The 57,671-nt window shown below is 34.7% G+C and carries 71 protein-coding genes and 6 pseudogenes (2 of these 77 running past the window's edge); 38 read left to right on the plus strand and 39 right to left on the minus strand.

Translation table 11 applies throughout. From position 1 onward, the window contains the following. The 10 genes and pseudogenes from NYE20_RS09805 to NYE20_RS09850 form a co-directional block, all read right to left on the minus strand. On the minus strand, positions 1-871 hold the beginning of the coding sequence (locus NYE20_RS09805) for a phage tail protein (protein WP_163136451.1). It extends 1,772 nt beyond the left edge of the window; the window shows 871 of its 2,643 coding nt (coding positions 1-871); the start codon lies at positions 869-871; its stop codon lies beyond the left edge, outside the window. Between the two features lie 12 nt (positions 872-883). Then, positions 884-1,645 (minus strand): distal tail protein Dit, encoded by a 762-nt coding sequence (locus NYE20_RS09810; RefSeq protein ID WP_163136449.1) that lies wholly within the window; start codon positions 1,643-1,645, stop codon positions 884-886. A gap of 43 nt (positions 1,646-1,688) precedes the next feature. Then, complete coding sequence (gene cwlP / locus NYE20_RS09815) at positions 1,689-8,579, minus strand: transglycosylase CwlP (RefSeq protein ID WP_339185068.1); 6,891 nt, start codon at positions 8,577-8,579, stop codon at positions 1,689-1,691. A 54-nt stretch (positions 8,580-8,633) separates the two neighbouring features. Further along, positions 8,634-9,316: pseudogene (locus tag NYE20_RS09820) on the minus strand (immunity protein). Between the two features lie 74 nt (positions 9,317-9,390). After that, positions 9,391-9,855, minus strand: a complete 465-nt coding sequence (locus NYE20_RS09825) for a hypothetical protein (protein ID WP_144452864.1) — start codon at positions 9,853-9,855, stop codon at positions 9,391-9,393. Between the two features lie 85 nt (positions 9,856-9,940). Further along, positions 9,941-10,126 carry a hypothetical protein gene (locus tag NYE20_RS09830; RefSeq protein WP_144452866.1) on the minus strand — a complete coding sequence of 62 codons (186 nt, stop codon included), beginning with the start codon at positions 10,124-10,126 and terminating at the stop codon, positions 9,941-9,943. 54 nt (positions 10,127-10,180) lie between these two features. Then, positions 10,181-10,738, minus strand: a complete 558-nt coding sequence (locus tag NYE20_RS09835; protein WP_144452868.1) for a hypothetical protein — start codon at positions 10,736-10,738, stop codon at positions 10,181-10,183. A gap of 153 nt (positions 10,739-10,891) precedes the next feature. Next, positions 10,892-11,899, minus strand: a complete 1,008-nt coding sequence (locus NYE20_RS09840) for a site-specific integrase (protein ID WP_163136445.1) — start codon at positions 11,897-11,899, stop codon at positions 10,892-10,894. A 13-nt stretch (positions 11,900-11,912) separates the two neighbouring features. Continuing rightward, positions 11,913-12,332, minus strand: a complete 420-nt coding sequence (locus NYE20_RS09845; RefSeq protein WP_128740490.1) for a hypothetical protein — start codon at positions 12,330-12,332, stop codon at positions 11,913-11,915. After that, positions 12,316-12,816 carry a hypothetical protein gene (locus NYE20_RS09850; RefSeq protein WP_163136444.1) on the minus strand — a complete coding sequence of 167 codons (501 nt, stop codon included), beginning with the start codon at positions 12,814-12,816 and terminating at the stop codon, positions 12,316-12,318. The genes NYE20_RS09845 and NYE20_RS09850 overlap by 17 nt, the downstream gene beginning before the upstream one ends. Positions 12,817-12,973: 157 nt before the next feature. Between NYE20_RS09850 and NYE20_RS09855 the strand changes: the two genes are divergently transcribed. After that, positions 12,974-13,213 carry a hypothetical protein gene (locus NYE20_RS09855; RefSeq protein ID WP_159376895.1) on the plus strand — a complete coding sequence of 80 codons (240 nt, stop codon included), beginning with the start codon at positions 12,974-12,976 and terminating at the stop codon, positions 13,211-13,213. Between the two features lie 11 nt (positions 13,214-13,224). Further along, on the plus strand, positions 13,225-13,950 hold the full coding sequence (locus tag NYE20_RS09860; RefSeq protein WP_101502382.1) for a DUF6270 domain-containing protein: 726 nt from the start codon (positions 13,225-13,227) through the stop codon (positions 13,948-13,950). A 6-nt stretch (positions 13,951-13,956) separates the two neighbouring features. On the opposite strand, the gene NYE20_RS09865 is transcribed toward NYE20_RS09860, so the two are convergent. From NYE20_RS09865 to NYE20_RS09990, 26 genes and pseudogenes are all read right to left on the minus strand, one after another. Then, positions 13,957-15,375 (minus strand): hypothetical protein, encoded by a 1,419-nt coding sequence (locus NYE20_RS09865; protein WP_163136442.1) that lies wholly within the window; start codon positions 15,373-15,375, stop codon positions 13,957-13,959. Continuing rightward, positions 15,375-15,731 (minus strand): hypothetical protein, encoded by a 357-nt coding sequence (locus NYE20_RS09870; RefSeq protein WP_128740486.1) that lies wholly within the window; start codon positions 15,729-15,731, stop codon positions 15,375-15,377. The genes NYE20_RS09865 and NYE20_RS09870 overlap by 1 nt, the downstream gene beginning before the upstream one ends. Before the next feature lie 63 nt (positions 15,732-15,794). After that, positions 15,795-16,022, minus strand: a complete 228-nt coding sequence (locus NYE20_RS09875; RefSeq protein WP_086352603.1) for a hypothetical protein — start codon at positions 16,020-16,022, stop codon at positions 15,795-15,797. Further along, positions 16,022-16,633 (minus strand): hypothetical protein, encoded by a 612-nt coding sequence (locus tag NYE20_RS09880; protein ID WP_163136461.1) that lies wholly within the window; start codon positions 16,631-16,633, stop codon positions 16,022-16,024. Before NYE20_RS09880 ends, NYE20_RS09875 begins: the two co-directional genes overlap by 1 nt. A 17-nt stretch (positions 16,634-16,650) precedes the next feature. Continuing rightward, the gene (locus NYE20_RS09885) at positions 16,651-17,445 is read right to left on the minus strand and encodes a hypothetical protein (protein ID WP_010328117.1); all 795 of its coding nucleotides are present in this window, start codon (positions 17,443-17,445) and stop codon (positions 16,651-16,653) included. A gap of 35 nt (positions 17,446-17,480) precedes the next feature. Then, positions 17,481-18,209, minus strand: coding sequence for a hypothetical protein (locus NYE20_RS09890; protein WP_017696881.1), 729 nt, complete (start codon positions 18,207-18,209; stop codon positions 17,481-17,483). After that, a complete protein-coding gene (locus NYE20_RS09895; RefSeq protein WP_017696880.1) occupies positions 18,206-18,712 on the minus strand; it encodes a hypothetical protein in 507 nt (168 codons plus the stop codon). The genes NYE20_RS09890 and NYE20_RS09895 overlap by 4 nt, the downstream gene beginning before the upstream one ends. Then, positions 18,709-19,371, minus strand: coding sequence for a hypothetical protein (locus tag NYE20_RS09900; protein ID WP_114523554.1), 663 nt, complete (start codon positions 19,369-19,371; stop codon positions 18,709-18,711). Before NYE20_RS09900 ends, NYE20_RS09895 begins: the two co-directional genes overlap by 4 nt. A 9-nt stretch (positions 19,372-19,380) precedes the next feature. Then, on the minus strand, positions 19,381-19,767 hold the full coding sequence (locus tag NYE20_RS09905) for a hypothetical protein (RefSeq protein WP_017696878.1): 387 nt from the start codon (positions 19,765-19,767) through the stop codon (positions 19,381-19,383). A gap of 11 nt (positions 19,768-19,778) precedes the next feature. Next, positions 19,779-20,252 carry a hypothetical protein gene (locus NYE20_RS09910; RefSeq protein ID WP_069322708.1) on the minus strand — a complete coding sequence of 158 codons (474 nt, stop codon included), beginning with the start codon at positions 20,250-20,252 and terminating at the stop codon, positions 19,779-19,781. A gap of 50 nt (positions 20,253-20,302) precedes the next feature. Beyond that, on the minus strand, positions 20,303-21,406 hold the full coding sequence (locus NYE20_RS09915) for a hypothetical protein (protein ID WP_163136440.1): 1,104 nt from the start codon (positions 21,404-21,406) through the stop codon (positions 20,303-20,305). A 25-nt stretch (positions 21,407-21,431) separates the two neighbouring features. Then, positions 21,432-21,896, minus strand: a complete 465-nt coding sequence (locus NYE20_RS09920; RefSeq protein ID WP_032721631.1) for a hypothetical protein — start codon at positions 21,894-21,896, stop codon at positions 21,432-21,434. 36 nt (positions 21,897-21,932) lie between these two features. Continuing rightward, positions 21,933-23,081 carry a hypothetical protein gene (locus tag NYE20_RS09925; protein WP_163136437.1) on the minus strand — a complete coding sequence of 383 codons (1,149 nt, stop codon included), beginning with the start codon at positions 23,079-23,081 and terminating at the stop codon, positions 21,933-21,935. 18 nt (positions 23,082-23,099) lie between these two features. Beyond that, positions 23,100-24,638, minus strand: a complete 1,539-nt coding sequence (locus NYE20_RS09930; RefSeq protein WP_163136435.1) for a hypothetical protein — start codon at positions 24,636-24,638, stop codon at positions 23,100-23,102. A 23-nt stretch (positions 24,639-24,661) separates the two neighbouring features. Then, positions 24,662-26,410, minus strand: a complete 1,749-nt coding sequence (locus NYE20_RS09935) for a hypothetical protein (RefSeq protein ID WP_032721637.1) — start codon at positions 26,408-26,410, stop codon at positions 24,662-24,664. Beyond that, positions 26,410-27,411 (minus strand): hypothetical protein, encoded by a 1,002-nt coding sequence (locus NYE20_RS09940; RefSeq protein WP_250621127.1) that lies wholly within the window; start codon positions 27,409-27,411, stop codon positions 26,410-26,412. Before NYE20_RS09940 ends, NYE20_RS09935 begins: the two co-directional genes overlap by 1 nt. A 77-nt stretch (positions 27,412-27,488) precedes the next feature. Beyond that, positions 27,489-27,689: a hypothetical protein gene (locus NYE20_RS09945; RefSeq protein ID WP_163136431.1), complete on the minus strand. Its 201-nt coding sequence runs from the start codon at positions 27,687-27,689 to the stop codon at positions 27,489-27,491. A 41-nt stretch (positions 27,690-27,730) separates the two neighbouring features. Next, positions 27,731-27,916 (minus strand): hypothetical protein, encoded by a 186-nt coding sequence (locus NYE20_RS09950; RefSeq protein WP_163136429.1) that lies wholly within the window; start codon positions 27,914-27,916, stop codon positions 27,731-27,733. Between the two features lie 242 nt (positions 27,917-28,158). Then, a complete protein-coding gene (locus NYE20_RS09955) occupies positions 28,159-29,376 on the minus strand; it encodes a hypothetical protein (protein ID WP_041054480.1) in 1,218 nt (405 codons plus the stop codon). Between the two features lie 12 nt (positions 29,377-29,388). Beyond that, positions 29,389-29,580, minus strand: coding sequence for a YonK family protein (locus NYE20_RS09960; protein WP_010328101.1), 192 nt, complete (start codon positions 29,578-29,580; stop codon positions 29,389-29,391). A 956-nt stretch (positions 29,581-30,536) separates the two neighbouring features. Further along, positions 30,537-30,708: pseudogene (locus NYE20_RS09965) on the minus strand (hypothetical protein). A 559-nt stretch (positions 30,709-31,267) separates the two neighbouring features. Next, positions 31,268-31,546 (minus strand): HU family DNA-binding protein, encoded by a 279-nt coding sequence (locus tag NYE20_RS09970; RefSeq protein WP_163136427.1) that lies wholly within the window; start codon positions 31,544-31,546, stop codon positions 31,268-31,270. 262 nt (positions 31,547-31,808) lie between these two features. Beyond that, a pseudogene (locus tag NYE20_RS09975) lies at positions 31,809-32,441 on the minus strand (hypothetical protein); the annotation flags it as partial. Between the two features lie 202 nt (positions 32,442-32,643). Beyond that, positions 32,644-33,546 (minus strand): NUMOD3 domain-containing DNA-binding protein, encoded by a 903-nt coding sequence (locus NYE20_RS09980; protein ID WP_163136425.1) that lies wholly within the window; start codon positions 33,544-33,546, stop codon positions 32,644-32,646. A 185-nt stretch (positions 33,547-33,731) separates the two neighbouring features. Next, positions 33,732-35,606: pseudogene (gene yonO, locus NYE20_RS09985) on the minus strand (DNA-directed RNA polymerase YonO); the annotation flags it as partial. Positions 35,607-35,645: 39 nt separating this feature from the next. Beyond that, a complete protein-coding gene (locus NYE20_RS09990) occupies positions 35,646-35,840 on the minus strand; it encodes a hypothetical protein (protein WP_339185081.1) in 195 nt (64 codons plus the stop codon). A 1,033-nt stretch (positions 35,841-36,873) separates the two neighbouring features. Here NYE20_RS09990 and NYE20_RS09995 point away from each other — a divergent pair. The 13 genes and pseudogenes from NYE20_RS09995 (at position 36,874) to NYE20_RS10055 (ending at position 43,402) form a co-directional block, all read left to right on the plus strand. Continuing rightward, entirely contained in the window at positions 36,874-37,050 is a 177-nt protein-coding gene (locus NYE20_RS09995; protein ID WP_017696861.1) for a hypothetical protein, read from the plus strand. An 18-nt stretch (positions 37,051-37,068) separates the two neighbouring features. Next, positions 37,069-37,319: pseudogene (locus NYE20_RS10000) on the plus strand (hypothetical protein). Positions 37,320-37,363: 44 nt separating this feature from the next. Next, complete coding sequence (locus NYE20_RS10005) at positions 37,364-37,552, plus strand: hypothetical protein (RefSeq protein ID WP_003230987.1); 189 nt, start codon at positions 37,364-37,366, stop codon at positions 37,550-37,552. Positions 37,553-37,633: 81 nt separating this feature from the next. Beyond that, positions 37,634-38,851, plus strand: a complete 1,218-nt coding sequence (locus tag NYE20_RS10010) for a hypothetical protein (protein WP_163136419.1) — start codon at positions 37,634-37,636, stop codon at positions 38,849-38,851. A gap of 314 nt (positions 38,852-39,165) precedes the next feature. After that, complete coding sequence (locus tag NYE20_RS10015; RefSeq protein WP_163136417.1) at positions 39,166-39,600, plus strand: hypothetical protein; 435 nt, start codon at positions 39,166-39,168, stop codon at positions 39,598-39,600. A 46-nt stretch (positions 39,601-39,646) separates the two neighbouring features. Beyond that, on the plus strand, positions 39,647-40,048 hold the full coding sequence (locus tag NYE20_RS10020) for a hypothetical protein (RefSeq protein WP_033885300.1): 402 nt from the start codon (positions 39,647-39,649) through the stop codon (positions 40,046-40,048). Positions 40,049-40,086: 38 nt separating this feature from the next. Beyond that, entirely contained in the window at positions 40,087-40,788 is a 702-nt protein-coding gene (locus NYE20_RS10025; RefSeq protein ID WP_163136415.1) for a hypothetical protein, read from the plus strand. A 195-nt stretch (positions 40,789-40,983) separates the two neighbouring features. Beyond that, positions 40,984-41,205, plus strand: coding sequence for a helix-turn-helix transcriptional regulator (locus NYE20_RS10030; protein ID WP_163136413.1), 222 nt, complete (start codon positions 40,984-40,986; stop codon positions 41,203-41,205). A gap of 72 nt (positions 41,206-41,277) precedes the next feature. Then, on the plus strand, positions 41,278-41,526 hold the full coding sequence (locus NYE20_RS10035) for a hypothetical protein (RefSeq protein WP_071582328.1): 249 nt from the start codon (positions 41,278-41,280) through the stop codon (positions 41,524-41,526). Positions 41,527-41,560: 34 nt separating this feature from the next. After that, on the plus strand, positions 41,561-41,797 hold the full coding sequence (locus tag NYE20_RS10040) for a hypothetical protein (RefSeq protein ID WP_163136411.1): 237 nt from the start codon (positions 41,561-41,563) through the stop codon (positions 41,795-41,797). A 37-nt stretch (positions 41,798-41,834) separates the two neighbouring features. Next, positions 41,835-42,482, plus strand: coding sequence for an HIRAN domain-containing protein (locus tag NYE20_RS10045; RefSeq protein WP_163136409.1), 648 nt, complete (start codon positions 41,835-41,837; stop codon positions 42,480-42,482). A gap of 31 nt (positions 42,483-42,513) precedes the next feature. Continuing rightward, a complete protein-coding gene (locus tag NYE20_RS10050) occupies positions 42,514-42,966 on the plus strand; it encodes a hypothetical protein (RefSeq protein WP_163136407.1) in 453 nt (150 codons plus the stop codon). 40 nt (positions 42,967-43,006) lie between these two features. Beyond that, on the plus strand, positions 43,007-43,402 hold the full coding sequence (locus NYE20_RS10055; protein ID WP_250621129.1) for a UPF0715 family protein: 396 nt from the start codon (positions 43,007-43,009) through the stop codon (positions 43,400-43,402). A gap of 9 nt (positions 43,403-43,411) precedes the next feature. Here NYE20_RS10055 and NYE20_RS10060 read toward each other — a convergent pair whose 3' ends face one another. Both NYE20_RS10060 and NYE20_RS10065 read right to left on the minus strand, forming a co-directional pair. Then, a complete protein-coding gene (locus NYE20_RS10060; protein ID WP_163136403.1) occupies positions 43,412-43,642 on the minus strand; it encodes a hypothetical protein in 231 nt (76 codons plus the stop codon). A 111-nt stretch (positions 43,643-43,753) separates the two neighbouring features. Beyond that, complete coding sequence (locus NYE20_RS10065) at positions 43,754-43,933, minus strand: hypothetical protein (protein ID WP_019712287.1); 180 nt, start codon at positions 43,931-43,933, stop codon at positions 43,754-43,756. A gap of 70 nt (positions 43,934-44,003) precedes the next feature. Between NYE20_RS10065 and NYE20_RS10070 the strand changes: the two are divergent. The 14 genes and pseudogenes from NYE20_RS10070 to NYE20_RS10135 all read left to right on the plus strand — a co-directional run bounded on the left by NYE20_RS10070 (position 44,004) and on the right by NYE20_RS10135 (position 53,059). Then, a pseudogene (locus NYE20_RS10070) lies at positions 44,004-44,255 on the plus strand (hypothetical protein). Positions 44,256-44,258: 3 nt separating this feature from the next. Then, positions 44,259-44,474: a hypothetical protein gene (locus tag NYE20_RS10075; RefSeq protein ID WP_042976229.1), complete on the plus strand. Its 216-nt coding sequence runs from the start codon at positions 44,259-44,261 to the stop codon at positions 44,472-44,474. 10 nt (positions 44,475-44,484) lie between these two features. Continuing rightward, the gene (locus NYE20_RS10080) at positions 44,485-44,616 is read left to right on the plus strand and encodes a hypothetical protein (RefSeq protein ID WP_042976227.1); all 132 of its coding nucleotides are present in this window, start codon (positions 44,485-44,487) and stop codon (positions 44,614-44,616) included. Then, positions 44,601-44,945 (plus strand): hypothetical protein, encoded by a 345-nt coding sequence (locus NYE20_RS10085; protein WP_250621126.1) that lies wholly within the window; start codon positions 44,601-44,603, stop codon positions 44,943-44,945. The genes NYE20_RS10080 and NYE20_RS10085 overlap by 16 nt, the downstream gene beginning before the upstream one ends. Positions 44,946-45,056: 111 nt before the next feature. Beyond that, positions 45,057-45,713, plus strand: coding sequence for a uracil-DNA glycosylase family protein (locus NYE20_RS10090; protein ID WP_106293984.1), 657 nt, complete (start codon positions 45,057-45,059; stop codon positions 45,711-45,713). 52 nt (positions 45,714-45,765) lie between these two features. Further along, positions 45,766-46,890, plus strand: a complete 1,125-nt coding sequence (locus NYE20_RS10095; protein ID WP_163136401.1) for a DUF5677 domain-containing protein — start codon at positions 45,766-45,768, stop codon at positions 46,888-46,890. Positions 46,891-47,094: 204 nt separating this feature from the next. Next, entirely contained in the window at positions 47,095-48,255 is a 1,161-nt protein-coding gene (locus NYE20_RS10100) for an AimR family lysis-lysogeny pheromone receptor (RefSeq protein ID WP_163136399.1), read from the plus strand. 13 nt (positions 48,256-48,268) lie between these two features. Next, positions 48,269-48,394, plus strand: a complete 126-nt coding sequence (gene aimP, locus NYE20_RS10105; protein WP_009967508.1) for a lysogeny pheromone peptide AimP — start codon at positions 48,269-48,271, stop codon at positions 48,392-48,394. A 327-nt stretch (positions 48,395-48,721) separates the two neighbouring features. Further along, positions 48,722-48,922, plus strand: coding sequence for a hypothetical protein (locus tag NYE20_RS10110; RefSeq protein WP_004399418.1), 201 nt, complete (start codon positions 48,722-48,724; stop codon positions 48,920-48,922). 2 nt (positions 48,923-48,924) lie between these two features. After that, the gene (locus NYE20_RS10115) at positions 48,925-49,242 is read left to right on the plus strand and encodes a hypothetical protein (RefSeq protein WP_009967507.1); all 318 of its coding nucleotides are present in this window, start codon (positions 48,925-48,927) and stop codon (positions 49,240-49,242) included. A 48-nt stretch (positions 49,243-49,290) separates the two neighbouring features. Then, positions 49,291-49,503 (plus strand): helix-turn-helix transcriptional regulator, encoded by a 213-nt coding sequence (locus NYE20_RS10120; RefSeq protein ID WP_019712296.1) that lies wholly within the window; start codon positions 49,291-49,293, stop codon positions 49,501-49,503. Next, entirely contained in the window at positions 49,493-50,569 is a 1,077-nt protein-coding gene (locus NYE20_RS10125) for a site-specific integrase (RefSeq protein WP_163136397.1), read from the plus strand. The genes NYE20_RS10120 and NYE20_RS10125 overlap by 11 nt, the downstream gene beginning before the upstream one ends. A 106-nt stretch (positions 50,570-50,675) precedes the next feature. Beyond that, positions 50,676-52,058, plus strand: a complete 1,383-nt coding sequence (locus NYE20_RS10130) for a DNA sulfur modification protein DndB (RefSeq protein ID WP_003231030.1) — start codon at positions 50,676-50,678, stop codon at positions 52,056-52,058. Between the two features lie 23 nt (positions 52,059-52,081). Next, entirely contained in the window at positions 52,082-53,059 is a 978-nt protein-coding gene (locus tag NYE20_RS10135) for a hypothetical protein (RefSeq protein ID WP_003231032.1), read from the plus strand. A gap of 188 nt (positions 53,060-53,247) precedes the next feature. Here NYE20_RS10135 and NYE20_RS10140 read toward each other — a convergent pair whose 3' ends face one another. Beyond that, entirely contained in the window at positions 53,248-53,472 is a 225-nt protein-coding gene (locus NYE20_RS10140; RefSeq protein ID WP_004399410.1) for a helix-turn-helix transcriptional regulator, read from the minus strand. 182 nt (positions 53,473-53,654) lie between these two features. Between NYE20_RS10140 and NYE20_RS10145 the strand changes: the two genes are divergently transcribed. From NYE20_RS10145 to NYE20_RS10185, 9 genes are all read left to right on the plus strand, one after another. Continuing rightward, entirely contained in the window at positions 53,655-53,873 is a 219-nt protein-coding gene (locus NYE20_RS10145; protein ID WP_017697044.1) for a YopT family protein, read from the plus strand. Between the two features lie 69 nt (positions 53,874-53,942). Further along, positions 53,943-54,140 (plus strand): hypothetical protein, encoded by a 198-nt coding sequence (locus tag NYE20_RS10150; protein ID WP_017697045.1) that lies wholly within the window; start codon positions 53,943-53,945, stop codon positions 54,138-54,140. A 111-nt stretch (positions 54,141-54,251) separates the two neighbouring features. After that, positions 54,252-54,446: a hypothetical protein gene (locus NYE20_RS10155; RefSeq protein WP_003231036.1), complete on the plus strand. Its 195-nt coding sequence runs from the start codon at positions 54,252-54,254 to the stop codon at positions 54,444-54,446. Positions 54,447-54,532: 86 nt separating this feature from the next. Further along, complete coding sequence (locus tag NYE20_RS10160) at positions 54,533-54,868, plus strand: hypothetical protein (RefSeq protein ID WP_163136395.1); 336 nt, start codon at positions 54,533-54,535, stop codon at positions 54,866-54,868. Next, positions 54,865-55,287: a YopX family protein gene (locus NYE20_RS10165; protein ID WP_042976215.1), complete on the plus strand. Its 423-nt coding sequence runs from the start codon at positions 54,865-54,867 to the stop codon at positions 55,285-55,287. Before NYE20_RS10160 ends, NYE20_RS10165 begins: the two co-directional genes overlap by 4 nt. 185 nt (positions 55,288-55,472) lie before the next feature. Continuing rightward, positions 55,473-55,901, plus strand: a complete 429-nt coding sequence (locus tag NYE20_RS10170) for a hypothetical protein (protein ID WP_041352077.1) — start codon at positions 55,473-55,475, stop codon at positions 55,899-55,901. Between the two features lie 36 nt (positions 55,902-55,937). Then, positions 55,938-56,522 carry a hypothetical protein gene (locus tag NYE20_RS10175; RefSeq protein WP_160245147.1) on the plus strand — a complete coding sequence of 195 codons (585 nt, stop codon included), beginning with the start codon at positions 55,938-55,940 and terminating at the stop codon, positions 56,520-56,522. 63 nt (positions 56,523-56,585) lie between these two features. Continuing rightward, positions 56,586-57,035, plus strand: coding sequence for a hypothetical protein (locus NYE20_RS10180; protein WP_160245148.1), 450 nt, complete (start codon positions 56,586-56,588; stop codon positions 57,033-57,035). Positions 57,036-57,144: 109 nt separating this feature from the next. Continuing rightward, positions 57,145-57,671, plus strand: the 5' portion of a protein-coding gene (locus NYE20_RS10185; RefSeq protein ID WP_163136393.1) for an SLOG family protein. 97 nt of this gene lie beyond the right edge of the window; 527 of the gene's 624 nt are visible here — the first part of the coding sequence; it begins with the start codon at positions 57,145-57,147; its stop codon lies off the right edge, out of view.

Raw genomic sequence — 57,671 nt, forward strand, 5'->3', positions numbered from 1 at the left:
CGCTATTAACAAGATCATTATAATCAAGAATTGCATGACAAAGTTCATCTGGCATATAGGCACTGTGGGAAATTACATTTCGTTGTTCGTCACGTTGAAAGGGGAAGAGGAAATAAGAGAAATCATCAATGTACGATTGGCCAGTCGGGTTCACTGAATTAATACTTATGCCATCTTTTCCAGTAGCATACAGTCTTGTTACCAATTCGTCTGCATCATCAGAATCGTCCATGCTAATCATATATTGCCGAGGGTTCAGTTTAAGGCCTTTGTATTTCGAAATGTCTGATTCTTTATAAAAGCTTACAGTTTCATTTACTGTATCAAAGACTGGGACTGCATCGAACTTCTCGCAGATTGAATATAAAAAATCAAGCTTGTTAGTTGATGATACGTCAAACTGTCTCCGTTTTATGTTAAAGAGAGTATCAATGTATCCAACCGTCCAACTGGTATTCTTTAAACAGTCTGTAACTACTTCCTGGAGATTTTTAGATGTCTCCTCATATTTAAGAACGTTTATTCTACTCAATTCATGTTGAAGAGATCTGCACTCAATTTGTACAGTATCCATTTCACTGCTGAAAGACTTGGTTCTTTTTGTGATAATAAACCAAATCGCAAGCCCATAGAACTCAGTTTTAATTAGGTACCAGGGTTTTAGTAAATCTACAACATGATTCCTTTTAATGACCCCATCATAGGTGGCCTTAAGCGGAATAGAGAAGGAGAGTTCGTGAACGCTGCTTCCATGATTTAAAGTTACAGTTGGATTCAGAACTTCATCAATGTTGGCTATTTTAGTCTTATCTGGCTTAGCAAGGGATAAGCGTATGTTTTTTATCTCTGTATCCTTGCGAATAGTTATCAATTTTTCACCTTCTTATCTATACTTAAATCTGAAAGTGAATCTCAGTTTGCATTTTCCGGTCACTTTTAATCGGTTTTTTCCGTAATCCAATCTAATATAATTGTCATTAAAATCATCATATCTTTGATTTCCATATATAGACGACTCAATAATTTCTTTGTCGCCATTCACTTTAACAATTTCTCTGTCTTTTAGATTGCTGAAAATAAAGGGATCAGTATAATCGCTCAAGTTCTCGATTTTTACATCGCCGTCGCCAATTTTAAGAATTTCAACAGTAGGGTAAATCGCAACATCACCTTTGTTATGGAGTTCAATGATTTTCATTCCTGATGATATATCAAAGGAATGAGTACTTGTGTTTCGACTATATGCATAAGGGGAGTTGCATTTCATTGTCAAACGAACATATCCATGTCTAGCCGCATTATGGACTAGATCACTGGTATCTACGGGCATTGCATAATACACAATGTCTAAATTATCACTGAAAGCTAGGGGCTTGTAATCATCGACATCTAGCCAGCGCTTAATTGCTCTTATTTTTTTCTCATCATAATTTTCACCCACATAAAAGTTTAAAGGGAATTGTTTTGATTCTCTTTTGACACCTTCAGTGTACGGCTCTGATCTTCCTTTTACATAAGTTTCATTAACTGATCGTGAGCCCAAAAAAGATTCCTCAACTAACCCTGATTCTGTATTAACGTTTTCTACACCATAGTCGATCGACTTTACGCTATCAAACATGAAATATTGGCTCTGCCTAATCAATTTTTCACCCCCAATATAAATAGAGCCGGCAATCTTAGCCGACTCATGTGATGTTGAAATTTAGTCCAGTATTTTTAAGCCCATTTGCTAATTGTTTGTACACTAAGCTCGCAGTTTCTTTAGCATTACTAGCTTCTGTTACATTAATTGTGAATGAGTTCTGATTGTTTGATGTATTCCCTTGAGGTGTAGAAGGGGATACAGTAGGTGTTGATAAGTTCTTAAGAGCTGGAATTAAGCCTTTAGTTAGATTTGTTTGGCTAGTAACTGCAGCGTTCATTGCTGGGGTGACAAGGGCGATACTCTTACTTAAAACATCAGAAATTTTACCAGGTTGACCCCATTTAGAGGCAGTCTTTACTGAGTTATCAGTGGACGTTTGACGAACTTGTTTCACAGCTTCCAGCATGTTTTCAGTATCTGTCTTGTTTAAAATAAGTTCCTTGTCATGTAAGAATGCAAGCTTTCCTGCTCCAAGTCCCGTGCCTGTATATCCACCAGAAGCAAATGATGACACCTTTTTACCGGTTGTATTTCCAGTTGTAACGGTATTTAATGCACTGGCAGCGTCCTTAAGCTTATCAATCAAGTTATTGGAAATACTTTTCCCAATCGACTTCATATTCTCGTTTATGAACTTGGTGAATTCATTAAGCTGTTTAGCGATATCAGTGATTTTACCATCCATAAGCTTATCTTCAAGCTTTTTGAATGCTCGTTCATCATTTACCAGGTCATCGTACTTGTTGTTAATTGATTCCTCATCTTTATCAAGCTGATCTTGAAGGGCTTCTTTCCGTTTTGTGTTGCTACGATCTTTTATATACTCATCCAAAGCTTCCTGTTGCTCTTGAAGTTGTTTCTCTAGGTCTTTGACTTGCGATTTAGCCTCAGAGGAGTCGTCCATGGAAAGTTTACTGATCTTATCTTTTGTTTCCTGTATTGCTTGGTTTTTCTCCTTCAATTCCTTTTGATATTTAGCTTCTTCGTCTTCTTTGTCGATCTCATCAATCTTATCTTGTGTCGCTTTCTGATGGGCTTCTAACTCAATATCCCGCATTTTTTCGTACATCTCTTTGTAGATGGATACAACTTCATCAGCCAATGATTTATAGATATCCTTGATCGACTTCTTGGTGTTATAAAGCTCAAGGTTAAAATCTTTCTGTTTATCTTTCCAGTTTTCGATTTCTTCAGTGATCTGTTCCTGGATGTCAGGGAAACCTTTCGCAGCTTTCTTTTGCTCTTCAAGCTGTTTGATATATTTTTTGGCTTCCTTTTGTTGTTGCTGAATGAGCTTTATCTGCTTGCTATAGTACTTAACCTTGTCCTCATCTTCTTCAGTCATTGAAATTTTATTATCAACATCTTTAATTTTCCCTTGGGTTTTAGAAGATGACTTTTCAATTGACTTAAGCGTCTCATCAACTTTAGATTGGACAAGTTGCTTCTGTAGCTCACGAACCTGATCTTGAACAGAAATTAAATCTAGCTTGGCTTGTTTAAGCTCTTCTTGAAGCTGGGCACGTTGAGCGGAGTTTAATGCTTTATTTGTTTTTATTTCTTTTTGAATCCAATTAACTTTTTGTTGTTGGATTTTAGCTTGTTCTGCAACAGCTTTTTTCTGATCAGAGGTGTATTTGCGGAATTCCTTGCTGTCAGAAGTGTATCGGTTAGCCATTGATTCATCTTTAGCTATCCGAACATCAAAATCCCCAATTCTTTTATCAAACTCATCGAGTTTGGATTGAACTAGTTCATACTGAAGTTCTTGAATCTGATCATTGACTGAATCTATATCTCCTTGAAGGGAGAGAAGATCAGATTTAGCCTGGGCTATCCCTTGTTGCCGTTCTGCCTCAGCTTGTGACGCATCTGAAATAGAAGTTCCAATACCTTGCATGTACTTTTCAGGATCGATTGTTTTTCCATTTTGTTCGATCTGTAAATGAAGGTGGTTTCCAGTTGAGTTCCCTGTGCTACCAACTTTACCAATAGTTTGACCGGCTTTAACTGATTGACCTGTTTTAACAGAAGGAGTGTTAAGCATGTGCATGTACTTGGCAACTGTTCCATCATCTTGTTTAATAACAACCCAGTTACCTGCAGTTTTACTGTAGCCAGCAATTTGGACTTTACCACTTTGAAGAGATTTAATTGCTGTACCTGCTTTTGCAGCAAAATCAGTTCCTTTATGTGGGGAGGAGCGGAGACCAGATTCCTGTTGTCCATATTTGGAGCTTACCCTAAAAGCACTATTATTTGTATAATAGCTGGCGATTGAAGAAGTGGCAGAGGAGAGGGATTTGCTGTAGTTGGCCATGATCTTCTTGACGTAATTCTGTGTTTCTTTAAAAGGAGGGATACCACCATATTTAATTACGTTACCAGGCCCAGCATTATATGCAGCCAATGCTTTTTCAACATTACCGCCAAACTTTTCAAGCTGTTGGGCGAGGTACTTTGTTCCACCCATAACATTTTGATAAGGATCGTAAGCGTTATTTACTCCTAAGCTTTTCGCTGTTGCTGGCATCAGTTGCATTAATCCCATGGCACCTACACCAGATCGTGCTTTAGCATTAAACCCTGATTCTTGCTGAATTACAGCTGCAATAAGGGCAGGGTCAACATTGTATTTACTAGCTGCTGAATTTATGTAGCTTGAATACTTGCCTGAATATGAGCCACCAGTTGAAGCAGAGGTTCCCCCAGATGAAGATGTAGTGGTTACAATACCGTATTGAGCGATGTTACCGGATTTAATTTGATCTTTAAGTAGCTTAGCTTGTTCCTGCATAAGCTTTTTCTTTTGCTGGAGTGCTTTAATTTCCTTCTTAATTGCATCTCGATATTTCTGAGAGTATTTCGGATAATCATTGACCCGCTTGTTGTACTTGTCAATCTCAGCATTAACTTTTTCTAATGCTTCCTTGTATTTATCAACAACATACATAGAAGTCTTGGTTTCTTCATTGGCTTTTTCTTGTTGATCTGTCCAATTCTCCAAAGATGTTCCAGCTTCAACAAGTGCCTGTTTATTCATTTCTTGTGTACTGGTGGCTTCTTCAGATGCAGAAATATAAGATTCTAAAGCTGATTTAACGCTTTGCATTGCTTCAATTTGACTATTGGAGTATCCACCAGGTTGAAGCATTTTCTCTTCAAGCTTTTTAAGTTCTTTTTTTGCATCTGCAACATTATTAATTGACTTAACTTCTAGGTCTGACAGTTCGGCCTCAGACATATCAAGCTTTCGTTCTTTTCGTAGCTTTTTCAGGCTGTCAATCCGTAAGGTATCAGCGTTTAAAGTTTTGATAGCGTTGTTAACTTCTGTTTTCATCAATTTATTGCTGTAGGTAACCATGTCGTTATAAGCATCAAGTTTAACTTTTCTTTGTTTGATAACTTCATCACGGTTAATTTTCACAACGCCATTTTCGATGCTAATAGCCTTGGCAAGTTCCTTATCTTTTTGAATAAGGGTATTAGCTTCATTTGCAGAAATACTTTTACCTTCAGCCATTTTTTCCAGAAGATCATTGAGAGGAGCTACTTGATCTTTGGTGTTATTAAAAATATCCCCATTTAAAGCATCTTGAACGGAATCGAATTGCATAGCATCTGACATTTCTTTAATAGCTGCCTTAATATCATCAACACTATTTGCATCCAGAGCTTCTTTTAGCTTCTTACCAAAATCTTCTGCCTCGTTACCTGCTTCTGCCAGCGTCTCACCTAAATCACCAACTTCAGATTTGACGGAAGATAAGCTCTTATCTCCATCTTTTATGTTCTTCTGTGCTTTGTCGAAGCTCATTTTAAAAACATCAATAGAAGAATCGGATTTGGAGTATGTTTCTAAGAGACTTTGAAGATCTTTTTTTGCGTTATCGAAAGCTTTTTCATCGCCTGAATCTAAAGCTTTTTGCATTTTTTCTTGAAGCTTTCCTAAAGAAGAGGAGAATTTTTCTAATTCTTCAGGATCTAAATCATCTTTTAAGTTAAGTTTGTTGACAACATCACTAATACTCGTCTTTAAAGTATTACTGATATCAATTGAACTATAAGCATTTGCAATTGAAAGGACGCTATCTTTAACTTTAGCATTTCCACTCTCAATATCAGATTGAGCTTTGAGCATGCTTTGTTTAGCTTTATCAGCTGCAACCTTATAGTCATCGTCATCTGCAATGAGATCCCATTTAGGTCTACCTTTCTCATTGTAGTCAGCTATTTGCTTGTACTGCTTTAATTCATCCTTAGACTTTTTAATTTCCTTAGAAGCGTCTTCGAATGTTTTCTTTGCGCTGTCTCTTGTTTCTTGTTTCTTTAAAGCCAAATACTCTTTAGTATTCTCAATCGCTTTTTCAAGCTCTTTATTTGTCTTAAGAATTGCATTTCCTTGAGAATCATAGCCTTTAACTAATGCAGGGAAAGTTTGTGCTAATTGCTGAGTGACTTGAAGGTATTCTTGCTCTTCATCTGAAGTTAGAGATCTGGACTCTTTAACCTTTTGAAGCTCTTTATATTGTTGTATTAGTTTATCAGTGGAATCCTTATTAGTTGTAATTGCTTCGACATTGGTTTGCTGGCTCTGCTCAAAATCATCTTTAGCTTTTTTAGCCTCTGCAAAAGATGAAATTAATGATTCAAGTGCCCATCCTAAAACAGCGAATGCACCGCCAACTAATGTTGACACAAACAACCCTCGAAGAGCAGTTTTTAGAACTCTTGAGGCGACAGCTGCACGAGTCATACCAGCTTCTAAACCAGCAGTCGCTAAAGTTTCTTGCCCCATTGCACGTGTACCCCAAATTAAGGCGGTGGCTAATGTCCGGGTATTCTTACTAAGCAAAAGGGTTGCAGTGCTTACCGCAGCTAAAAGGGGAGGTAGGAACCCAACCGATTTGATTACTCCTGTTGAAGCATTAAGCAAAGAACCAGCAGCCTGAGTAAATTCAATTAATCCATCGCTAATAAAAGCATCTGAAGCTGCAATCGCTAATTCAGTAAAGTTATTTTGAAGTTTATTTAATCTTGCTTGGAGACTGTCAGCATATTTTTGTTGCTCGCTCCATGCGCTTCCCGTAGAGTTAGCTGCAGTTTTTGCCGCATTCTGAGCAATAGAGAAGTTGTTCATCATTGCATTAAAACGGGATAACTGATAAATACCTGCTACTCCAATTGAAGTATTTTGCTTTTGAGCATCAGTAAGCGTATCCCACTTACCAGCAACTTCACTAATTAAATCACTTGCTGATTTAGCTTCTCCACTAGCTGTTTTGACAGAAATACCGATTTCATCTAACGCTTTAATTGAGCTTTGATTATTCCCAATTCGTGCGAAAATTGTCTTTAGAGAGTTACCAACGATATTCCCTGATTCACGTGTTGTACTAGCAATTGCGGTTGTGTAACCAATAAGATCATTTAACTCGACCCCGAATGTAGAAGCAGTTGAACCTGCTTTCCGGATAGAATTCGCTAGATCGAGTGTTGTAACAGCATAGTTATTATCAACCTCATTTAATTTATCTGCAATTGATATTGAATCATTGGCTGCAATATTAAAGTTGAGCATTGCTGCCGTAAGAGTATTAACTGTATCATCGGGAGTTAAATCGGAGACATTTTGAAGAACTTGAGCAGTTTTCGTTAACGTGGAGAGTTCACTTTCATCGAAGCCCATTCTCCCAAAATCGCCTGTCATTTGGAGAATATCTGTGATCTTATTTGAGAGTGTATCACCTAAGTCAATAGATTCTTGGAGAAGTTCATTATATTTATAGTCCGGCTCATTCATAACACGGCGGATATTTGTCATGAGCGTATCAATTTCAACTGCCTGGGATACCATTTCTTTAAGTCCAGAGATAGCCCCATAGAATAAAGAACCGGAGATTAAATAGGTGGACATGCTTTTGAAGGTTTGGGTTAGTTCTGCTCCAAAAGAAGAGGCTTGATTAGCAGCCGCTTGAGCGCTGGAGGCTAATTCTCTAAATTGCATATTCAAGCTTTGAATTTGTGATCTGATATTATTGCTTCCAGTGCTTACATTAAGACTATTTACTGCATTCAAATAATCTTGAACAGCTTGTCTATTACTAGAGCCCATAGAACTGCCGTACCGTGTATTTAGGTTTTGAACATTTACTTGTGCCTGTCGCTGATATAATTCAATGGTTTTCTTTAATTCGTTGTTCTTCGCAACTGCCGCAGATTTATCATCTAACATCCTTATCCTATTTTGCAGTGCTTCAATTTGTTGAGCGGATTGAGCTGTGTTTATTTTTCGGCCAAGAGATGAGATGGTCGTATCAGTAACAATACCTTGCTGTCTAAGCTTCTCTAGATCTTGCTTAAGCTGCTCAATTGCTCTCCTTTGTTGGTCATAATTAGTTGTAGTTTTTGAAGAAGTCGAATTAGTTTTAGGATCAGTTGTATAAACAATATCATCGAACCCGTGACGATTTTTCTGCACAACCTTTGTTGGCTGTCCTTGCAGATTTCTCTGCTCGGTCTTTTTTTGAACCTGTCCTAGTTTCTCAGTGGCCTGAGTAAGCTTGTTAACTTCTTGAGTTTCTTGCTTTAATGCTGTATTACGATTGTTGATTATTTTTGTTTCACGTTGTAGTATCTCACCATTCTTCTTATATTGCTGGGTGAGTTTTTCAACCGATCCGTCAGCATTCTTAATTACTGTTGAGGTTTCTCTAACTGTTTGATTATAGGATTTTAGGTTTTTCTGATATGCATCGACAGCAGAGGAGAATTCTTGCAGAGCTTTTAAGGTTGTAGAATCAATATTAGTATTGAGCTTGAGGGAATTGAGTTTCTTTTCCAGAGATTTAATTTGCTGATTTAACTGTTCGACAGTTTTGGATGAGGTATCAGCTTGTGGGGTTAGTATAATTTTGAGGTTTTGACTCAAGTAAGAATCACTTCCTTTCAGTAGGGGAGAGGACAAAGAAAAAAAGTCACTCAATTATTGAGCGACTTTGTTTGCTTTCTTAATAATTACATCCATAACACCATGCCAATATTCTGCATTCTTAAGTGCTTGTTGAATGATATTGCTATCTTTCTTATACCCCTGAGTATTATACCCTTCAACTTCTTGTGTGGGGAGAAAATCGATGTAATGGATAGGTTTACTTAGGTCTTCAACAGTAATCTTTAGCGTGACGGATTTGACCATTTCATTTTGTATTGAAGAGGCAGACAACCCTCCAAGTGCAGCTCCAATGCCTCCAGCTAACAGGCCACCAGCTACGATTCCCGATTTTGATACTTATAAATTATTTGATTGTCCAAAGCAATTTCGGATTCGATAATATTGGAAAAAGGGATTGTGTATTCTTCAATATGTTCATCTCTATTAAGATGATATATTTTCACAAAGGAATCAGATTCCTTAAATGCAATTTTAGTTTTGTAATTATTAAAGAAATTGTCTGGATTAAAACCACCGTCGAAGTGCTTGAGTGTTTCCGCATTTTCTTTTAGTTTATCTATATTTTTTTGGGCTTTAATTTTATAGGGCTCAAGTGCTAATAGGGCTAATCCTACAATTATTAAGCAAATTCCCATGCCTCTCCAGCCATCCATTAGCAAAAAGAAAAGACAGAATAAAAAATAGCCACCATAAGTCATAAACTTATATCCCATTCAACCACCGCCGGTATCATTTTCCTACATTATACCATGATTCCAAATGGTTATAACATAATAGTAGGGAGGGGTCATTTCTCTTTTTCTGATTTTACTTGTTCAAGTAAGCTCCTATATCGGGAAGCATTAGATCGATGCTTTTTTCCTTTATTTACTCCAAAAGTTACGAGTAGAAAGAAGACAGCAGCCATAACAACTGCGTAGAAGAGTGAAAGTAAGTAATTAAAAGACTTTTCGTCAATATTATATTTCAAGAAATCAACAACAGCTTTAATAAAAAAAGTGCCTACTACAATTCCCGAAGCAATTTTTGAGTTGTCATACGCTTCTTCAATCTGAATCATCCTTGCTATTGCAAGGGTAATAGTGTCTTTATCTAATCCACGCAAACGATTCAATTCTATTCTTGGATTATTGTTATGAAAATATGAAAAGCTATCAGTTATATATTCAATTAATTCTTCATCATTCCAATTCTCTAATACTTCTTTTAATTTATTTGGTTCTTTTTTAATTTTTTTCTTTATAAACCACATACAATAATCACCTCTCCATATTATCGACCAGTATGGAAAGAAATTTAGGTAGTGGATATAAAACAACCCCCACAAAAAGTGGGGGTTAACAAGTGGGCTCTAATTCTTTATTTACTTCATCTATATTCCTAAGCTTGGCTTGTCTGTATAGGGCGTCATAGTGCATTTTCGCAACTCTTCTCTTGACTATAGGCAATTGTGGGTTTTTCATCATTTCAAAATAACGATCAAGCAGCATAGCCTCTTCTTTGGTAACAATCACTTTCATCATTATCACCCCATTTTTGATGCTTAAATTAATTATACAACCTGTTGGGTATTATTGCTACTGTTTAAATTGTTGTGTAGCAGCTGTTTCCTGATGAACATCTAAATGTGAAATTTTACTTGGATCCATCGAGGTAGCTTGATAATCATAACTTTGTTGCTTGTTCATATTTTCTATTTGCAAATTCTGAATATAAGAAAAGCCACCAAAACCAGCCAATATTGATGTTGTAATGAGAGTAAAGGTATTATTTGCACCTGAAAGACCAAGTGCTGCAAATGATAAAGACCCAGTAGCAATACCTACAATTAAATCACCAAAAACACCTAATTCCAACGACAGAGAATCTGAGTTCTTATTCCTGCCATGTCTTATTCCAATTAGAAACAAAAGAAAGTCAATGGCAATCCTTGAAAATTTTAAAGGGTTCTTATAGATTTTAACATTCCGTTGATCTTTTTTTCTTTTGTAATCGATTAAAAGTAAGGGCATCTGAATACTTCCATTGCTTTTTAGGTGACCGACAAGGGCACCTATCATGCTCATAATAATAGCGAAAATTAAATGTTGTAAATCTGGCGTATATTTTGTAGAGAAGTCAATAGTAAACAGCATATTAGCACTATCCTACCTTCTTGATTAGATGAGTAAATAATATCATTATTTGTCCGATTTTGTAAATTTCTTTTCGGCATAAGCAAAATCCCTCGATTGAAGGATATTGATTCTGCATAAAAGAGGGATTTTATTTGGATGGAGAGGGGAGTGTTAGGAGAATATTTTGTTCTTTTCTTCTTCAAATTCCCTTAGATCATAGTGTGCAATAGTGGTTGATACATCTTCGTGGTGAGCAACATACTTTGAAACGAGTTTTAAATCCACTCCACTTTCAAGCAGATAAGTTACACAGGAGGCTTTAAATATATGAGGATTGACTCTTCGTTGGAGAATATCGCTTAAAACATTTGAGCAAAAATAATCTGCCCATGACTTTGAAGCTTGTTTAACTTCGCCGCCGTATTTAGTTGAAAATATGTACTCCGATTCATAGCCTCTTTTCTCAACCCATAATCGCATGTATTTTAATGCCTCAAGGTTAATCATAAAAGGCTCTACTTTGCCATCATCACCTTGCCCTTTTAGTCGCACATTATGACTGTATACAAATGTCTTTCCATCAGGTATTGGATAATCCAGTATTTCTGTTTTGAATTGTATAATTTCACTCCTTCTGGCCCCGACGTTAAAGGCTGTCGCAAGCCAGGCCATACCTAAATAATTCTCGTCCTTTTCAAGGACATCCATCATATCTTTGTACTCATCAAAAGTAATTTTCACTTTATCATATACTTTGTTCTTGGGGATAGGGGGGAGCCCACGAGTTAAATTCCTAAAACTACGGTACTCTTTGAAATCCTCGTCATCAGCAATAACATTCTCAATGTAGTTAAACATGGATGAAACACAAGCTTTTTTAAAGCTTTGTGCAGATGAGGAGAGTTTGCGGTTATCACGAAGATAGCTTAAATAACGAAGGATATCTCTTTTTGTAAGCTTATATAAAGGTTTGTTATTCATTGATTGATATACGTAATACCCAAACTGTCTTAGTCCAGATTGATATTGTTTTTTTGTTGCTGGACTAAAGTTTTGAACAGCAATGAACTCATCAACGATTGTTCTTAATTCATCGTTTACACGCAGCCACATTTCGTCTGTGATTTCCGGGAGTTTTTTAGCTCTATCCCGTAACATGTTTTTCTTAATTTTAGCCATTAATTCACCACCATTAGTCTGTTTTAATTCCGTCTGCTTTTAAATCTTTTTTTAGCGCTGCAGTTAATCGTCCGTCTTTTAGTGTATCAGAAGTATTCTTCATAAAAGGACGAGGTTTTCCATAGCCATATTCATATGAATCAGGGTATGTATACCCTTGTCCTGTTTCAATTACAGTTGCAACGTCTTTCCCATCATCTTGTCTAATGTTGTCTAAAGACACCCCATTGATTTCATTGGCGGTGATAAAAGCATCTTTAATTTGTCCTGTGCGTTCATAAAGAAGGGGATTGTATGCACCGTAAACATCTTCATCTACATGTTCTTGTCCTGTTTTCACCATAATATGTTTCACATTAGAGGAAGACTTATGAATTGATTGAATTGCAGCTAGTTCAACCATAGCTTTGATATCTTTAATTGTTTTCGCCACTAACTTCACCAGAACTGATCTCTATTTCTTCTACCTTTTCTAGAATAAGTTTGTTGATTTCCTCTTGGTTCATAGTTAACAAGTCTTCAGTGATTTTTTCTAAAGCTTCTGTTGCATCTTTAAGCTTCTTCATACTTTCTTTTGGAAAACTGTTAATAATCATAGGGAAAAATTCGGAATCCACAAGCTTAAGGTACCATTTAACTTTATTTTTGATGTCATTCGGTATCCCCAATTCTGAAAATTCTTTGACAATTGAAAAGAATACCCATTGAACAGTGTTTATTTTACTAAAATCAATACCTTTATCTTCAGCTTTTTGTTGATCAGAGATCATTTCAGTTAGCATTTTTGTTAACCGAGAAGGAGAAAAGTATGGGTAGATGAATACATGTACATCATCGGTTAATTGGACTTTTTCTTTCTTGTCATATTTACTGATGCTCTCCTCGATTAATCCTAAATTTAATTTCTTTGATGCCATTTGAATTCCTCCTTTTTATTGTAAAAAAGTTCTGCATTAAATAAAGAAATGATTTAATTGCAGTTAGTAATTAATAACCTGACTTTTTCAAAAAGACATGTTATAGTTATAAATAATTATGGAAATGCAACATAAACATGGGAGGCTTGTATTTAATTTGCTGGCGAATAATTTAGAAAATGGTTCTTTTCCAAAAAATAATGAACTAAAATCAATTGCATGGAAAATTGCAGATTTAATTTATGAAGAAAGAGCAATAGAATCGAGTGGTTTTAAAATAAAACAGATAAATAATTTTCTTCATAGAGCTGAAATCTTAGATATGGATGAAAGTCCAATTTACATTTATGAAATTTATGAAAATAGTAATAGTTGGAGTTACTCTGTCGTTAAGTAGGTGCAGTAAAAATGAAAATTGACATCTTTGGTAGTTGCGTAACAAGAGACCCATTTTCTTTTGTGAAAAATGATTATGTTATTGAAAATTATTTTGCAAGATCATCTCTAGTTTCTCTTTATTCTAGACCATTAAACATTAAAAAAGACGGTATAGAGTTAGATTCCGAATTCCAAAAGAAGCAAGTTTACAATGATCTTCATAAAGTATTTCGCAGACATATTCAAAAAGAATCTGATAATGTATTAATAATTGATTTTATTGATGAACGATTAGATGTACTTAAATTTTATGAAACGTTTATTACGAGGTCTATGGAATATGCAAATTCAAACCTACCTCGAATACTAAATACAACTTTATTTGAAAAGTCAGAGGATTTCTTTTCTTCATGGGAAGCTTCTGCTTTAAGATTTATCCAAGAGCTTAAAAAGTATCACAAAGGAATGATTATTCTTCACAAAGCTTATTGGAAAGAACAATACATAGACAAAAATGGGGATATTCTAAATTTTGAAAATGGTCAAGATATAAAAAAGAACAACGCCTATTTAAAAAGAATGTATACTTTCATTGAGCGTAATTTAGCGGAAAGAATTCATTGTATTGAGTTAGATTCATACAAATGTGACGCTAATCATAAATGGGGGTTGTCTAACTTTCATTATGAAGAAAAATATTACATCGATTTTATTTCCTCGTTAAACTCAATTTTAAAAAAGCACCTTGATAAATAGGTGCTTTTATACTTCTGTAATCCCGAATATCCAAAAGTTCCCGTAGCTTTCCACCATATTTTCAGGTTTAATTGGGACATAGCCACGTGAAATTTTGGTAACAGAACCACTTGGTAAAAGTGAAGGAACTTTTGCAAAGTCAAAAAATATAATTTTCATATCTTCGTTTGGGGATGTAATAAGATTGCCGCTATTATCCTTAAACCTTATTAAGGCACTAGTTGTGTTAAGTGAGTAAACATAAGGATTGAGATTTCCCGAATTGGACATGTGAAAATTATATATGTTCGAAATTTGATTATGAGTTACCCGTAGAGCGTTATAATTTGAATCCCATGAAATTGTGGCTGGTGATATATTATTAGAGTTAATCTCCCATGCTCCGTTAAGGTAGCGAATATAACCATGTATGTTTTCATAATAAGTCACATCTATCTGTGAAGCGGTTGAGACAGTGCGCAACTCTCCGCCATACGACGGTACAGTATCTTGTGAGAACTGTGCTGAAACCACATCAACAGATGGCATTGTTGCATGTTTGATTATGTAACCGGATTTATCCTCTTTTGATATTATATCTATATCATTCTTATGATATTTTGATGCAGCTGAGAGAACAGAAGTTCCAATAACTTTTGCGAAAAATGGAGCGGCCATCTCAATGAAACAACTGTCTTTACTTACACTTGCACCAGCTATAACACCGTATTTCGCAAACGTCTCATCTGCTCCAATTATTATTGAGGAAATGGTTTTTCCAGTAAGCCCATAGTTAACTTGAAGCTTATATTCGTTTTCAGTTGGAATAGATACTGATGCGATATTTACACTTTTATGTGCACTATCACCAATAACTTGCCAACCTGATCCAGAATTTCGAATTGTTCCAGCAATAATTCTATATTTACACCCATCCAGCCCCTTGACTAACTCTAAATTGATTTTGGTGATTTCCCCATTTACATAGTTCTCCATTATTGTGTTTGCTGTGTCTAGTGTTGTGTTCCAGTTATTTCTCTCAACACTTGTAATATGAACTGTCTTATCATTTACATGTGTTGAAAATTCATTTTTTGATGCTTGTTGTATATTTTCAACATTTTCTAACCCTACTTGAGCTTTTGTAACCTTATGAGGGTTATTTGTATTATTTACATGCTCATTGAACTCACTTTTTGATGCTTGCTCAATATCTAGAACATTCCCAAGTCCGACCTGTAACTTAGTTACATCATGAGGGTTAAGCTTATCGTCGGTGTGTTTGTATAACTCATAGTTTTGATACTCCATAAATTCACTAACTTGATCAGTTAACTTTTGTTCGTGTGTAACCATATGTTTATCAGTTTGTGAAAACAGTTCTTTTAGATTGTTAATTTGTTCATTGTTTTGCTTTAATTGACCAACAAATTTACTGCTACTCATCAACTCACCGCAATTCCTTTAACAGATACATCACCATTGACTGCGTAAACTTCAAACATTACTTTAAACAATCCAGCGATATCAAAGTCCCAATATTCATTTGTGTTCAATGTGCTGCTAGCGAGTTGGAAATCTGTTTTATTGGTGCCACTCAAGACTGATTTTTCGCCATTTTCGTCAACCGCATAAAATCTAACTTCACGTGAAGTTGAGGAACCAGAGATCTTAACAGTAAGTTCTTGAAAATGGCCCACTACAAACTCTTCACCTTCTGATGGGGCAGTTGTTGCTTCATGAAATGTAAATGAAGTTTTGTCTGGAATCGTTACTACGACATTTTCAGTCGTTTCTGTCAACAACTCCACCTCCTTAATTTGAATAAAAACTGTCTTTTATCTAAAAAAACAAGAGGGGAGGACTTATTCAAAAAGCCCATCCTCTTGTAGCTTATTCCATATAACTTCCCAAGCTGGAGTAGAAGAAGGGGATGACTGAAGCGAACTTAAAGGTTCGTATTCATTGAAGTCGCCTTCAAACCGTTGCTTGAAATCATCAACACTGATATAGGAACCATCTGATAGCAATAGGAATTTTTGTTCCAAACCATCAAATTGTTTGAACAGACCACATACTTCATCAAATGTCATTATTCCATCCCCCAAACAACGATTTTTAACCCAGTTAGATCAACTGTACCGGCTGCTTTAACTGTCAGATGTATTTTTGGAGCAGTGAAAGTTAATTGTTTTTGTAAGGGGTAATTCTGAACAAAAGCAATACTGTTGAATAGAACAGAATTATCATTACCTGATGTAGTTGCAGAATAAAATGGGATGTTTTTCGGTACGGAATAAATACTTGCTAAAACTTTGCTGTTTGAGCTGTCTGTTTGAGTTGTGTACATAGCAACACCGTAAGTTCTGAAAACACCAAGTGAATCGATTAGATCAACTGTATAAGACTTAGTTGCACCTGTAGCTACGGTATCAGCATCAGTAACAATAAATTCAGAATAGGATTTTTGAACTTGAGTTTTAATTGCTGCAGTGTTTTTAACCAAAACAGGGACAGAAGCCGTATTAGTTATATTTACATCAAGTGCAGTGTTGGCCACATTAACATTAAGAGGCTGGTCATTATTGAGACCAACCTCCAAGGGGACAGTGGAACGTTCAATTGATACAGCTGTTATGGGATTACCTGTCCCATCATCTTTTGCAGAGGTGTATTTATCACCGTCTTGATTTAAAAAAGCAATAATAAACACCCCCTTAATTATTCAGTTGTTCCGCCAAGATCTGAGCTTTGAGTTGAACCTGTTGTATCCTCAACCGGAGCTGCGGTATTTTCATCTCTACTTGCTTCGATTACTACAGCCATTTCGTCTGTATCTGTATCTGCTAACGCTTCAAACTTAATTTCAGGTGCTAAAGCATTTCCATTTTCTAATGACATTTCAAATTCCCCTGAAGGAGAAACATTAGGGAACTGGATATAGATGTCACTGTAAACTTCTTCTGTATCAGGGTTATAAGCAATAGTGCGATATTCAACTTCATATCGTTCTGAGAACTTGCTGGCTTTAATGGCTAAACGTCTACCGACTTTTTCAATTTGATACACAGCTGTTAGTTTGTCTTTAGCAGCCGCAAATGCTGTTGGAATTGTATATGTGCCATCAGTTGAAACAGCAATCTTATATGTTAAACCTTTTTTGTTATAGAAAGTAACATCGCTTACAGGTTTTCCTTTTAGAGTAACTTTGTTTGTATCATCTACAATCAGTCCATGTTCTCTATCGAAAACCTTTACTTTTGTTTCTTCCTGAATTGTTTCACCCTGTGTCATTGCAAGCCATTCTAAATCAAAGAAAGCATTTTTGACAGTTAGGTTAATTTCCTTCTCAGATTTAAGAATGTAAAGTGGTTTATTTCCGATTCCACCTCTAAGTTTTTCTTCGGAGATTGCTTGGGAGAATGATGCTGTTTGTGCCTCGGCTGTGAATACAAGCTTACCGTCAGATTTTCGTTTAAAATAAACGTCAGCTGTATCTTGAATAACTGTTTTCATCTAATTGTTGCCTCCTTAAATAATAAAAAAGACAGCTATGCGCTGCCTTTACCAAAACCTTTAGTTTGTTTCATGAAACTTTCTCTGCTTATGTAATGTTTTTCTTCTTCAAATAAATCGATATGTTTTCCCCAGCTTTCCATGTGTTTGGCTGCATCAGGTGAAACGGTTGCAAACAGGGTGGAGGTATCGTACTGTTTGAATTGACCAACTCTGTAGTAAGTCATGTATAACTGAAACAGAGTCATTTCATTAATATCTTTGTACAAATATCCAGTGTGAGCAGCAACACTGCTCATGATGTCTGCCATATCAACCAAATCTGAATCCTGACTTTTCACCCTTTTGCTGCGCTCGTTAGCTCGCTGTATCTCTGGGTTAGAGCTGATTTTTTCCTCTTTTAGACAAGACATTCTCAAGACCAATTCTCTTAGGGCTTCGAAGTTTTCCGGTGTAAGTTTCTCTAAAATTTCAACGCCATTAAAAACTGTACTAAATATTACTTCATACGCTTCTTTAAAATTCGGAAGGATACTTGTAATTTCAAATAATGACAGTTTTTTAAGTTCGGCAATAAGACCATCTAATTGGCCAAATTGATTATTTTCCTTTTTGCTGTAAGTATAAATAATCTCTTTCTTAGACATCTTAAACCAGCTGAGGTACGGAGTTAAAAAAGCATATTCCTTAACTTTTATAAACCGACAATCGCCAAATTCAGTAGGGATTGGTTCACCGGTTATAAAGAATTCACTATCAATCATTTCATCGCCCCAAAGGTATATATTAATTTATATCCAAGGTAACCGTCAGGTGGATTAGTGATTAACAATCTTTTATAAGAGTTTGTCTTACCAATACCAGCAAAATTCTGATTGAACAAGAGCTTATTAATTCTGTCATTAATCTTAAGATTTCTAAATTCGGTTTCTTCAAAGGTGTTAATATGGGTGAAAACATCAATCATCAAGTCTTGATCAAGAAGCATCGCACTTTGGTTGGATGGTTTTGGTAATGCGTTCCCTAAATAAACACACATCCTACATAACGGTGAATCCGATAGATCATCTGTTTTAGGTGCTCGCTTAAATATGGTATTGATTATAGCGGGTGAGTCATTTGTGGAGTCATAATAATTTTCAAGTGATTGAACATCTGGATGAGAAGGGGAGAGAGGATCATCTTTATAATACAAGAGCCGATTCAGTTCAACATCATCCATAACTAATCTGAAGACTTTTGTCATCTGTTCAACAGTCATGCTCATGCCTTTTCACCAACTTTCTTTTTGGCAACCAATTTTATTGTTCCGTGGTCTCCATAAACTTTAGAATAGTCTATATCATCGACTTGATAATCTTCGCCAAAGAAGGTGAGGGTAAGTCCGATTTTCAATTTTTCATGAACAAGATAAGGAATTGTAATGTTTGCTTGACCATCCGGAAGATTTACCGCCAATTCAGTGCCATTTATTGAAGTTGTCCTTTCGAATATGCAGGGGACTTCAGTTTTTTCACCAGGTACTTTTTCATAAATTGGCTTACCGGTGATTTCGTTAATTTTGCCAGTATCGACTAACTTGTCTTCTGAGGTTAGAAAAAATGAGGTGTTACATTGTCTTATAGTAGCACTATCGTTCATTTTATTGTCTGTAGGTCTTGAATTAACAATCCAATAACTATCATCATATTTAATCAAGTCGCCTCGATTAAGCAATCCTAATACGGTAAGCACTTTCTTAGTTTCACTGTCTTGGGTTGTTTGGATAATTACCTGTTGAGACTTATGATTGAGCTCAATATCATATGTTTCGGGTGAATTCGCAAGAATTTCTTTAAATATTTCATATTTGTTCGTATTAAATTCATCGTTTTCCCAGCCACTTAAATAATTCGAGGAGGAAGAAAGGTACCAATCTATTGACATCTAAGCACCTCACTCGAAATTATTGGTTTTAAGCTTGCTAATTTTTTGATCAATATCATCACACAAGCTCTCATATGCTCTATTTACTTGTGCTTTTGTGTTTGCTAAGCCTGTTAATTGAATATCTCGTCCAATTACGTTATTCAACTTGAGAGCCCTATCTCTGTATCTGCCTAAATATCCTCTGTACATAAGCATTCCGAGTAATTGGGTTTGAGCTCTTGAAAGTTTGACATCAAACGTATTAGTTTCTTCATGGAAACCAAGATCTGTAAGATCTGTTTCGTAATCGCTAATAGCATTAATCAAAAACTGTTTTTCAAGACCCTCCGGCAACACTTCGTTCGATTGAAACAAAGAATGAAAAACATTGATAATTTTTTCATAAGGCGTCATTAAATCACTCCTTATGATTCTGTATCAAACTTAAAACCAGTAAATTCTTCGATAAACTTGATCTTTTTATAGTCATTTACTTTTTCTTTCTTTGCAATTTCAAATAACTGAGCTTTTTCGGATTCTAGTTTGATATCTTTAGTTACATTTTCTTCGAATGTTTTCTGAGTTTTGTAAGCTAAAATCTGCTTGATTCTTTCAGGTGTGATCACTTCTTGCTCACTGTCATTTTCAGTAGCCTCAAACCCAAGGTGAACCCTAGTTTCTTTATCATCAATGAAAATTTTCGCATGAGACCCTTGCCCATCAGTGCCTACAAACATTTTCACATTATCAAAAACTTGAGACTGAACTTCACCTACTGTAATTTGACGAATGCCATTAGCAGGTAAACGGAAATCTCCATGGCTTTCTAATTTTTTGAAATATAAGTCCCACGAGCACAAATTTTTAATAGCGATTTTCTTATCTAAATTAATTGACATAATACCCTCCATAATTTTACTTAGGAGGGACAATGCCCTCCATAATGATTTTATTCAGGTGTGATTTCGAAATTTTCATCACGGATTAATCCGATTTGATATTCTTGTCCTTTAGCTACACCTGCACCGATTTCCATGTCAAATCGAGTAATCTCTGTACCAGACACGATATCGTTACCTGTCATAGAAGTTAATCCACCACGTTGGAATACTTGAAGAGGAGATTTTGCACCTTGAGGAATGAAGAATAGAAGACCTTCAGGAAGGTAAGTTTTGAAGTTATCTCCAGTCTTGTTAAGTTCAGTGAGGTTGTATGCATTAGGTAATTCAACAACAGAAGAACCTTTATAAGTACTCAGTAAACCTGTCTTGCGGATTTCATCCATTACTGATTCAGGCAATTTTGTACTAGTCGCATCTCCGGCGACTGCTTGGAATCCAGCAAAATCATTTAACTGAGAAACAACAGAATAATCACCAACGATAGATGGTTGACCGAATCTACGAACCTTCTTAATAGTGTCATCAACTGCAGATTTTTGAATACCGGCATTTTCCGAGAAATATTTAACACCGGTAGCTGACTTAATGGCGTTGTACATTTCATTTACGACATAATACATAGCTTTATTCATCATATCGGTCTGAACTTGTTCCATACCTTCAGCAACTTTATCTAGGTTTCCACTTTGGATTTCACGGTAATTAACAGCATAGCCTGCTGAAATAGTCTGTGTTCCAATAGGGTATTCGTTCCAAGTTGTAGTAGCAAAAGGAACGTCTCCACGAGAAGCTTGGAAACCACTTCTAATTGATTCGTGTGCGTATGTAGTCATCATTGGTTGTTGATCATAACCGATTTGTCTAAAAGTACCCATGAAATCAAATAATTTAACAGCTGAAATAAGTTTAGGTTCAATTGCTAATCTAACAATTGTATTTATTTCAGCTTTTGCCACAGGGTTTCCTAGTACAGCTTGAGCTGCTAAATCTTTGACATGGTTCATAACTGTATCGGCTTTATTACCGAATTTAGAAATATCTTTTCCTGTTGCAATTGCAGAGAAGATCTCAATAATTGGCGATTTTGAATTTAACTTGGGATTAGCAAACACATCTGAATCCCGTTTTACGTTATTAAGTTCAATTTTCATAAGTTTTACCTCCAAAAGTTAGGGATTAGGCTTGTACTTTTAAGTACAGACCTTTACCACCGAATGTAGTTTTTTCAAGAACTTTAAGCTTAACTTTATAATCAGCAACATCTTCTCCAGCTTTAGTCCATTGACCAGTTCCATCACCTGCTGGGACAATAACATCGCCCACAATGAGAGCATCAAAACCTTGAACTGTATCTTGACTCAATTCAACTGGTAGGTCAGCCAAATCAGTTACACGGAAAGCACGAACGTATTCATCTTTCAATACTTTAAAATCAGCTTTGTTTCTAACCTCAGGTTTATCAATGATATTGCCAACAACATAAATGTCGCCCTTTGCTGCTGTAGCATCGGCAGGGGTAGGCGCCAGGCCAGTAGAGTCATCTGGTAACACAACCAAGCCAGGCACTAAATCTTTTGTTGCTTTACAACGCGGGTTATTTCGCACCTGTTTGAAGGCACCAATAGTTCCAAACTTGAACATATAAATTCCTCATTTCTATAAAAGTGTTATTTTATTTTAATAGAGATCATTAATAGATACTGAGCTTTCTTGTCCAGCATCATTAATTTCTGAAAAAATGTCTTTATCATTAGTGCTATTTGTTTCAGGTGATTGATTCTTTTGACGTTGTGCAATAAATGATTGAGCAATTGAAGAGTTAATTTCCGAGAGAATTTGTGTCTTTAGCTCAAGAGAAGGAGATTTGGAGAAGAGTTCGATTTTTTCTTTCGCGACCAATTTTTCTTTCTCTGTATATTTATTGAGATCTTGATTTAGTTCACTTTTTAGCTTTTCGTTTTCTGCGTTTTGTTTGAAATCTTTCAGTGAATTCAACTCGGCATCAGCTTTTTCTTTTTCTTCTTTTGCTTTTTTGATTTCTTTTTCTTTCTCCTCAACTTTTGCTTTCTCATCTTTAGCTGCTTTTACTGCAGCATTTAACTCCTCATCTTTTTTCTTAAGCGCCTCATTAAGTTCAGCCACTTTTGTTTCAAGTGCTTTATTCTCAATGTTTAGCTTATTATTCAATTCAACTAATGCTTCATCTTGTGTTTTTGCCATTGACTGTTCCTCCTTGTGATTATTATTTAGTTCCAGTAAGACAGCAGCATCATCAGCTGGATCAATTCCGAGAATTGCGTCGCCGGTGAAATCAAATCTCATAGGTATACGACCTTTTTCTTTATACCCACCGTCATACTCAATTGAAGAGCTGCCTTCAACTGCAGAAATTTCTACTGAGGTCTCAGGGAATTCGCCATCAAACATTTTCGATTTAAGCCATTGTACAAACTTAGGGTACCTTTGGTTGTAAATAAAACCTTCACCAATTAACACTCTTTTTTGTTGACCATTTACTTCTATAGTGTCGATATATCCATTGGTTGTAACACCAACTACAGTACTGTTTTCAAACAGGGGAGTCCCATCTTTAATTTCTGTCATGCCATGGCCAAATGGTTCACTGTTTTCACAATCAATAAATTCTACACACAGCGGCATATCCTTAATGGAATTTAAGTTTGCATTAACGTATTTTTCGATCCAGGTAATACCGTTTTTATTGTATTGGGCATTGTTTTCATGTATTTCAAGAACAACCCACTTTACAAAGGTTCGTCCACTTACTTTTCGTTGATTATTAATCTCTAAGATTGCACTTCTCAAATATTAATTCACCTCCCTTCATGAGCCAGAGGGCGTACCATTACTGTTATTTGTTTTGGACTTAATGGTGTTCTCGTTTTGAGAAATATCGTCTTCAGGACGACCAGCAGACTTATCATTCTTACTCATAGTGTAGGAAGTTTCATGAACAGGGAACTTCTCATCGAATCCTTCTTCTTTTTCATATTCCATTAATGACAAGTAGGCATCAGGATTCCACCCAGTAGCTGCTATCCAAGCAGTTAAACTTCCTCGACCACTCGTGTACAAGTCCTTCATATTTTGGACTTTTTCTTTACGGTTAACGTGGGTAAGGGGGAGATAGTAAACTTCAACATAAGACTTGGGATTCTTAATGATATTTGAATTAATGACTTTGTTAAACTCACTAGAGATCTGTTCTAACCAGGAGAAAATTTGTGAGGACACCATTTCAATGTTTGTAGATTGAGAGGAATAATTTCCGTCTTGACCATTTAACGCTGAACCTGCAAAACCTAAGTTAGTTGATATTCGTTTTATTAATTCATCTTCACCTTTGACTTTAAGGAAATCAACGTTTGTCTCAAGTTTGTCTAGCTTAGTGCCTGAGGCCAAAGAGAAGAATTTTATCCCTTTGACAGCGCCTTTAGAAACTAAGGCATTTTTGATGCTGTTGTGCTGTTGCTCTTGTTGCTTTTGCGTTAAGGAAGAAACACCTTTCTTTTCACCTTCGGGCAATGTTTGATAAATTAATGTACTGTTCAAATCATCAAGGATGTTTCTTTTTGTATCAACAAAATAATCGTCATAAACCATATCAACAAATGCAGCTAGTCCAATCGGTCGTCCCCATTGATCTTCCATATCAGCACTGCCTTTAACGGTGATTGTCTTATTGTTGTCTAATACGAGCCAACGTTTATTGAGATCTTTTTTGTGCTCAACATAACCTTGTCTAAATTCCTTTGGCCACCTTTTAAGTTTTAAAGATCTCCCTTTGCTTGTGAATTGATCAAAGTAGGAGACATCAAAAGCCACTAAATAAGAAGAGTTTTTTCTCCCGACAATTTTACAGTAATCGATAGGGAGCGAGAGGATAGAACAATTGAACTCTTGTGCATCGTTGATTTCAGATATGGAATCAACTTCATAATCACTAAGTGTTTTAGGAAAGTTGTCGGCTACAATTGATTCAAAATAGTGGAAAGATGTGCCGTAAAGACTTAGTTTTCTAAGTGAATCTCGGACAATATTTTTGTCATTTATTTTTCTTAACGCGATTTCATATGTTTGTTTGTCCAATTTTAATTGACTATGATCATTTGAGTTCCCATAGACAACTCTATCTAGAGTAGGGAGCGAAACCATGTAGTCAATTACATTTCTGTAAATACCATTTGAATTATAAAGAAATTTTGAGGCATTTCGAATTTGTTTGTTATAAAGGTTGTGATTATTAAGCCAAGTTTTCACTCGATCATATGAAACTGAAGTATTTGAGGTATTGAAGAATAGCGAATCCAGGTTTGATAAATCAGTATTATATTCATAAGACGGCTCTTTTTGGGTATCCATTTTTCACCTCCTGATTAAAAAATTCAATTAAAAAAGAACCCAAATGAATACTCTTCATCGGATTCCTCTTTCTCTAAAAATTGAGCAATGTAATATAAGGCGTAAGCAATCGCACTGTATCTGTCTTTATCGATACGTTTTACAACCTGTTCTACAGTAAAAGAATTTTGGTTTTTCTTGATCCGTAGGTTGGCCACTTCGTCAATAAACAACTGAGTTTGAATACATGCTGCTTCAACCATAACATCGTCTGCAATGTCTTTTTGATTTTTGATATCTTCGAAAGCTTTGAGTAACTTTAACTTCCCCGATTCAACATAGTCTAAAAACTGGGTGATAATATCCTGGTTTATACCTTGTGATTTTAGATTGTAAACGACTTCAGGTGAATTAGGCACGTCTGGTTTTTGATCAGTGTTAATTGTAGCCCAACATCCAAGCTCTTCATTTGTTTCAGGATCAGTAACATCTTCTAATAATCGGTCGATTAATCCACCGCCGACTCCATTACCATCAACAACAACAGCTTTGACTCTAGAGAGTGAGAGGTCTTGGTTTCCGCCATAATTTTTAAATACTCTTTTCACCATGATGGATTGTTCCTTAAAGCTTAATCCATTAGGTGGTTCAATGATATTAACTACTTGAACTTGTCTAATAAGGTTGTTACTATTCCTAATAATTTTTAAAACAATAATAGCCGTTTTGTTGTTTGACTCAGCTGCAGAACGTGCAACGTCTACACCAATAACATACTCATTAAGCAAAAAGTTTTTGTTTTTATCCCGAGGACAAGATAGCTCTGGTTGTGTAATAGTTCTGGCTTTAATTAATTTACTGATGTTGATTAAAGCTCCGTCACTTGCACCAATCCAATCACAAAGGTAATTTTGTCGAAAACGGGTAACGTTTCCTTGTCTGGCTTTATTAATCGTGGACATTTTTTGACGACCAAAGTGGATAGGAATTCTCCAATCAGATCCAAACACAAAGGAGCCTTTCAAGTCACCAGTTTCTTTAACCATAGTAAGAATCTTTTCGTATTCATCAGAGTTTTTGTATCCTGATGTTGAAAAACGGTTTATTTGACCATTTAATTCTGCAGGATCAATTTCACCAGTCATTGTAGTTCGTGGAATATTGAATATTGGTTCAATGGCATCATCATAGAGATCTTTATCGATTAATGCAGATTCTTCAAGAGAGCCACGTCTTCTACGTAATCCCTTTGAAGATTGGGCATTGGCTAGGTTATCGATAATTGCGCCATTTTGAAATTCAACTCTTCCAGTATCTTTGGAAAAACTTTCGCTTTTGATTTCATCTGCAATAGAAGGATAGAACCTTAAAATTTCATCATGTTTTTCTTTCCAAATTTTAACCGCAGATTCTTTGGTTGAAGCGGTTATTGCTAATGTGACATTTGGGAAGCAGATTGCTGTATGGTACGCAACCATGATTTGAGTGAGGGTTTTTGATCCACCGCGAGGAATACAGAAGTAATTTTGAGGGAAGCGACTTAGGGTTCTCATCATAACTCTTTGGTATAAATCAAGTTCAATTCCACCAACTTCGGGTTTTAACATGTCATAAAAAATATCAGGATAAAAACGAATGAAGGAGGTGAATTCTGCCCATTTTGAAATGTTTTTCTGTATTAAGTTAGAGCTATCATTGGGATTTACTGGAGTTTCAAATGAGGATTCATAAATATCTGTTCGATTTTTTGTATGTTTATTGTTCTTAGAGGTGAAGTTTTTGTAGCTTGCCATTATTCTTCATCCCCAGTGTCGTAAAGTGGCTCTTTATACACATCTTCTAAGTCACGGAAAACGTTGTTTCGTGCTTTTTTCAAGTTTTCAATTTCTTCTGTAGTTAGCCCCTTTGATTTGAAATCTTCTTCGAGCATCTCATCGTAAAAATGATATATGTCTTTATAAGCTACTTTTTCTTTATCCTCTAGTCTTCTGTAATAATTGATTATGGCCCAAATGATTAAATCAGCATCATCGTAAGGTTGAGCGGTTAGGCGGGGAAGGAGAGGGATGATGCCTAATTCAGTTTCAACTGCTTCGAAGAGTTGTGAAAGCACATCCACACCGCCACTAATATCACTCTTACTGAGCTGCGAGACGTTGATCTTAGCGTCAGTAGCGGCTTTAGAAGCAAGCGATCCCCATTCTTTAGCTTCTTTAACATCACCTCTTGCAGTGGCCATCTCTTCTTTGACACGAAATCTTATAAACGATAGTAAACCTTCGGTATGCAGTGCCGTTTTCTCACCGTAGCTTCTAATGAGCTTGACATACTTACGTTCAAATTGTTTGTACTCATCCAGAGTGTATCCCGATCCCCATTTATCAATCATGTCATCTGTAATTTCTGTAGAGTAATCAGTTGACGAAGGGGAGGGAGTATTATCAACACTCATACTATCAACTTCACTTTCTATACAACTATCTTTCCAGCACGTTCCATTGAATTGCTTTAAAGAGTTGGCCATTGTGATGTAAGCACTGAACGTGTCTGTTTTTCTCTGAATGGCTTGCTCCCAGTACAATGGATCAAACTTTACGTCCATTTGTTGAAGAGTGTTATATACGGTTTCCATGTCATCATAGTTAATCGTTTTCTTTAAACACGTTTTGCAAATCGGGAATTTTCCAACCTTTTCGTACAACTTGTTTTTTGTGTTATAAAAACCATTCATTTTATCCTTTTCTTTAAGACAATCTAAACATTTTAATTGTTCTTTTCCTTTTTTGACTACCACATATAACACCTCCATAAAACATATTTTACGAAACGCCTAGTTTAGAGACTAGACGCTTTAAAAATATGCTGTAATAGTTAAATGATTTTATCCATGTAAGTTAATTCTCCACTCTTCGAAATGCGCACTTTTCTTCCTCTTGATTCCTCAATCATCACGTCAAATAAACCCTGTCCCATGCCAGCTGTATCGATAAACAACCTAGAAGGGCGATGACTTAAAATAAATTCAATGATCGATATCGCTTGCGCTCTAATAGAAGATCGCACACTTGTCAAAGTTAAATTTTTTCCTGAGTTTAATTCCATGTCTATTAAAACTATTCTCGAAAATCCCGACCAGGATCTACATACATTATCAGATCTTTTCCTTTAGCCGAATCTATCCGAAACCTACGCAATGCTTCAAAAATCTCTTGATCGCATTTATAGCCAACTTCTTTAAGCCGAGCGAGAACTTGTAAATATTCAAATAGATCGTTTTTAGTCAGTTGTTCAATCATCATTCATCATCCTCATCAATAAATTAAGTTAAAATTAAAGTTTTAAACAAAGTTTATAGGAGCCTACATGAGGCTCCCTTAGTTGAAAAAATAATGTCCAAACACTTCGGTTAGGCTAAGTTGTAGAAATTAACCAGCAATAATTAAGGAAAGCTCCGTCTTAAATTCATCTGAGAAATTAACCCAATGACCACTTAATTCGTTAATAAAACTTTTTGTCTTCATTTAATTTTTACTCCTTCTTATTAATTCAATATGTAATCGTACTGAATAGTCCGACCCTTGCCAGACTCATAAATTGATAAGTTTGCTCCAGCTTTGGCACCTGTCATTAAGCTGTCACTGTATTCATCGGAACCCATTACAGAAGGGAGTTGTATAACTTGGATATTATGAGTGGCTGCTTCACCTACAGTGAGCATGTTTCCGTGGTGGAAGTGGGAGATGTACATGTAATCGTAGAATTTTCGTTTCATCTGTGAGATGTCACGAATGGCATTCTTTTTGTTTTTAATCTGGTGTCCGTGACATGCCACAATTTCAAATTCAAGTAATTTAAAATCCACAATTCCTTCGTCGTATAAAGGAACTTCAATTCGCTCATTGTCTTTGAGTACGTCATGGATATAAGTAGCTATAATACGCTCTACATCTTCTTTAGGCATTTCCGAGCGATTTGTATTATGTAATCTTAGTTCAGTATGATTTGCAGAAGGGATATGTATGTACTTAATTTTGACGTACTTAGAAAGTTCTAGTAGCCATTCAGCTTTGTACCTAGAGTATTTTATCACTTGGTCAATAAACCCGTACTGAAGGGCAGTTAATTGCGATACGCGCAATGCCATACCTTCAACACTATCAGCACCATTTAACACGACCAGCTCATCTAAATTTTCTTTTTGAATGTACTCAACAGTTTCAGAAAGAATCTGATTCATACGCTGCAAATAAATCTGTTCGTTGTATTCATTGTTGTTGCTTTTAAATTGCTTCCCGAAGTGTTCATCTCCAAACCCTAGAACAGCAGCTCTTTTTCTTTCGCTCTTATTTAATGGATAGAAGGAAGGGGGAGGGAGAGTACCTACTTTCTCAATTGCTTCAGTTACATTTTCATATAGAAGCTCTGTTCGACCTTTGACACGTGTATTTTTATGTATTTCATGCTTTACAGCTTGAAGCTTTTTTCTCTCTTCCATGATTTCAACCTTTTTCAGTTCCAATTCAAGGAGAGAATTATTTGATTCAGCTGACTTTTCTTTTTGGTATTCAACTCCTTCAATGAAGTTGTTGAACCATTTTCTATAAGCTGATTCACCTTTAGATTCGCCAGTTTCCTTGTTGATTAACTCTTTGATTTCTTCCCAGTTTAGATTATAAATGTCTTTATTAGAGCAGATTCTTATTTTCCATTCTTTAAGGTTTTCATCTGAGTGACGCTTAGTTTGAACAGGATCGATCATTCAGTCACCGCCTTACTCAACGTCTTTAACAGGAAGTTCATTTTCTTCTTTTACAGTAATTGAAACATTCTTTCCATTAAACTCTGAAAGAATTTCTTTGAAGTCATATGTGTATTCAGCTTCTTTAGTTTGTTCAGTAACTTCCATTACGTCCATATCGAAAAAGCCTTTAACATTAATTTGATGTACTTTTTTGCTTGCCATTTAAATTCCTCCAATAATTTTCTATTTACGTACAATAAGCTCCTTCGGAAGCCCGATGATCCGAAGCATCGGTAACGTCCGAGAAGGGGATATAAAGGAGATGAAAGATAAGTCGGATAGGCGTTGGGGAAACGCCCGAAGGAGATTATTGATAACTTGCGTACCGGAAGGCTCGGAAGCACATTCCGGTTGATCAGTAAAACGCAAGCACAAAAAGGCCATCTAACGATTTAGATGACCTTGTTCTGATTACATTCTAACCCCGTTTCACCTACTCAGTAGCTAACGTTGGGACGCAAGCCTTCAGATCGACAGGGATTACGCGGATTACGGGTTCAGCGACTGAAACCTTTGCAGTTGACAAACTATAAGTAAGTCGAAATATCAAAAGACGCCATAATAACGTCTTCAGGAACTCCTTGTACATCATGGTACATGAGCATATAAACCGGTAATCGCTGTGCGAAAACCGGATTCTCCTTCTACACCTGGAAGATGAGCTAATTCATTTAAGAACTGTGTAAAATCTCTGAATTCACAGTGAAGCCTTGATTAGTAGCGGCAATGGAAGGAATCCCAAAGCTGGACGTATCGCGGTATCTTTAGTGTCCCCCACGCGGGATTAATCAGCTACTCTCGATCAGACAATGAAATACTAACTCTAAACCTCGACACATTATGGTGGCGAAACACCAATAATGAGAAGGAAAGACCCATTATAACCCTTCTCAATGGCATTTTCAGACTCTCTTGTCAGGTTACACGCCTTATTGAGAAACAAAGCGTCTCAAACGCTCGCCATTTATTTTGCACAGTTTTCTCTGACCCGTGTAAGGAGGTATGTGCATGGGAAAGGTAAGTTTCTTGAAGGGAAAGTAGCGAATAAATAGCGAATATGTTACTAAGTGAAAATGAAAAGGCAAGACCGATCCTTTTCTGTGAAATGAGAGCGGTGATCAAGCGCCCAAAACCATATCACTTATTTTACGAGGGTATGTAATTTCAAAGACTCGTTTACCCGGAAAAATTTTGTTGACCGCATAATAAACATCAAAGCTTACAAGGGCATTATTTAAAGGGAAGGGAGACGCATCTACCCTTCCCTAAGTGCAAGCCGAAGCAATACACCGCAATTAATATTCAGGCTACATGTCACCCATAGTAAGACTGTGATGGGATTCACCCTACATTAAAAACTTGAGTAGCAAAGGTCTTACCGACATGTTTAGCCCGATAATAGCCATTTATCTGTCTCCTGAAGATACAGACATCCGAGTTAACCTCGCACCCTCATAAATGACTATTATCCGACTAACTGCAATGACCAGCCGCAGTTTTGTGTCAGAATGATACAGAAAAGAAGGGAGTAGATATTGTTTAATCAAGAAAAGCTAGTCCACACTGTAGAGGAATCTCCACTAATATTCATTTAGATTAGTCTTTACCTTCATAAATGAACATTAGTCGAGAACTGATACCCCAAATATCAGTAATCAACTAATTATTGACGGCACCGCCATGCCATAAATAAATAACTATAATTAATTAACCCGGAGTTGAAGATGAAAAGCGAAAAGAGGGGAGGTCGACAATTTCCTCCATAACTTCCAACTCTGCCACTTTTAGGAGCATAAGCTCTTTGTGACAAAGCGTGCAGGTAGCCTTGCCTGTCGTCCTCATTAACTGATTATTTAGCTTTGACTGCGTCTTTAAGTGCTTTTGCCGGCTTAAATGCAGGTGCTTTTGTAGCCGGAATATCAATTTCCTCTCCTGTCTGGGGATTTCTCCCTTTACGAGCTGCACGTTCGCGGACTTCAAATGTGCCAACTCCAGGAATCTTGATTGAATCACCTTTTGCTAGTGTTTCAACGATGGCATTAAATACAGCTTCTACTTTAGGAGTAGCTTCTTTCTTAGTAACACCTAATTTTTCTGCAACTGCTCCAACAAATTCTGTTTTGTTCATGTTTTAATTCCTCCTAGTGATTTTGCTTATTTTTGTGTTAAAGTATTATTACGGTAACGTTTGTGGTTTTTTGAAAAAACGGGAGACTTACTCACCCTTTTATGTGGAAATTAGCTTTCTTTCTCCCTTATGGCGATTATCTCAAAAGGGGCTTTCAGCCCAGTCGTACCAAGGGTTCAAGGTGCTTTTTTGTTGATCTTTTTTTGCCGAGAAATGCTGTATCCCTTGGGGGAGTAGGGCTCAAGGCACTTTCTATTGGTCGTTATCTTTTTTTATTGTAGCGTTTATGTTTATCTAAGATCATTTTTTTTGAGCAATTGTTACAGTATTTAGATTTATTAGAAGAGGGACTGAACATTTTTCCGCAATTCCCACAAGCCTTAAAATTCCTTAAGTTAATCTTTAAATTTTCCAATATATGTTCGCCAAAGCACTCCCACAAAGTCGATTTGAATTTACTCTTCTTTTTATATAGGTACTTAACTAAAACATCTGTAATAAGTTGCTCATCGTTATGTATTTCCATTAATCTTTGTTTGATAATCTTATAGACGTATAGCTTTTCTCCTGGTTTAATTTCTTCATTATTCATGAGCCACTTTTTGTTTCGGTCAAGACGTTTGTACTCATTGATAACCGTTTCATCAAGTTTCACTTTTTTATTTCGAAGTAAGAAACGGTAATCAAATTTTCCTGCAACTGCGTTAAAGTTGATTCGTTCATTAGGAATAATTGAGTCTAACTTATTTACTGTACTTTCATTAATCGATTCTACGCTATGTTCTTCTTTATCCTTTGCATTGATGAAGAAGTGGGGCACTTTATTTTTTATGTAATCTTTGATTTGCTCATCAACATGATCAGGGCGGGTGGGCATGAATAAGGTTTTTGCGAACTTTGATACCCTCGGTTTCCCGATATTTATTAGGGAATAGACCATATCATCATCTGTACTAGACAGATGGTCAGCGCTTCATAATAAGGAATTTCACCTTATTATTACTCCATAAAGGATGGTCGTTGCACCTTCATTTACAAGTACTTCTCAGCATGATGTAAACGCTTGGCACAGGGTTTTCATATAATACATTCTACATTCATTTCACATTTTTATAGGTTCTTCCTTGTTTAATTCCATAAACAACATTGGGTTTTATGTTACATATTTTTGCAACATGGGGTGCTGATAACCCTTTTTTAAGAAGTTCTCTTATACATAATACTTCTTCTGGAGTAAGAGTGCTTTTCTTCTTGCTTTTGTATTTAAGAATAAAGTCGTCCCACCCAGTAACATGAATATGATTCCATACTTTACACTGTAATATTGATTTAACGATGGGGTAAGAAACACGCATTGATTTTGATACTTCAGACATCTTTTCCCCATTAATCAATCGAACTTTTATCTCGTGTGCTTTCGTTTCATTTATTTTTGAGGATTTATTTTTTGACCCTAAATGAGACTGACGCATCTTTAATCTAGATTCTGGCGAATGCCTTTTATTCATTCTAGATTGTAAAAGCTTTTCTTTATGCTGCGGAGAGAGCTTTCTGCCAATTCTCGCCTTACTCATTTTGGCTTTAGTCTCATCACTAAGCTTTCTTCCGATGTGATTAATCCTATTCTTTTCCCCAATAATCTTTTTGGTGGAGTCAGACATCTTACAATTACTCTTGCCCTCTCCGCCGGTGGTCATGTTAAAGCCATTTAAATAGGCACCTAGTTCATTTATGTAGTGAGTTTCTAATTCGTTCATATCTGAGTTTGGATCAACTGTTTGTAAAACATGGAATTGGAAATCGTTTTCTCCATATTTATTCCAAGTATTCTGCAAATGTCGATTACAGTGCGAATTGTTTTTCAGCTTCCAAGTGTGATGCCAGTAACGCTTAATAAATTTCATCTTAGTTTTCCCCACATATTTTAAGCCGGTGCTTATCTGCTCAATCTTATATATCCCACTCAAATATTTATGCTCATCCTCATTTATAAACTTCACTTTGTCACCCCCTTGTTTTAAATATCATTGTTTAAAAATGTAAAATGTATTAATTAGAATTCCCCTGTTAGCACACTCATTGACGATCATTTCCTATCGCTACTTTTCGCTGAATGCACACCCTAGTTTTCTAGGTTCACTGACTTTTCATCCGCATATCGCTATGCGACGCGACTATAAATTTAATCGATAGTAAAGTTATTCTCCATGCATAACCATTTGATCACGTCCAGGTTTATATTGTCACTGTTCCATATCTTAGTGATGTTGTTACTGTACTCCCCGATATTGATTCCATAAGCAAGAGTTAGTGCTTCATAGATGTTTCTGCTATTAATCTCTTGTTTCTGGGCTACAGACATTTCATAATACAAAGGAACGATGTTCTCCATATTACGCATGGCAATATTGACGATTAGCTCATCAGAAATAATTAAGGCCTTATCCCCGTCATTGTCAAACTGCAGCAGCTTCGATATAGGATCATGAATGCTGGTATAAACACCTGGGGTAATAAACCACTTTTCATATTCCTCATCTTTTTTGTTCCACCTAACTCCATGCTCTCTGTATAGGTGAGGGGAGCGGAGGATATCAATATACCCTTCATCATATAAAGAACAATGGACATTGCTTCCTGAAAGCAGTCCTTTCGGATTCTGAATTCCAAGAAACATTCTTTCACAAAAAGCATATAGATCTGGACATAAATATGTATACCGGGCGTCACTGACAATTAATTTTCCTGATTTAGCGTCTTTAATCATACTCTTCTTCTTATTCTTAATGATTTCTTTGGTGTGATCATCATTTAGCAGCTCAGGATATATTAGAAGAGCTTCTTGAAGGCTTGTTTTATGTTTATTTTTCTCGGTAGCCCCCAAAACTTTCATCATTGTTTCTTTATCAGTGCCTAAATGAGTAATCTCACTAACAGTCTTTGAGCTGATTTGTTTCAATTCCTCATCTGTGATATCAGTGAGTGTTTGTAGCATCTGGTAAGTCAGTTTTCCCTCAACAGATGGATCTTCTTCATTTAATTTAGCTCCTAGACATCCATACTTTTTAAATTTAGAGCGATAGTCATCCCATGAATCATAGTACTTCCACATCTTGAACTGGCTTTTCGTAAATATTATTTGGATATCATCTTTAATAATGTCCCATTCTTTACCGTAGACGTCTTTAACTATAAATGAACTGTGTTTTTCAGCAAACTTTCTAAAATCAAATGGAACTAGTAGCCCCTTAACCCAAGGCAATCTGACCATAAAGCTTTTCTGGCTCAAACTAGGAAGCATCATTCCACAACCATCTGTATGTTCTATAGGAATATCCATAATCTTACGAGTGATTTCATATGTATCCCGGTCAATATAATCAACCAGGCTGGAAACATTTGTTTCTAAGTCATTTACGACAATTGCTTTATCAATATCAATTTCCCATGGACTGCTGGCGCTATTCGATAAGGCCATGTAACTATTCCATTTGTTTATGCTGCTTCCACCTTGAGCATTGATTTGCTCCACACTAAGGCCACAAGTTAAAGCATTTTGATACTTATCTAAGGTGCTTTGCTTGATAAAACAAGACTTTTTGGTTCGTATTTGACCGGCACTGCTAGTGAAATAAACGTATTTCTCATTGTTATGTATGAATCCTTTATCAATAATGTCCCTTAAAATTTGAAAGTGATAAGTTTGGACAACCATGATCTCTTCAGAGAGAGAGTTTTCTTTGATTCCCAGCGTTCGAGTTAAGACTGAATCAAATAATGAAATCACATTATTATCTTTCAGAGAATCTGTTCTAAGTGTTCTTATTTGAATATGATCGTTAAAGGCGTTATAAAGCTTTTCTTTTAAGGAAATAATCCTTTGCGTTACGTACTTCTTATGTTTTTTATCAACATGTTCAAGTTTTTTGATATGATCTCTGTACCTATATGATTTTAAAATCTTGTTATGTAATTTGTTTTCTTGATCATTATAAAAAGCAGAAGTATCAATACTGTAAATATGTACTTGTTTATTAAGACCGTCTTTTTTTCCTTTCAATAAATTCTCCCCTTATTACTTTTATGTATATTTTTTGATTTAATAGTCGCTTTTTAGATACTTATGTACAAGATTTTTGTATGTATAGCTCTGTTTATCGATTGTTCCAAAAAGTTTATAGTCCTCATAAAGAGTGTTTTCTTCTTGTGAAGCAGTTCCTTCAATAATAATAGTCTCTAAAAATCCAATTAAATTACTAAACATGTACATTACTTTCTTTGAATCCTTTTGCATTATCTCACCTCCTCACTATGAGATAATTATATACATATTATTTGTATTTGTCTATTGTTTTTTCGCTAGTATGTTAACAGCTCCAGGTTATTGAGATGAATTGTGAGGCATATAGAGAAGGGGTGATTATCGTAATCTAAAAACATGCTTATCGTAAAAAATATTATAGAGTTCAAAAAGCCAGTAAACGTAAGGGTATTTGCTGTATCGAATGGTGATTAGGGGACAAACGATCGTAAAACATAAGTGAGAGTAGGGGAAGGTGGTTGCTTTATCTAAAAATTGAAGAAATCGAGTAAATTTGAAGAGGGGAAAATGTTGATATTTAAGGCTTTTACGATAGCGATTACGATGTGAAAAAGGGTGATTTTGAGGTGGAATTAGGAAAATGAAAATTTGAATAGGGTGTGGAAATGGAAGTGCTATGGGTACATTCGTTCCCTTAATTTTACCATTAGATGTAAATATACCCCCATATATTGGTATTGTAATACGTGTATAAGGAACATTATACGTGCATTTGATGACTTGGGTAGGTCTACAACAGTGCTAACATAATTCCAGGCCAAACACAAGAATTAATTTTAAAAAAATAAATTGATTAGTAATTTGAAAATGAATAACCATTCATTAAAAATAATCGTATTTATAACGAATCCGAGGGGATCGAAGACATATTTATTTTATCCTCATCACTATACATCACCATATCATATCTTACCCAATCATATATCCTACACTAACCAACTATCACTCTACACTAACCTCATCTGTTCCCACATAATATAAACAACACTATTCATCCAGTCATCCAACCTAATCACACTCACACGCTTTCAGAATCAATATAACACGTCTCTAAGCATCCTTAATCAATTCCCAATCCAATTGTATTTCTTCCCAATCAAACAGCACACAAAGCATCTTAATACCATCCATCAACACACAAATATCTCAACACAAATATAAAAAATATGTATATTAAATTCGGGAATTATGTTATAATAGAGTCATAGGAAAGGAGGTGTACATAGTGCTTGAGAAAGTGGGTATCATAGTTGCTTTCCTCATATCTTTAACGGTTCTTACAATCAACAGTCTAACAATAGTTGAGAAGATAAGAAACCTAAAGAATGGGACAAGCAAAAAGAAAAAGCGTATACGCAAGCGGCTCCGACCAAAGAGACAACGCCAACGTATACGCCGATGAGAGCTAAGCTAAAGGGGAATGAACTTCTCCTTTAGTTCTACCCATATTATAACATGATCAAGCACATTGTAAACATGAAACGATTCTCGCTACGGTTTACCCATGTCACATTCATTGGCTTATTCTTAATGTTTCAACTCATTAAGGATTACTTCAGCAGCGAAGCACAAACACTAATCAATATAATATTCATAGTCACATGTATCATTGCCATATTGTTGTGGATCATCTATTTTGTATTCCTTAAACTAAGAAACAAGTCTCACTAATCTTATAGGCCTCATGGTATAATTAAATCATTGAGGTGAGATGATTGGAGAAAAAATTCCTGGATGCTATTCGGCAGCTGACAAAGGAATTGGAAATGCTCAAGAAAGATATTGACTCCATCAAAGAAGCAACTGTCAGAATTGATAAAGACCTTTTAGAGTACAGAGAAGAGATAAGCAAAGTAAAACAAGGTGATTCAGTATTAATCATGCAGCAACATAAGGATAATTAAATATGCGTTATAAATAAGGGAGCGGTAAGGCAATTATCGTTCCTTATTTTTCAATACAAAATTAAAATATAAGGAGAATATATGGAAAGAGTTAAAGTGATCGATTCTATTATGGGTAGCGGTAAAACATCTGCAGCAATTGACATGATAAATAATTCAGGGACAGACGAAAATTTTATTTTCATTACACCGTACTTGGATGAAGTGGATCGCATTAAGAAGAGCATAAGCAGTAAACAAATTTATGAACCTAAAGTAAAGAAGAAAGGTGACAAAACACAATATAAGTTTGAGTCATTTCATGAACTTTTATCTCAGAACAAAAATATTGTTGCTACACATAATCTATTCAAAAATGCTAATGACGAAACAAAGGAGCTGATCCTTTCAGGCAACTATACATTGATATTAGATGAAGTTATGGAAGTAGTTGAACAGTTACGTGTTAAGAAGCATGATCTAACTACACTATTTGAATCAAAGTTAATATATGTTGAAGGCGGATTTGTCAAATGGAATGAAGAAAAAAAGGACTATGAAACACGCTATGATGATATCCGTGATATGGCTTTAAACAATAATCTTATGTACTTTAAAGACAATATATTGATTTGGAATTTTCCTGCAGATATATTCAAGTTGTTTAAAGAAGTTTACATACTCACTTACATGTTTGATGCTCAAATACAAAGATATTATTATGATATAAACAATATCAAGTATCAAAAATACGTTTCTGAATTTATAGATGGGCAATACAGGTTTACAAAACATAATACTGAATATGAGAGTATTCTAAAGGCTCAATTAAGAAATAAAATAAAAATATATGAAGGTAACTTGAATACAGTTGGCCAATTGGATTATTCTTTATCATCTAATTGGTATAAAAATAAATCACCGTATACGATCAAGAAGGTAAAGAACAATGTATTCAATTACTTTAACAACATTGTTAAGTCATCAAGTGATGAAGCTATGTGGACGACTTATTCAGAACATAAAAACAAAGTAAAGGGGAATGGATATACAAAAGGGTTTGTGTCATGTAATGCAAGAGCTACCAATGATTTTAAGCACAAAAAACATTTAGTGTATACAATAAACAGATACGTTAACACTGTTCTATATAATTATTTTAAAGAGAAATATCAAATAACAATTGATCAAGATGCATTTGCATTATCCGAGTTAGTACAATGGATTTGGAGATCTGCAATAAGAGATGGTGATGAAATAACATTATACATACCCTCATTAAGGATGAGGGAGCTACTTATTGAATGGTTAAATGGGTAGCTAAAGAGAATAAACCTCTTAAACTCTAAAAAAAGCTCAATAATACCAAGGGTTTTCCCGTCTAAGTCTTTAAGAGAGACAAAAATAAATTAAATAATAAATTAAGAGAATGGGGGTGCTGCTAATTGTTCAAAACGGTTCGTTCCTCACCTGAACAATTTTTGCTCACACCACCCCCAAACCCCCTCATGAGCAATTAATATTAACACTATTTCAAATACAAAAAATATGTATTTAATTATTGAACATTATAGATTATCAAGTTATAATATAAATAACAAATACAAATAATATAGAAAAAGGGGATATTTAAAATGAAAACAACACTTAAAAAATTGTCTCAAAAAGAACTTCATAATCTAATTGGAAGTACTGTTATATTAACAGAAAATCACACGACGATTTCTGGAGACAGAGTTTTAAAGAAAAAAGGATCTCAAGGGGTACTGGTTGATTATCAAATGTTTTGGGGCGAGGCCACCATCCAATTTGGCAAAAGAAATTACAAAGTTAGCATGGACGTTGTTCAGCTTTTAGAGCAATCAGGGGAAATCGAACAGAGCAGCGATGTATCCAAAAATGCAGAAACAGAAAAAGCTATTGAAAAGGAGTACATTTTCAAAGAGACAAGAACAGTAGACCAAATTCTTGATAAACATAATGATTATATGACTTTGTATAGAATCTTTAATGATGATGCTTATTTAGAAAAAGCAAGACAAACGTTACAGCAACTGAAAAAGTTATAAGTGAATCAAAATAAAACAACAATTTTATACATATGGAGGGAAGGATATGAAAAATCAAATCAACAGAAATGAAATGCCTATAGAAGATAAAAAGTTATTACTCGGTGTACTGTTATATGATATTAGACTAAACTGGAGTGATGAAATATCTGGTCGTTTGAATACTGCACTAGGTCTGTCTTCTGAGTTGGAGCTTAATGAATTATCTGAAAAGATACATGGATTCCTTTTAAAAGAATTAAAGGGTGATAACAAACATTTTGATGGAAGGGTGTTTAGAGGGGACTATGAACAATTTTTAGAAGATGTCAATATAAGCGACAGGTCTGAGCTATTCACCAGTCAAGCTGTGTATTATCTGACTTATCCAGAAATGATATTTGAGGATTGGGAAAGGTTTGCCAATGAAAATTCAGCATTCATTGATAAGATTCAGGATGTTCGATAAAACATGGACTTTATTCTAAACGAAGAGAGATGTGAGCAATGGTAAATATCTTAACTAATATCTTGAAAAGTGACAGATTGGATGAATACCCATTATTTCAAAAGTTCTGCTCCCTCAAAGAAAAAGGGTTACGTAAGGAATCCTTTAAAGCATTATCTTCCTTTATTGATGAAGCAAAGACGTGGGATAATAATGCCCATCAGAAGTTTGCTTGTTGGCTATTTGCTTTATTTGAAACATCAGATGATATTCACCATGTACTCGTTCATCCTTTGGAAGAGGAACTTTTAAAGCCTTTACTTAAGGGATGGATGAAGAGTAATCCGGAAGATCCAAGGCCATATGGGTGGTATGGCGTGTTTTTCAATACTGAAAAACGTGTCGATTACTTACACAATGCGCTTAGACTTGGTGGCAGCAATGAACAATTATCCTTACTAACGCTAATCGATATAAATTTGAATGCACTTTGGTATTCATTTCATCATATATCCGAAGATTTGTACCTTGGCGATATTAAAGACGATACAGCACTTATTATTAAGTCGCTGCAGTTAAACAACAAGGTAGAATGTCAACAAACAAGAAATAGCAATAACGAAGCACTTAACTATTATCAAGATCTGTTGAATGACTGGGTGTTGTTTACAGAAAAACAATCAAAGGGATTTATTGAATGGTGTGAAAATAAGGGTAGAAATTATCATTGGGTCAAATCCTATTATTACGAAAAACATTGAGCGCAGCTAGTGAAGCTCGTTATGAGTCGAAAAGTGGGGACGTAAAAATCAAAGGCAAATATGGGATTGACCATGATGATCCTGAAGATTATCCTTTTTAATGTTTCACAAGGTCAAGGAGAATGATAGCCTTGGCCAATATTATAAGTTTAATGATCATTTTAAGTGATCAAAAGTAACCAGAGGTGAGGATGATTGATTAAATCAAATTTAAAACACATATTAGACGAAAGGAAGATCAGTATTAGGCAGCTATCCAGAGATATTGATCATGAATATCCGACTGTCAGAAAGCTTTATCATGACGAAATGGAGCGGTATCCAAGAGAGCTGTTAGATAAAGTCTGTACATATCTAAACATCGGGCTGCATGAGTTGTTGATATTCCAAAAAGATCATAACCATATCGATGACTAAAGGTGAAAATGGTATACTAAAGTTGCAGAGATAGGAAACATTTACATATTATTTAAGAGGATGGTTTAAAATATGCCAAAAAATTATAGTGAAAGAGGCTTTGCCATATATGAAGAGTTTAGAGACACTCAACAAACAATTGTTAAAGTTCAAAAAAGCTCTTTAGCTGAAGAGGATTGCGTTTTCATTCTAGGAAATAACGATGTAAGTAGTCATCCAGATAAGTATTTCCCTCCTCATTTAAATGTAGAGCAAGCTAAGCGTGTTATTAAAGCGCTGCAAGAGTTTGTTAGGGATAATGAAGAAACCAAGTTTCAATAAAATCGTACTTTTATAGGGAATAGGAGAGGTTATAATGCAAAATACAGTAAAAGTAACTTTCAATGTAAACGGTGTAGAAATCAAAACAGATGCGGGTGTACCACAAATGCCTAATGGCATTAATGCAGATAATATGATTGTTTTACATGCTAAAAGCAATTTGAAGAAAAATCTTGGAATTGATATTTATGAGGTTATGAATGCAGAGCATTACGAAGATATAGAACATCTCGTGACTATTGACAAATCAGGCTATATTCAAGGTGTTTAAATAAAATCATTCTTTTATTTTAATTGGAGGGGTACATTTGGGCATACTCAACTTTTTCAAGAACAAAGATAAAAATGAACAGCATGAGAATAGAAATAATAGTATTAACACTGTTGAGATTAATAACGAAACAGGGGTGGAATCAAAAAAAGAAAATTTCCCAATCTTGATTCAAGAAACAGCCTTCTCAAGGAAGTATGAAGAAAAGTCTGCATTTTTCGAGTATATAGACTTTAAGGTTGCAGGAACATCACACTATCAAAAAGATATTAAGAAAGCTATCAAGAATGAGGATGAAGATAGCTTTTTCTTTGATGAGAAATATCATGGTATGACAAATAAAGAGATTCTAGAATCAACTTTTGATGAGCCGATATTTATTTATCATAATGCCCTTTTCTCAAATTGTGAATTGCGGTTAGAAGAGAACAACAAGCACGATCCGGAAGCTATAGCTGTCTATGTAAATGATTGCAAAGTAGGACATGTTCCTCGAAAGGATTTTCAAGAAGGCAAGAAATACATTTACGATCAGTTAAAGAGTGGCATAAGGCACCCAATCTCAGCAAGTTTGTATGGAGGAAAATATAAAGTTAACCGTGATGATACAAAGATTGAGACCGGTGAAACAGATTATAAAATTGAGTGTCAAATTGTGATTAAAACAGACAAACAGACAATATAACTACGATTTTAAAGAGATAAGGGAGAATATAATGAATATTTATAGTTTGCAAAAACTCACTAAGGAATATAAGTATTACAAAGAGCCAAGAATTATTTTTCGACCGGTAAGGGGAAGGGATGATCCATCAGTTGTAATAAATGATATTAAAATGATGGCTGAAACTAAGCGATTTAAAAAAGTAACAAAAATTACTCACTTTCATTATGGGGAAAACTCTGGAGATGATTTAACTTATGTTGATTTTCTAAATGGGGACACTGTTTTAATTGAAAACTACTTTACATTTGGCCCTTCTAAAATGAGATCAACTGAGTTTGCGAATTTTTTATATCATGTCGGGTTTCCAGATGACTTTTCACACTCAGTTGTACATATTAAAGATGGTTATGACCTTCTTCTTACAATTGAACTTGATGGAACAGAAGAAGTAGACTATAGAATTAACGTTAATAAACCAGAAGTAATTGATCCTTCAACATAAAGCAATTCTTTAATAGAAACAGAAGAATAGCGGAGGTACCATTTTGGGGTTATATAAACCGTTAGACAGTTACGCTTATACATTGGTATGTTCAAGCTTGTCATATGGTCTAATCTTTGACTTGTATATGTTTGCTTACTCTGGTTTTATGGCAATCGCATTAGTCACTATTGGCATCATAGGATTTTATGCTTTAATCACTTACTTGGTATTTGCTGTCCCTTTGCAAGTGTGGCTTAGAAGAAGGCCCAGAAAATTCAGTTTGAACAATTTTTTAATTTATATTGCAGTAGCCTTTTTAGCTGTGTTTTTGTTCTGGACTGTTGATTATCCGCCAAATGCTCTTACTGTATTCAGAAGCTTAAATTATTACATTATGAGTATTGTTGCAGGTCTTATTTATTGGTTTTGGGACTCCATATTCCTACGAAATTAACACATTAAATTAAATCATGAATTTCACAACGTTTACAACAAGTAAGAGGGCTGCTGATCCAAACAGTAAATAACCAGACAGTTTTTGTTTGATTAATATCGCTTCAACTCCGACTACTGATAAAAGGGCTGCAACAAACAATTGAACAACCAGTAACAATAATTCATTTTGATTAAACAGTGAGTATACGCACAAGACTAATGCAATGCAAGAAACCGAAATTTTTGCAACTTTTAGCAATATATCACTCCTTATGCAGTCATGCATTAACCTTAACACGATTACGTGTCTTAATCCGAGAGCATAAAGAATCAAGATAAAAGAAGTGTTTTAAACAAAAAGAGCATTAATCTAAATACTCTTTTTCATACCGCAACGCCGGCATTCACGTAAGAATATTCCACTCTTCACAGAGCTTTTGAACAAAGTGTAATCACAATTGTCGCAGCGACCGTATTTTACATCTGGATATTCTTTGTAATCATAAACGATTGAAGTATCATACCCATTTGTTTCGAATTTCTCTTCCATTTGATCACCTACAAAATTTATTCAACATACTCAAGAATAGCAAATTTCGTTCGATATAGGGAGGGAACAAATGATTGGTTTAGCTTATTTTTTAATTATTTGGCTTGGAGTTGGATTGTTGACTAGAATGAAGTTTATTTTTGTTGATCAGGTTTATGATGAAAAGTTTAAAGAACTCATGGATTAAGAAACAGCAGCGGGCATGGAAAGGAATTTGGCCAGCCTGTTTTTCAAAAATAAGCTTAACGTTATTGCTTTTTTCATGTTAATTGGCATACTGCCATTGGCAATGAGGATTACAAAATTATTTAAAAGAGGTTGATTTATGCCTTTGCTTGATTATTTTTATGTACTGCAGTTTGAAAACAAGGAATACTTCAAATCATTTAAATTAGATGAGGACGGCTATTTGACATCTAGCGACCTCCACGGCGCTTCTAAATTGCAAACAATGTATGAAGTCATTGAGGTAGCAAGTGAGCTCAAAACAAAGTGTAATGTCCAATGTGAGGTAAGGGAAATCCAAGTCATAAAACGTTAGGGGTGCTCAGGTGTATTGGATAGAGTGGATTGAAGGTGGGGAAAAGAAGAGCATTGTTGCTGAAGGATGGATTGAATGGGCTGCTATACTTGAAGACTTGTATCAAAAGCGATTTGAGTATGTGGAATGGAAGCGGCTTTGAAAAGGGGGAAAAATGCCATTAAAAATTTGGTTTTATTGTCCAGTTTTTTAGGGATTATGCTATCAATTATTGGGCAATTATTTGGAGTCCTAACAGATTTCTTTATTCCAGGTATCGCCCGGCTTATGGGGGTTTTAGCTGGACTCCTAATATTACTTTGCTTTAAGTCAAGAAACACAGAAATGCAGACATTTATTGTGAGCTTAAGTACTGCACTAGGAATAATAGGTGCAGGGATTTTATATCTTCCAGCAGCTATTGTCAATGTCTTAATTGGCTTCAAACTAAACAAAAAGTTAAAAGAAGAAAACACTAAGGAGCAGATCTGAATAGACTGCTTTTTGTTTAGTGTGACCATGGAAAATTGTAGTATAATAGTAATAAAATAATCATTTTATTTAAAGAAGAGTATACTCAATTTTAAAAGGGGCGTAAAAATTTTGTCTCTTATACTAGACCCAGTTTCAAAAAATAGGAAGTATAGAGAATTAGTTCACCAACGGAAACAATGTACTTTATGTCAAGGAGTTAAAAACCCAGCTGTGATTTTAGATGGAAGATATGACTCAAATCACATTAATCCTTGGACTAGATGGTGTGGCAATTTAAATGCTAAGGTGATGGTTGTAGGTCAAGATTGGGGTCATGTTGAAGCATTTATTAGAAACAAAGGACAAGTTAATCCGTTAAATACAACAAACAATAAACTAATTGAAATGCTATCCCTTATTGGTGTTAAGTTGGAAGATACTTATTTGACAAATGCAATACTTTGTATGAAAGAAACAAAAAATTTGTCCGGGAAAACAAAATCTGCTTGGTATAGAAATTGCGGTGAACATTTTTTAAAAAGGGAAATTGAAATTGTTAACCCTAAAATCATTATTACCTTAGGAGTAAAAGCCTTTAGGACTGTTAAAAGAGTATATAACATAAAATGCTCAAATTATTTAAGAGATGTGGTGAAATATGAGGAACCAATAATGATAAATGAGGCAAAGTGGTTTCCTGTTTATCATATTGGAAAATTGGCACAAAGCTCAAGACCCTTAGATAAACAAAGACAAGATTGGGTTCGAATAAAGAACTTTGTTTGAATGAAATTAGTTAAAAGAATCCTTTCACTTAAACAATGGTAGGAGGTAAACCTTGGATTTTTATCAAAATATGTTTAATGATTTATTAAATGATATCATTGAACAAAAAACAGATATTAAAAGTGAAGAAATTAGCGAAATATCTCAAGAGATCATCGGAAGAATTTTAGATCCTCAAGGTGAAATATTTTTAAGAAAATATAATGACTTAAAAAATAACATGTATTCCAATTTCATGTATGAAGATCTTACTTATCAAGAACCACTTACAAGATTAAAACAGAGATGGTTAGAAGGTTTTGTATACTTAAAAGCAGTTGAAAAAATATGTGAAGAAATTTCTATGGATTTTTTATTAGAAGATTTGCACTATAACCCACCTGAAGACAATAAATTTAAATTTATTCTAAAGGTATTAATGAAAATACATGTTAGGTCGATTAAAATAAGCAAGGAAATTCAAACCTTGTTAATGTCAGGATTTGCTGATGCTGCTTTATCAAGATGGAGAAGTTTACATGAAAACAGCGTTATTTTCAAGATTTTAATGGCTAATTATAAGGATCTAGAGTTTACACATGAATTAGTTAGCAGGTTTATTAGCTATTCTGAAATAGAGAGGTATAAAGAACTGATTATTTACAAGAGAAGTCAGAGAAAGCTAGAACTTGATCCAATAGGCATTGAAATAGAACAAGAGGTTAAAGATCAAAAGGATGAACTGATAAAAAAATATGGTCAAGAATTTTTCAAACCGAATATGTGGGCGAGCATATTATTTGAAAATAAAGTTAAGGAAATTAAATTTCATCAGTTAGAGCAACTAGCTGGCTTAGATAAACTTAATGCATACTATAATCAGGCAAACATGCAAGTGCATGTCAGTCCAAAAGGGCTATATAGCTCATTTTCAATAATTGATGATGATATGCAGCGTGAACTATTTTCATATGGTGGTTCTAATTACGGTTTATCATTACCTGGTCAGTTAACTGCAATTTCTCTGTCGCAGATTACGACAGAGTTATTAAAATTAAAACCTAGCGTTGATGCAAATATGATTGGACAGTGCCTGAATATGCTTGTAGAAGAGTGTAACAATGTATTTGCTTCTATTCAGAATGATATTGAGGAGGAGCACAAAGAATCGCTTAATGAAAATAACGAGAATCATTAAGCAATTAGAAAACTTTCTAAGCCGAAAAACTTTTTGACTAGTATAAGTACAATGAGGAATAATTCCTCATTGTATCTAAATAAAATAGGAATTTTAAAGAGAACTCAAATACAAAAAATATGTATAAAATAATTGACTCGTAGTGCGATCTATAGTATTATTAAGTTAACCAATAAAGACAACAAAAAGAAATGAGGGGAAATAATGGAGTTAATAAGGATAGCTATGAAGAAAGACTTGGAAAATGACAACTCTTTAATGAATAAATGGGCAACAGTAGCTGGCCTTAAAAACCCCAATCCTCTTTATGACTTCTTAAACCATGATGGGAAAACATTTAATGAATTTTCTTCAATAGTCAACATTGTTAAGAGTCAGTATCCAGACCGTGAATATGAATTAATGAAAGATTACTGTTTAAACCTAGATGTTAAGACAAAGGCAGCAAGAAGTGCATTGGAGTATGCGGATGCAAATATGTTTTTTGAAATAGAAGATGTTTTAATAGATTCAATGATTTCTTGCAGCAATATGAAAAGTAAAGAATATGGAAAAGTGTATAAAATACATAGAGAACTGTCTAACAGTGTTATTACTGAATTTGAGGCAGTGAAAAGACTCGGCAAATTAAATATAAAAACACCTGAAATGAATTCTTTCTCAAGACTCTTGCTGCTTTATCATTATTTAAGCACTGGTAACTTTTCTCCGATGGCCCAACTTATAAAACAAATTGACCTAAGTGAGATTTCTGAGAACATGTACATTAGAAATACATATCAAACAAGAGTCCATGTTCTAATGTCTAATATAAAGTTAAATGAAAATTCATTAGAGAAGTGCAGAGAGTACTCTAAAAAGGCATTGGAAAGTACAAATATCCTGAGATTTCAGGTTTTCAGCTACTTAACTATTGGCAACTCTCTATTATTTTCGAATTATGAATTGGCTCAAGAAAACTTTTTAAAAGGGCTAAGCGTTTCTGTTCAAAATGAAAATTACAACATGATTTTCCAGCAGGCTTTGTGCTTCTTAAATAATGTATGGCGTAAAGAAAATAAGTGGATTAATTTTGAATCTGATTCAATTATGGATTTGCAGGAGCAAGCTCATTGTTTTATCAACTTTAATGAAAATTCCAAAGCAAAAGAAGTTTTGGATAAACTAGATCTTTTAGTTCACAACGATAATGAGCTTGCAATGCATTATTATTTGAAAGGAAGACTCGAACAAAATAAAGCATGTTTCTATTCTTCAATCGAGTATTTTAAAAAGTCTAATGACAAATTCCTTATTAGGCTGCCACTGTTAGAACTGCAAAAGATGGGTGAAAATCAAAAACTTTTAGAATTACTTTTACTTTAAAGGAGGTGAGACAATGAAAAAACTTATTATGGCTTTAGTTATCTTGGGCGCACTAGGCACTTCTTACATAAGTGCAGATTCTTCAATCCAACAAGCTTCAGGTGATTATGAGGTTGCTGGAATGCCACGTGGAGCATAAAATCCATTGACACATAAAGTTATTAGTATTATTATTTATTTAATTAAATTAAACAGAGAAAAGTAAGACGTTTGGCTCTTTTGAGCTAAGCGTCTTTTGTAGTTTTAAGGCCATCACTTAAATATTAGGTTTTAATAACATCTAGTGATCAACTTCAAATACATACACCCTAATTAAATGAAATGCATTACAAAGCAGCACATTCGCAAAAAAAATTGCGTAGAATGTGCTATTTGTCGTTAAAAAAATCTTTACTTCCCTTTTGTAATGCATTACAATTGCTATAGATGCAAAAGATAAAAAATATGTATATAGGAGGTTGGTGGTATGTCCGCAATTAGTTACTTAAAAAACAGTATGACAATGCATAAAACCATTTACCAAAAGAAAGTTGAAAGCTTAGTTAAAAATGATTTGTTTTTTCATGAAAAAAGCATTGAAAAGTCAAAAATAATGAAGAATGAAAATGTTCGAAAACAACTAACTAAAGGATACATGAAATTGCTAAGCGAATACAAGGAGGATTAATGATGCATGTTGTAGAACTTAGGTCTACAAATCATAAAGATATTGATGCCGATTTTGTTTTAAATGCTAAACAAACTTACATAGAGAGTGTACTAAACATTAGGAAAATGATTGTTAATGCAAAAACTGAAGATGATCTACATGGTGCAAAAATAGAGATAGCAGCATTATTAAAAGATCTAAATAGAGTATTATTAGGTGGAGATGGATTAAAAAGAAGCATTGAAAATAATCCGCATTTTAGATCCCTAATACATTTTGTGAAGAATTTAAAACGACACATTGCAATTGAATTTGAAGAGTTTATTTATCAACCATAACATATACGCACTGCAGTCTATAGTATACATAAAAAGTAGGAGGTTGACATGTCAGAGCGAATAAAACAGCTATTGGTCAAACGTGGCATCACAATAGAGGAATTGTCGAGGGAGACAATGATTGATATTCAGAAATTAAACAAAATCATTGAAATGCCAGATGAATCAGATGTTACAACCATAAAGCTTATCGCTCTGGTATTGAATGTCTCTATTGATGAGTTATTGGATGAGAAAGGAGGAGAAGATAATGCAAAATAAAGTTAAACAATTAAAAAATTATGCGGTTTACGATGATATCGAGGGCTTTTTAATCAATAAAGATATAAGAAGTAGCTCAGGGAATTCTAACTATATGATGCCTTCATCAACTAGAAGAGTGTCGAACACCAGAAAGAATTATGAAGGGGATATTAAGCAGTTCTTTAGTGTGATTAAAGGTAAAGATGTCAAAAGTTTAGTTCCCGATGATTTAGTTGTAAGTAAAAGCGAATTAAGCAACTATGTGAAGTATCTTCAGGAAAAGGGGTTAGTTAATAATAGTATTAACAGAAAAATGACCTCACTGAAGATGCTCTATACATATTTGGAGCATGATTATAAGGACTATATTGACTTGTCGGTGTTTAATACTGTCGAAAGGCTTAAAACTGTAACTAAAAACTGGGATAAAACAACCCAGACAGAAGCCGAAAGAATCGCTCAGGATATGTATATAAATGAAAGACAGAAACCTTTAATGAAAAAGCTGTTTGTTAAATTCGCCATCAGAACTTCTTTTCGTGTAAGTGCGATTTTGCGCGTAAGATGGAAAGACATACAGCTTGATGAAAGTACAGGCCATTATATAGTAACAGTTATTGATAAAGGATCTCAGGTTGTGTCTACAGGCATTAACCAGGTATTTTATGAGGAATTGTTGCAGCTGAAGGAAGAGGATGGCAGCGAAACTGAATTGGTTTTTCAAGGGCTTTCGGAACAATCATTACGACACTCCTTGAAAAGGTCGAAAAAAAGGTTAGGTATACCTCCTGAAAGAGAATTAGTCTTACACTCATTTAAGGGTGTAGGAATTGACTATGTCTATGAGAATTCTGGTCACGATTTACTTGCAGCAAAAGAACAAGGAAATCATAAAAATACATTAACAACAGAGAGATATATGAGCAGAAAGATTAACATAGCGAACTCTGCTGGTGTCACAATGGATGAAAAAATTGATTTAAATCCACTATATGAAGCAACTAAAGAGGATTTTATTAGTTTTTTTGAAAACACTGATCTTGTTACATTAAAAAAGTTTATAAAGCATGTAAATGAGCGATAATCATTTTTTCGGTATATTACTCAGTTCAAATGATAATTCTTCTTGATTAACCAGATTGCCTTTGGTAACTTTAAATTTAGCAACATGACATGAGGTGAAAGGCTATATGACAGTGATCTTTGATCAGTCTGCAAATGAGAAACTGCTTTCAGAAATGAAAGATGCTATCTCGAAAAATAAACACATAAGATCTTTTATTAACGATATTCAATTAGAGATGGCTAAAAATAAAATTACTCCAGGGACAACACAAAAATTAATTTACGATATAGAAAATCCAGAAGTCGAAATTTCTAAAGAATATATGTACTTTTTAGCCAAGTCACTATACTCAGTTCTTGAAAGTGAAAGGTTTAATCCACGAAATTACTTCACAGAAACGGATATGAGAGAAATTGAAACGTTATGGGAAGGATCTGTGGAGGAAGATATAAAATTTCCGTATACATTCAAACAAGTTGTAAAGTATTCGGATGATAATTATTTCTTCCCAATCACTGCTAAAGAGTTGTTTATGCTATTTGAAAATAAGTTATTGCACTATAATCCTAATGCTCAAAGAACGAACAAAACGAAAAAACTAGAGGGCTCAGATATTGAGATACCTGTACCGCAGCTCAATAAACAATCGGTTGAAGAAATAAAGGAACTGTTCTTAGATGGGAAATTAATTAAATCAGTTTTTACGTTTAATGCACGTGTTGGAAGCGCAAGTTGTGGCGAAGAATTAAAATATGATGACGACACTATGTCTCTTACAGTGACTGAAGACACCATTTTAGACGTTTTAGACGGGTATCACCGGCTAATAGGCATTACTATGGCTATAAGACAACATCCTGAGTTAGATCATTTGTTTGAAGAAACCTTTAAAGTGGACATCTATAACTACACTCAAAAAAGGGCGAGAGAGCATTTTGGGCAACAAAATACAATAAATCCAGTGAAGAAATCTAAAGTAGCTGAGATGAGTCAAAATGTTTATTCTAATAAAATTGTTAAGTTCATTCAGGATAATAGCATAATTGGTGATTATATAAAGACAAATGGAGACTGGATAAATCAGAATCAGAATTTACTTATAACTTTTTCTGACTTCAAAAAGGCAATTGAAAGAAGTTATTCTAAAAAAGATTTTTCAACTCAGGCAGATATTTTAAAAACTGCAAGATACCTTACATCTTTCTTTGATGCTTTAGCTACACAATATGTGGATGAGTTCTTAGGTGATATAGCAAAAGAAAGAAAGAGAAGTTTTGTGAACAACTATTTGTTCTTTAACGGCTACGTTGTACTAGCTAAGAAGTTGCAGTTAGATGGAGTAAGTCTAGATGATTTAGAAAGTAAAATTACCGATGTTTTAAGCTCTATAGACTTTAGTAAGAAAAATAAATTGTGGGATGAATTAGGTGTAGTAGACAAGAATGGAAATGCTAAATCACCACAAAAGATATGGAATTTCTTTAACAATTTAAAAATAGACGAGTAATTACTTAGGAGTTGTTTGTTGCAATGTTCAATAGTGAGATTAAGGAAAAATATTTAGATACCTTATCTGAGGGTATGGTTATGCAGATGAGGCCTATTTTTGCAAAAGCAGAGATTACTGAGACTTTATATAATAAAGACATTTATGATTTCACATCAATGCAAATTTTAGAACTTATACGATCATTCGATCAAACCACTATTGGTAGTGTTCGAAGAACCTTAGCATTATTGTCATTGTATATTGATTGGGCAATTTCATATAAGTTAAGTAAAGGATTAACCAATTTGGCAAGAACTATTTCTGAAGAAGAGCTTTATGAATGTCTCGGAGACAAAAAATTATATATTACTTATAGTGAATTAGAGGAAATGGAAAATCAATTAGTTAACTATCAATCAAAGGCTGTATTAAGGCTGTTGTTTGAAGGGGTTTCAGGTTTAGCTCATTCTGAATTGCTAAGTTTAACGAAAAAGCAAGTTGAGGATGCGATGCTAAATGGTAACGTTTTAACCCTCTATGATTCAAAGCACGGTGAACGAAAACTAAAAGTTAGTAGTGAATGTCTTGTTATTGCCTTAAATGCAGCTCAGGAAACTAAATATAAATTAAAGAATGGGAAGGCAAAAGGCCAAACAAAAGAAGTCTTTTTAGTTGAAAATGATTATGTAGTTAAAACAAAAAGAACGTCCAACAAAGGAGACGGCCAAGCAAGTAAATTTGTCATAACTAATCTAATTACTGATATATCTGAGTTCTTTAAAATTAACTTTTTAACACCAAATACTATTGTTAGATCTGGTCATTTGTATAGAGCATATCAGCTTTATAAAGAAAAAGGGGTTATTGATAACTCTGTAAGGTATCAGATTATAGATGACTTTAATTTAAGAGTGAAATCCAAATATCGAGCAGTTTATTCAATGCAAGATTATATTAATGAGGAAGAAGTTAATAAATATTACGCAGAAGAACTAGGTCTAAAAGAGACGACCATTTAAATATGAAATCCATTTGACTATTTTGGTTAAATGGATTTTTCTTTTATCTCAAAAAATTGTGAAAAAATTCGCATTTCGACAAAAATAGACAAAATAATCACTTTAAATACATGTTTAAATGTAGTAAGATGGTCATGTAAACCATATGGTTTACTAAGGAGGAGACCAAGACCAAAGTCTTAGTCGTTTCAATGCCTTTCAACCTTGAATTCATAGAGGTCTTCGACATTACAATCTAAAGCAGCAGCAATTCTTTTTGCAGTTCGAATAGACATATCTACTTTAACTAATCGATTATAGTCGCTCAGCTGCTGTTTCTTAATCCCAGTTATCTCTGAAAGTTCATTGATTGTAATGTCTTTCTTTCTACATAATTCAGGTATCAAGCATTGCCCGATCTCAACTTTAATCATAATCGGACATCCTCCTGCGTTCTGTTATGGAAAGACATAATACATATCATACCATACGAAGCCGATAAATAACCACTAGCATAACACCTACTTTCTATGTATAATGATTATACAAAACAGAACGCACGTTCCCTTAACACCTTAAGGGTTTATCACAGAAAATTGAACATAGGAGAATGAGGATGGCAGGTTATTTAAACAATATTGAACTGAATCTGGAGATTGTACTCAAAAACAAAGCAGATAGTCCAGAAGTCTCTGAAACATTGGTAACCAGGATTTGTGAAAATTTACTTTTATCTAAAGAAGTCTCGTTTTTAAAAGCTGACGGATCAGTTGAAAATTTTAAATTAAGTGATATGGAATATGAAATAACAAATACAGAAGAATTGCCTGAGTAAAAATAAAAAAAAGAAAGACTCCATTAAACATAATGTAATCAGCAGCAAGAGGAGAATGAAGGTATTGTTTTGAATATATTTGTTGATCAAGATAATTACAAAGAGGTTAGTCTGAAACTTACAAAAAAATTGCTGACTTCAGAACATTATCAATTCCTACTTGGTTTCAAGGGAGAGAAATTAGATATTACAATTTCAGTTACACCACAAAGCCTCGTTAAGCTTAGGGATGACATCAATGAATTGATCTTTATGTTCTCAGATTAAAATTAGATTCGGTCACATAAATTGGCCGAATCTAATTGACAGATATTAAATGATGGGTTATAGTTTATTCAAATACAAATAATATGTATATAGGAGATGATAAAAGGAGCTATGTTGCTTGATGAAAAGCTCGATAAATTAATGAAAACGATTCTGCGATTAAAAGCATACAAAGAAGAGGAAAATTTACGAAGAGTCATCGGAGAATTTCATTCAATAATTGATTATGCTTACGAGGGGATGTATATAGCTGAAGATATGTTAAGAGAAGAAGAAAGTAAGGGCAAAGAAGTAAGTACATATTGAATTGTGTAATTTTCACTAGTAACAAAATTAAAATTAGTGGATAAAATGTAAGTTTTATCGAGATTCAAATTGGAGGGGGATATCACTTGGAATTATCATTAGATGAATTGAAGCTCTATCTTAAACCATTAGTGTTTTTCGGTGAGTTAAAACTTGAAATCAGTGATTATGAAGAAGGTAAGAAAATTGAAGTGCTGGTTCATGATGAAGGGTCTTTAATTAATTTAGAAGGCCAAACGATTAACGAAAATTATGTGTGTACTACATGTAATTGTACTTTATATACCGATGAAAATAATGAAGTATGTTTCATAGAGCATCCGTATGGTGCAATCACAGCTGTAAATAAAGATCAAGTGATTCATTTAACTAAGCTAATTGGAGCAATCATAAATACGGATGAGGAGGATCCAGTTGAATGAACACAGCATACAGAGTTTGGGACGGCGAGAAGATGCATTATTGGGATGATGGTGAGCTGAGTCTTATTATCTCAGGTGGAGAATGGGGGCTGTATCGCAATATCGTTGGAGCTCTTTATCCCATCCGTATTGCGTCTAGCAAACAAAAAAAATCGGCTCTCATGTGGGGAACAGGGTTGAATGATAAGAAAGGAAAGGATATATACCAAAAGGATATTACTGAGGAATCCTATATAAATCCTATGTCTAAGGAGAATATAATTGATCGTTATGTGATAGAGCGAAAAAACGGATTTGACAGAATGGAACACGTTAGCGGAAAAGAAGGTTTTTATAGGCACTTATGGCTGCGGAGTGATGAAGTTGAAGTCATCGGCGACGTTTACCGGAATCCTGAGTTATTGGAGGGCGCGGAGTGAATGACTTCCAAGAAAGAAAAACAATTTTTAGAGAAGTACTATCAGGAGTTTAAGTCACTCCGAGAGATTAATCCTGCCACGTCTTTGGATGAAGCATTGTCATTGTTCTGTGTTGCATTTCCAGAAGCGGAGCCCCACAGAAACTATTTTTATCAAAGGACTTTGAAGGAGGGCGCGGAGTGAGTATGAATTCTATTGATTTGCTATTTGAAGATAATATGAAACTAAACCAAAGAGAAAAGTTCCTCAAAAATGGTATTCCATATGATGAGCTTGATACACAAATGATTAATTTAATTGATATTTTAAATTTTAAGATGGGATTGAAAACGCGTCATTGTTGTTTTGGGCATAAGCCATACGAAGAAATTCAAGTGATGTTTGAAGAAGAAGTGAATTTAAAAGAAGATCAAATTCTGGAATTAGCAGAATTAGCGGGAAGAGAATGGAAAGGTCTTCAATTAAGCTTTAGCAAATGGGCGAGGTTTTCTCCGTTGATGTTTAATTGGTCATTGGTGCTATCGAAAAGGTTTAGAGATCCGGAAGATGCAAATAAATACGGATACCTGAGATCAGTTGAAGAATTCTTTGAAAGCTATGCTGCAAAGAAGTGATTAAAAGATGCATTTTAACGGAAAGAGGGGATAGAGATGCCAGTAACAGAAGGAATGTATCAATGTATGTTATGTGAAGATGTATTTGAAGCTAAATCAGGTGATTTTTCTAAATGTAAATGTGGAGAATCTGAGATAGAGCCAAGTTATTTTGGATACACTTATCGGAATGGAAATAAAGTCAAAACAATAGAGACAAATAGATACTATTTAGAAGATGAATTTGTTACTTTCCCGGAAGATATTCAGGAAATTTATGATGAGATTAAAAGGATTAAAGATGTAAATGGTTACAAGTACTTTTTATTTGAATTAACTGAGAAAGGACAACACGGAGAGAAATTCTTATCAAAGATAAATTTGTCTTATGAGCAGTCTGTAAGCAACTATACAAGCGAGTTTAATAGAATTGAACTTAGTTTATCTCTACACAAAAACGAATATAGAGGAGATCGAAATGCAAAACAAAGGCTGCAGAGATTTTTAAATATGATGAAGGCGATTGATTCTAATGAGTTAGATGTCTCAAAAAGAGACGAATTATTGGAAGTGGCTGAAAAAGAGAAAATACATTACATAGAAGAACCAACAGGCGAAACTAATTACACGTTTTATGTTTGAAAATTTGATTGTTCAATGCAGTTCTACATAAAAGTAAAATTTTAAAGGGAAAAGGAGAATGATATGGGAATGTATACTGGCTTGAGGTTTAAAGGAATTATTAAAGAAGAGTTTGCTGAACTAATTAGGAAACTGATGTATGAAGGTCTTACCTGGTTTGACTTAAGTGCATGCTATCCTCAATATGATTTTTTACATACATTTAGTGAAATTCCAAGGGCAGATTTTATTCCTTGTGGTGCATTATCTTATATGCCAACAAGTTGGGAAGAGGATTCTTCAGACGGCTTTGACAGAAGGTTTGATCAAGATTCTAGATTGTGGTCTTTTCAGTGCAGTTTGAAAAATTATAATCGAGAAATAGAGAAGTTTTTTCAGATCATTGTACCAGAGATTGTCGAGAAGTCAGTCCATATTGAATACTATTACGAAGAAATGGCAAGGAGCGTCTTTTATGAGTTAAAAGATGGGAAGGTTGTTAAAAGTGATAAAGAAGGCACTTTTTATAGCTAGGAGAGGTTAATGAAAATGTTGCTTTCTGAATAAAAAGACTGTTTTAAAGAAAGGGTGAGAACCGATAGTCAATTTCAAAAAACTTAGTGATCCTGAATATGTTAAGCAGATGGAAATTGAGAGAAATGAACGTGAGCGGATATATCAAGAAAAGGAGACTATAAGAAAGAAAACGGTGTGCTTCACTGGTCATAGGCCGAACAAATTGGGTGGATACGATATGAAAAATCCAACAATGCTTAAACTGAAAGATAAGCTACTTGAAGTCATTGAAGAATTAATCAATAAGGAAAACAAGTCCAGGTTCATAACTGGTGGAGCATTAGGAACTGATCAGGCTGCTTGCTGGTGTGTACATATTCTAAAGAAGAAATACCCTCATATAAAAAACATAATTGCTACACCTTTCAAAGAACAAGACAAAGTATGGTCTGCAGAACAGAAAATGTGGTACAAGCGAATGCTTGATGTGGCAGATGAGATTATTAATGTTGAAGAATTAGATAAATATAAAGTTAGTGGAGCTGTACCAGGAGAGTTTTCGCCGGCTAAGATGCAAAAGCGAAATGAATACATGATTGATCACAGTGAAGCAATAGTAGCTGTTTATGACGGAAGTAAAAGTGGGACAAGGAA

The organism is Bacillus sp. FSL R5-0416 (assembly GCF_037975425.1).
Lineage (GTDB): Bacteria > Bacillota > Bacilli > Bacillales > Bacillaceae > Bacillus > Bacillus subtilis.

Excerpts from the sequence above, each read along its gene's own strand:
- NYE20_RS09825 (WP_144452864.1), bottom strand. The coding sequence starts at position 9,855 with ATGTGGTTTATAAAGAAAAAAATTAAAAAAGAACCAAATAAATTAAAA.
- NYE20_RS09830 (WP_144452866.1), bottom strand. The coding sequence starts at position 10,126 with ATGATGAAAGTGATTGTTACCAAAGAAGAGGCTATGCTGCTTGATCGT.
- NYE20_RS09835 (WP_144452868.1), bottom strand. The coding sequence starts at position 10,738 with ATGCTGTTTACTATTGACTTCTCTACAAAATATACGCCAGATTTACAA.
- NYE20_RS09840 (WP_163136445.1), bottom strand. The coding sequence starts at position 11,899 with ATGGCTAAAATTAAGAAAAACATGTTACGGGATAGAGCTAAAAAACTC.
- NYE20_RS09850 (WP_163136444.1), bottom strand. The coding sequence starts at position 12,816 with ATGGCATCAAAGAAATTAAATTTAGGATTAATCGAGGAGAGCATCAGT.
- NYE20_RS09860 (WP_101502382.1), top strand. The coding sequence starts at position 13,225 with ATGAAAATTGACATCTTTGGTAGTTGCGTAACAAGAGACCCATTTTCT.
- NYE20_RS09865 (WP_163136442.1), bottom strand. The coding sequence starts at position 15,375 with ATGAGTAGCAGTAAATTTGTTGGTCAATTAAAGCAAAACAATGAACAA.
- NYE20_RS09875 (WP_086352603.1), bottom strand. The coding sequence starts at position 16,022 with ATGACATTTGATGAAGTATGTGGTCTGTTCAAACAATTTGATGGTTTG.
- NYE20_RS09885 (WP_010328117.1), bottom strand. The coding sequence starts at position 17,445 with ATGAAAACAGTTATTCAAGATACAGCTGACGTTTATTTTAAACGAAAA.
- NYE20_RS09890 (WP_017696881.1), bottom strand. The coding sequence starts at position 18,209 with ATGATTGATAGTGAATTCTTTATAACCGGTGAACCAATCCCTACTGAA.
- NYE20_RS09895 (WP_017696880.1), bottom strand. The coding sequence starts at position 18,712 with ATGAGCATGACTGTTGAACAGATGACAAAAGTCTTCAGATTAGTTATG.
- NYE20_RS09900 (WP_114523554.1), bottom strand. The coding sequence starts at position 19,371 with ATGTCAATAGATTGGTACCTTTCTTCCTCCTCGAATTATTTAAGTGGC.
- NYE20_RS09905 (WP_017696878.1), bottom strand. The coding sequence starts at position 19,767 with ATGACGCCTTATGAAAAAATTATCAATGTTTTTCATTCTTTGTTTCAA.
- NYE20_RS09910 (WP_069322708.1), bottom strand. The coding sequence starts at position 20,252 with ATGTCAATTAATTTAGATAAGAAAATCGCTATTAAAAATTTGTGCTCG.
- NYE20_RS09915 (WP_163136440.1), bottom strand. The coding sequence starts at position 21,406 with ATGAAAATTGAACTTAATAACGTAAAACGGGATTCAGATGTGTTTGCT.
- NYE20_RS09920 (WP_032721631.1), bottom strand. The coding sequence starts at position 21,896 with ATGTTCAAGTTTGGAACTATTGGTGCCTTCAAACAGGTGCGAAATAAC.
- NYE20_RS09930 (WP_163136435.1), bottom strand. The coding sequence starts at position 24,638 with ATGGATACCCAAAAAGAGCCGTCTTATGAATATAATACTGATTTATCA.
- NYE20_RS09935 (WP_032721637.1), bottom strand. The coding sequence starts at position 26,410 with ATGGCAAGCTACAAAAACTTCACCTCTAAGAACAATAAACATACAAAA.
- NYE20_RS09950 (WP_163136429.1), bottom strand. The coding sequence starts at position 27,916 with ATGATGATTGAACAACTGACTAAAAACGATCTATTTGAATATTTACAA.
- NYE20_RS09955 (WP_041054480.1), bottom strand. The coding sequence starts at position 29,376 with ATGATCGATCCTGTTCAAACTAAGCGTCACTCAGATGAAAACCTTAAA.
- NYE20_RS09960 (WP_010328101.1), bottom strand. The coding sequence starts at position 29,580 with ATGGCAAGCAAAAAAGTACATCAAATTAATGTTAAAGGCTTTTTCGAT.
- NYE20_RS09970 (WP_163136427.1), bottom strand. The coding sequence starts at position 31,546 with ATGAACAAAACAGAATTTGTTGGAGCAGTTGCAGAAAAATTAGGTGTT.
- NYE20_RS09990 (WP_339185081.1), bottom strand. The coding sequence starts at position 35,840 with ATGCAAAAGGATTCAAAGAAAGTAATGTACATGTTTAGTAATTTAATT.
- NYE20_RS10010 (WP_163136419.1), top strand. The coding sequence starts at position 37,634 with ATGGAAAGAGTTAAAGTGATCGATTCTATTATGGGTAGCGGTAAAACA.
- NYE20_RS10015 (WP_163136417.1), top strand. The coding sequence starts at position 39,166 with ATGAAAACAACACTTAAAAAATTGTCTCAAAAAGAACTTCATAATCTA.
- NYE20_RS10020 (WP_033885300.1), top strand. The coding sequence starts at position 39,647 with ATGAAAAATCAAATCAACAGAAATGAAATGCCTATAGAAGATAAAAAG.
- NYE20_RS10025 (WP_163136415.1), top strand. The coding sequence starts at position 40,087 with ATGGTAAATATCTTAACTAATATCTTGAAAAGTGACAGATTGGATGAA.
- NYE20_RS10035 (WP_071582328.1), top strand. The coding sequence starts at position 41,278 with ATGCCAAAAAATTATAGTGAAAGAGGCTTTGCCATATATGAAGAGTTT.
- NYE20_RS10040 (WP_163136411.1), top strand. The coding sequence starts at position 41,561 with ATGCAAAATACAGTAAAAGTAACTTTCAATGTAAACGGTGTAGAAATC.
- NYE20_RS10050 (WP_163136407.1), top strand. The coding sequence starts at position 42,514 with ATGAATATTTATAGTTTGCAAAAACTCACTAAGGAATATAAGTATTAC.
- NYE20_RS10065 (WP_019712287.1), bottom strand. The coding sequence starts at position 43,933 with ATGGAAGAGAAATTCGAAACAAATGGGTATGATACTTCAATCGTTTAT.
- NYE20_RS10075 (WP_042976229.1), top strand. The coding sequence starts at position 44,259 with ATGCCTTTGCTTGATTATTTTTATGTACTGCAGTTTGAAAACAAGGAA.
- NYE20_RS10085 (WP_250621126.1), top strand. The coding sequence starts at position 44,601 with ATGGAAGCGGCTTTGAAAAGGGGGAAAAATGCCATTAAAAATTTGGTT.
- NYE20_RS10100 (WP_163136399.1), top strand. The coding sequence starts at position 47,095 with ATGGAGTTAATAAGGATAGCTATGAAGAAAGACTTGGAAAATGACAAC.
- aimP (WP_009967508.1), top strand. The coding sequence starts at position 48,269 with ATGAAAAAACTTATTATGGCTTTAGTTATCTTGGGCGCACTAGGCACT.
- NYE20_RS10110 (WP_004399418.1), top strand. The coding sequence starts at position 48,722 with ATGTCCGCAATTAGTTACTTAAAAAACAGTATGACAATGCATAAAACC.
- NYE20_RS10115 (WP_009967507.1), top strand. The coding sequence starts at position 48,925 with ATGCATGTTGTAGAACTTAGGTCTACAAATCATAAAGATATTGATGCC.
- NYE20_RS10120 (WP_019712296.1), top strand. The coding sequence starts at position 49,291 with ATGTCAGAGCGAATAAAACAGCTATTGGTCAAACGTGGCATCACAATA.
- NYE20_RS10125 (WP_163136397.1), top strand. The coding sequence starts at position 49,493 with ATGCAAAATAAAGTTAAACAATTAAAAAATTATGCGGTTTACGATGAT.
- NYE20_RS10130 (WP_003231030.1), top strand. The coding sequence starts at position 50,676 with ATGACAGTGATCTTTGATCAGTCTGCAAATGAGAAACTGCTTTCAGAA.
- NYE20_RS10135 (WP_003231032.1), top strand. The coding sequence starts at position 52,082 with ATGTTCAATAGTGAGATTAAGGAAAAATATTTAGATACCTTATCTGAG.
- NYE20_RS10140 (WP_004399410.1), bottom strand. The coding sequence starts at position 53,472 with ATGATTAAAGTTGAGATCGGGCAATGCTTGATACCTGAATTATGTAGA.
- NYE20_RS10145 (WP_017697044.1), top strand. The coding sequence starts at position 53,655 with ATGGCAGGTTATTTAAACAATATTGAACTGAATCTGGAGATTGTACTC.
- NYE20_RS10155 (WP_003231036.1), top strand. The coding sequence starts at position 54,252 with ATGTTGCTTGATGAAAAGCTCGATAAATTAATGAAAACGATTCTGCGA.
- NYE20_RS10165 (WP_042976215.1), top strand. The coding sequence starts at position 54,865 with ATGAACACAGCATACAGAGTTTGGGACGGCGAGAAGATGCATTATTGG.
- NYE20_RS10170 (WP_041352077.1), top strand. The coding sequence starts at position 55,473 with ATGAATTCTATTGATTTGCTATTTGAAGATAATATGAAACTAAACCAA.
- NYE20_RS10175 (WP_160245147.1), top strand. The coding sequence starts at position 55,938 with ATGCCAGTAACAGAAGGAATGTATCAATGTATGTTATGTGAAGATGTA.
- NYE20_RS10180 (WP_160245148.1), top strand. The coding sequence starts at position 56,586 with ATGGGAATGTATACTGGCTTGAGGTTTAAAGGAATTATTAAAGAAGAG.